Here is a 57671-nt window from a genome sequence, read left to right on the forward strand (position 1 = left end):
ACCGTCGATCCCTTCCCACATGAACGTATTATGCGGGAACGGATCCGCTACATTATCATAAGTACCGAACAATTTTGTAGACGCGAAATAATGGATCCCGCAGCCCTTCATAATTTGCGGCAGGTTCCCGGAATAGCCGAATACATCAGGCAGCCACAGCATCTCGTTGTCCACGCCGAATTCGTCCTTGAAGAACCGCTTGCCGTGCAGTGCCTGACGGATCAGACTCTCGCCACTGGGCAGATTCGTATCGGGCTCCACCCACATGGAGCCTTCGGGAATGATCCTCCCTTCCTTTACCGCCTGTTTGATGCGCGCATAAAGCTCCGGATACAGCGTCTTGGCCACCTGGAACAAAAACGGCTGGCTCTGGGTATACGTGTATTCCGGGTATTCGTCCATGAGCGCCAGCTGATTGGACATGGTCCGCGCAATCTTCCGCTTTGTCTCCGCGATCGGCCACAGCCAGGCGACATCCAGGTGGGACTGTCCCATCAGGTACAGGGTCGGCGCCGTTGAACCGTTCACGCAGGAGAGGAGCGGCTCCATCAACTTCCGGCACTGCTTTGCATTTTCACCGAGCGATTCCTGACGGAGGGTCAGGTCGATGGTAGCGAACACCTGAGTCAGGCATCGATCAATCTCCGACACGCGGAGGGATTTGGGATTCAGATGATTGCGAAGATCGTACAAGCATTCCAAATCGATGAAAAACTGGTAGACTTCCTCTTCAAAAACGCAAAGCTGTGACTCTCCGAACGTCGGCCTGGAATCCGAATGGCCGGCGTACGCCTCTGCGACGATTTCAAATGCCTCGCCGGCTTTTGCTGAACGGGTTAACGTTACGTAATGATGGTTAAGGTCCTTTGCGCCGCTCACGATACCGTTTATGTACACGGTCGCTTCGGATCCGAAATCAAGCATGGCCACAAGCCGTTTGCCTTCGGCCTCTTTGGGAACAACAATGGTCGTGCGGAACCAGCCGTATCCCCAATTTTCTCCCCACCGTTGGCCCGGAGCGAAACTCTCAAACGGTCGTCCATCCATTTCATGGATGAACAGTTGTTCCATTGTCGTAAAACCGGAAAAATCGATAACAGAAAGCATCGTCATCATAAATTGATCTCTTTTGTTTAGCAGCTTTTCCACATGGAATAAAATCTCTTTCTTTTCATTCAAGGTTTCTCACATCCTATGTTTCGTTATCTATGATCCTATCGCCTTGAGATATGCCGTCCCTCCGCGGCGGCCTTGCAGCGGAGGGACGATTTCTATTCGTTTCCTAGCGCTCTTTGTGCAGCATCATTATAGATTTTCAGCGCTTCATCAATGTTGCCCATTTTTTGGACCTTATCGATGAATGCCTGCCAATTGTCGAAGCTGTTTTTGCCTGCTACGAATTTGGCCTGTTCTTCCGTAACGAACGTCTTGATCGGGTTCATAATCTCCGAGACCCGCTGGCTTTCACTGCCCGTGAGTTGAATCGACGGCTCGCTCAACCAGGAAGGAACATAGTCGTTCTCGGGCATAGGCAGACTCGTCAGGAATTCCGCCTTCTCAATCGGCACCTCTTCATATTTGCCGTTAAATACCGTATAGTCTGTCGCGGCAAAATCCACGAACGCTCTTGCGTCGCTCACCATCTGCAAGCCGGGGTTATGGTTTCGGCTAGCGCGCATGCCGTATTTATCGCCCTCCACCCAGGGATCCTTGGCCGTTTTCAGCGAGTCGACAAAGGTCGGAACGCCGTCTTCCCCGATCGTATAGGTTGTGCCCTCGATTCCCCAAGTGATGAGCTGGATCATTTCATCCGAATATTGATAATCGATGAATTTGATCAATTCTTCAGGGTTTTTAACTTTCGAGCTTACGCCGTAGACTCCCCAGCCCAAGTCAGGGGTATTGCCGTTCACAACCTCCTGCCAGGCTTTTCCGTACTTCGGATTGTCGGGATACAACGAAACCGCGAAAATCTTCCCGTCGTCGGCCGTTCTCGTGTACTCGGCCGGCGTCGTAAACCACTGCGTCAGCCACATGAGGTTGTCGCCGTTCAGCGCTTTTCTTTTCAGCGTATCGTCTGTATCAATGGTATACTCCGGATCTAACAGTTTCTCCGCATACAGCTTATTCGCAAATTGGAGCGCATCTTTATATCCTTCATCCAGAATTCCGTATACGTATTTCTCGCCGTCCCAAAAAATTTCATCCCGGATATGGTTCGCGGAGAACAGCGATCTCAAGCTGTTCCATTTTGTCGCAACGGGATATTTATCGGGGTAGAGCTCTTTAAGTTTTTTGGCAGCCCCATAAAATTCATCGAGCGTTTCCGGAATTTTGATGTTATTGGCCTCGAACACGTCATAGCGGTAAGCAGACGTATTCTGGATGAGCATGCCGCGATCCTCGGGGAATCTGGGCGTGGAGGTTTCTTTAAAGGTGAACATGTTGCCGTCGGCATCCGTTACCCGCTTCATTCCGTTCTTTACCTTGCTAATGTAGTTCATATAGTTCGGCATTAAATCTTGATACTGGCCTAACTCGAGAAGCTGGCCTTGTTCGGCCATTTCGGTCGTATCATAGAATAAAGGCGTCACGAAGAAATCCGTCAGATCGTCGCTTGCGATCATAAGCTTGACCTTTTCGTCATACTCGGAAGACGGAATATAGTTATATTTGATTTCTACCTTTTTGCCCATATAAGCTTCCATGCGCTTGTGCCATTCCTTGCCCACCAGACTATTCGGATTATCCACACCGTTCGCAGGCAGCGTGACCGAAAAGCGCAAGACTTCTTGATTCTCTTCATGGGTATCGGATTTTTTGGAATCATTCGAACATCCGGAAAAAACCATCAGCGCGATCAACCCAAGGACAAGCATTTTTGCCAATTTGTTCATCCCATTTCCCCCTAATTTGCACAATGAACCGCTTCTTCTTCAAATCTGCTATTTATTACTGGTCATGAATGACTGCACACTCAACTTGCTTGCACCGGCGCGTCCGGATCTCTAGCCTTTGATGGAGCCGACGAATATCCCTTTGGTGAAATGCTTCTGAAAGATCGGATAAATACACATGATCGGAAACATGGTAATAATGATGACGCTCATTCTTACCGCCTTCGGATCAAGCGTTTCCCCCGGGGCATTGATGGCGACCGCGCCGCCTCCTACTCGTCCTTGAATCGCGGTCGTATCCAAGGTAAACAGGTAGTTTCGGAGCACCATCTGCAAAGGATACTTATCCTGATCTCGCAGATAAATCAAAGCCTCGAACCAGCTATTCCAGCTTCCGACCAGACCGAATAGAGCAAAGGTTGCAAACAGCGCTTTCGACAACGGCAGTATGATCCTGAAAAGAACGACCAAATCACTCGCTCCATCGATATAGGCAGAGTCCTTCAGTTCAGAAGGAATATTCAGAAAGAAGGTCCGAAACAGAAACACATTATAAGCACTGATCGCACCGGGGAGAATCATGACCCAGACCGTATCCAACAGATTCAAACCGCGCATAAGCAGATAGGTCGGGATTAAGCCGCCGCCGAAAAACATCGTAATCATGAGAAAAATGGTCAGAAATTTCTTGCCCGCAAATCCCGGGATCGTGAGCGGATACGCCATCAGTGCCGTAAACAGCAGCATGATGCACGTAGAGCCGGTCGCATAAATAATCGAGTTCAGATATCCTTTAAAAATGTACGGATCATTAAATACCGTCGTGTACGCTTCCAGATTAAATCCCTTGGGCCAAATCGTTACACTCCCCGAGGAGATGTAACGCGTGCCGCTAAGCGATGTCGCGATAATGTTCAGAATCGGATATAGCACGACAATCAGGATGAATAGCATGATAACCATATTGAATACATCGAATGCTCTGGAACCCAAACTAGCCTTCTTCAACATCCCACCACCTAGAACAAACTCGTCTCTGATACTTTCCGGCTTAACCAATTGGTCAAGTAAAGGATCGTAAAGGAAATAACCGACATGAATAATCCGATGGCCGTCGTGTACTCGTATTGTGCGCCCAGTATACCTTGACGATAAACATAGGATCCGATGACATCTGCTACTTCGTAAGTCTCAGGCGAATAGAGCAGAATGATCTTCTGGAAATCGCTCCCGAGGATTCCTCCGACGGCGAAAATCAGCAAAATGATTGTGGTCGGCTTAAGCGACGGCCATGTGATGTGCAAAACCTTCTTCCATCGGCCTGCGCCGTCTACCTCGGCTACGTCATACAGCGTAGGATCTATTCCGCTTAATGCAGCAAGGTAGATGATCGTGCCGAACCCGACGCCCTGCCATATGCCGGAAGAGATGAAGATAGTCCGAAAAAAGTCAGGTTCGAGAAGAAACATGATCGGATCTCCGCCGAAGAAGCCGACAATATGGTTAAACAAACCGTCTCTCGCCGTAAATTCCTTAAGCATCCCCGCAACAATGACAACCGAAATAAAATGCGGGAAATAAGAAACCGTCTGCACAAGCTTCTTAAAGCCCTTGTTTTTCAATTCATTAAACAACAGAGCCAATATAATCGGCGCCGGAAATGACCAAAATAAAGTATACAAACCGAGAAGCAAAGTATTCTTTAATACCCTGAACGCCATCGGATCGTTAAAAAAAGAAGTGAAGTACTTTACCCCCACCCACTCGCTTCCCCATATCCCCTTGGAAGCGTTGAAATCTTTGAAAGCGATTAATATTCCGTACATCGGAAAATAGTGAAAGACTAACAGCGTCAGAAAGCCGGGAAGCACCATAAGGTAGAGATAGCGGTGCTTGACGAATCTGGCCACCAGCCTGTTATTGGTTGTCTTCAAAGGAACACCTCCTGACTGTTAACATGTTGTGATCAATGCGGCTGGTGCAATTACTCCAGGTCGCATGAGTCTGGCCATTTGGTTCGTTTTTTATGTAAGCGCATTCAATTTCACCCCCAGACTGTATCCTAACGTTCGTCGAAAACGCATTTGCTTCCGGCAACCGTCCCCTATAGATATGATCATCGTGATGCCTTTCAACTTGTTATGCTAAGTAGAAATTAACACATACTAACTTCATCGTCAACAAATAAAAATACTGATGTATTCATTGGTAATTAGCATACTATCTCCGAATTATCCCGAACTGACGATATCGATGCGGCGTTAGGTTATGCCTCCGCTTGAATAAGTCGTAAAAGTAGCTGACGTTGTCAAGTCCGATCTCAAGGCTGATCTCCACGATGTCCATATCCGTGTTTAGCAGCAAATTCTCGGCATAGGACATTCTCAATTCGTTAATGTACTGGGTTGGGGACATTCCGAGATGTTCCCTGAACATTCTGCATACATAGGCATGCGATTTGCCCGACAGCTGGACAAGCGCAGCCGTTCCCCGCGTGAAGTGCTCTTTCTTTTTCGCCTCTCGGCATAGGGACTTAAACCATTCCGGTTGTCCGGTAAGATCAATCGAATCCGCGTCAGCCTTGATATACCTGGAGAACAGGTCGGTCAAAATGACTCTTACCTCCGCTTTGACGGCCAGCTTCTTCTCCTGCGGAATCAGACTGAGCTGGTCCAGCCGGTATCGCACATATTCCTTCTCCGTTTTGGACAGCAAGGTCGACGGCGGCATGGCTGGCCCAAGCAGTCTTTCGCTTGGGAACCCTTCTCCCAAGAAAGCTATGAGGTCATCCAGGACCTTGCGATGGAACGACAAATTGATGAACTGGCAATCGCTATCCGTCGTCTGCTCATAGTAATGAACGTCCCGGTCCCGTATGAACACGAGTGTATTTTCCTGCAGCGGCTGCCTTTTGCCGTTAATGACATGCACAACGCTTCCTTTCAGAATAAGAAACAATTCAAAGAAGTCGTGCGTATGCATGCCGATCGTATCGCGCACCGAAGCGATCAGCCGATAGTGGGCCTGAATTTCAGAATCAATGCCGTCTGCCGCAAGAAGCTTCAACATATGCGATATCCCTCCTTGTTTGTATATTGACTAGTTCCTCCGATGTCAAAACACCATAATGCATTCAAAAATAGAGCAAGATTGAGAGCAAGACTTTCGATTAGGATAGAGTTGTTACTGCAGCCTGAAAGGAGATTTGCCACGAATGAACTTATTAGAACTGCGTCAGCAATTCGAAGTAAACAAACGCATTTATGAAAGCGCCAAGCTTGTCTTCCGCGGAGTCGAAGGCTTCGATGTCTACAATCCTTCCATTCCGTTCGAATGGAACGGCAAGCGCTACATTTACGGACGCGTGGAAAAACGCCATGAGTGGGCGAGGTCCTGGGTTCGCCTGTTCGAGCAGAGCGGTCCGGACCAGTGGACAGCCGTGCCGAATACGATGATTTATCAGCTAGAAGATCCTTATATTAGCGTGATCAACAAACAGCTCGTATTGGGCGGCACGCATGTCCGTTACAAGCAGGGACGCCTCGATACATTCTACGGTTATTTCTACAAAGGCAGCGATCTTCATGATCTCTTCTACTTCACGACCGGTCCGAATTATATGAAGGACATTCGGCTCGTAGAGCTACAGGACGGGAGGATCGGCGTCTTCTCCAGGCCGCGCGGCGAAGGGGTTCGCAAGGAATTCGGCAGCGAATCCTTGGTGGGATTCACCGTCATCGACAGCCTGGACGAATTGTCTCCGGAAGTCATCGAGAACGCCCCTTATATCCGCGGATTATTCAGCAAGGACGAGTGGGGCGGCTGCAACCAGGCCTACTTGCTCGAGAGCGGAAAGGTCGGCGTCATCGGCCATATCTGCTACGCTCAAGAAGATAGATCGACCTATATGAACATGGCCTTCGTATTGGACCCGCAGACGAATCAATTCTCGGATTTGAAAATCATCGGCAGCCGCCCTTGTTATCCGGATGGCCCCGCCAAGAAGCCGCATCTGACCGACTGCGCGTTCACCGCCGGCATCGAAATGCGTCCCGACGGCAAGGTCAATCTGTACAGCGGCATCGGCGATACCGAAGCGGCGCGCATCGCCATTGACTACCCGTTCGAGAAGGAAGGCGCCATTGTAAGCTTATAGTTGTAATTCCATGATGGAGCTGCTGGATTCCCCGGCGGCTCCTTTTTATGTCCGATTCATGGTATAGTACCATTCATTTTTTTCCGAGGTGTCCGCTTCGAAGTTATTATGATAAGTAAATCAAAACACATACCTTATTTGACCCCATCGTAATACAGACCTCCGCGAAATTCAAACCTTTTATAGCATTTCGCTCCTTTTTTGTTTAATTTCTGAACATTTCTCACCTATTCGACAAAATCTTTAACGAGATGTGTTTCAAGTACGTATACTTTTTAAAGCGGTGTGCGTTATAATTGAGGAAATGTTGATACGAGGTGAACTTACTTGAACAAGAAGGACTTGGCTCTTCCAAAGTACCAGATGGTAAAAGACTATGTCTTATCCCAGATCGAGAATCAGGAATTTACGAAGGACGATCGGATTCCTAGCGAGTCGGAATTTTCCAAACTGCTGGATGTCAGCTCCATCACTGTGCGTAAAGCGCTGTCAGAGCTGGTGAACGAGGGCGTGATTTACCGCGTCCGAGGTAAGGGAAGCTTTGTCGCCAGCCAAGTAGCCGTCTCGGAGAAGACCTCCAATCTGGTGGCCTTCGTCATCTCCGGCATCGACCTGTACGACAGTTCGTATATGCAGATCATGAGAGGCATTCAGTCACTTCTAGGCCAGCATGGCTGCAAGCTGATCATCGAATTCGTGGAGAACGACTTCGAACAGGAACGTGAGCTCGTTCTGGGGCTCATTCAAACGGAGCTAAGAGGATTACTCATCTATTCCTCTGATCCCGAAGCTGCAAAGGGCTATCTCGGAGAGGTTCGCAAAAAATCGATTCCGTTTGTTATGCTGGATCGCTCCCCTTCCAGCTATCCAGTCAACGTTGTCACCTGTAACAACCATGACGGTGCTTACGAAGCTGTTGAATACTTGATCCAGCAAGGACATCGACGAATTGGATTCGCGGCTTACGATTATCATCTGAGCCCGGAAGTCGACAGATATAACGGTTATTGCAATGCCATGTCGAATGCATCCCTTCCTATACCCGATTCGCTCTTGTTCCTGGATAAGGAACTGGACTATGCTGCGCTTGCGCGCCTTATCCAAGACGGAGAGCTGACCGCGCTATTCTGCGCGAACGACAAGCGGGCCCTTGAGGTAATCGAACAGCTCACCGCACTTGACATACGTATCCCCGAACAAGTATCCCTAATGGGCTTTGATGATTTCGAGAGCTCCAAATTTGCCAAGGTGGCCTTGAGCACCGTGAAGCAATATTTCGACGTCCTAGGCTATGAGAGTGCCAAGCTGCTGCTCGAAATTACAGAAGGCTCATCTTACGGCAATAAGAAAGTCATGCTGCCTACAAGCTTGGTCATACGTGACACGATCAAGATAGTCCAAGGTTAAAGCAAAGCTAAAAAGGCATTGGATTCCAGGATATGCTGGTATCCATTGCCGGTCATAATGCCGCAAAACATGCTAAAGAAATAGGTCCATTGTAATTTCAAAAGATCATGGATCAGCCCCTATCCATAATCCTCCACGCCTATCCTCTTGATACAAATTCTGTACTATTTGACGCTAACGGATTCGACACCTCCGATTCCTTGATCGCATCTACCAACAAATTTCTCTAGATCGATAACCGTTCTATCGAAAAAATGATTGATACGTCGTGCTTCCTCCTCGGTTTTGACAATCTTGATGATCTTGTTTTCTTTTCTGTTTCAATAGGTCAGCTATCCAGATTTAACATCATGAGAAACTCTGTACTTATGATGATATATCCCTCCGCATCATAACCATCCGGTCTTTCATCAGAAAACACAGTGAGCCAATAGTATGCTGGATTTTTAGTGGTTAGCGAGCGTCTCTCCGGTTTCAAGCAACGTCTTCATACCTGAAAGAACAATCGGCAGCCCGTTTTCAAGAATTTTTGCAGTGCTCATCGCCTGTTCGAATTCATCATGTATAACGGTTACGAGCGTCACGCCATGAAGTTCGGCATGCGAATCGATCTCCCACGTAATGCGCGACGGGGTGTCACTCTCCGTGCCCGGAAACGAAGTAAAACGCCAACTCATCACGAGCTTATTCGGAGGATCAAGTTCCAGAATGATTCCTTCCGCTTTCTTCTCTTCCCCGTTCCATAGTTCGAATGGAGATTCGATTTCCCAGGTGGTTCGGATGGCGCAGTTGAACCAAAACTTCGACGTTTTGGTCGGATCCGTGAGAGCTTGCCACACGTGTTCAGGCTTTGCTTTAATCGCTATCTGGTTATCCCTGCAGGAAAAGAAATATATACGGATCCTGTCGATCTCCAAGTAAAGGAACATGTGTGACGTAACCGTCAGCGTTTATGTACCTGAGTCGACCCCTACCTCAACATGGCATTTTTCGCCTCCTAGGTCCACTTATGTTGCCGAGGGAAACCATACCGACGATAGCAACGCGGATTTTTTTCCGAAAGAAGATTCATTCATACTACTGGCTTTCGGGTATGGAGGTTTTATCACAAGATGAGCATTTTCGAGTCATTGCCGCCTTTGGTGATTCCATTACAGAAGGGGGTACGTCACTCAAAATGCTAACCATCGTTGGCAATCAAATTTAGCCGATTGCATTCCATTGTCCCTATTCATGGATAAAATCTAATTTGTTTTGACCCAGTACAACTGATTTCAACAAACAATAAAAAAGGAGCTGTTTTGTATGAAAACGATGGAACAAAGAAATGCAGCAGCGGTGACCGCGTTTATCAAGGACATTGCGAATCAGAGCATGTTGGAGAAGACCGATCAATTCTTTGCACCACAAATCGTAGAGGCATTTACGGATCGGCGGTTTACCGTGGAGGAAATTCTGGCCCAAGGCGAGAAGGTCATCGCTAGAATCTTCATGACGGCTGTGCATGCTGGCCATTTTGCAGGAAATGCACCTAAAGGCAGAACCGTGAAGGCAACACAGTTCCGCGAATTTCGCGTCATCGAAGGGGACATCGCTGATCACCGCGGCTGGTTCGATACGGCCACGCTTTTGCCTCAGATCCAAGCTCAATAACCGCCTATGAAGAACGGCATTTCGTCGTTAAGTCAATTCCTAATAACCCATTCATAAGGAGATGTTTAAGTATGAAAACGTTGGAACAAACCAATGTGGAGACGGTAAACCAATTTATCGAGGCATTTTGGAATCAGAGTGAATTGGAGTCTGTGGATCGATTTCTGACCGACGATTATCAAGAGCTCTCTTATCAATCCAAGGAAGGCCTAAAAAAATTCGCTGCAACGACCTTGGAGGCATTTCCCGATAAACGCTACACCGTGGAAGAGATCATCGGTCAAGGGGATAAGGTGCTCGTGAGAATGACTGTGAAAGGCACACATCAAGGCATGTTCTTTGGAACCGCGCCCACGGGCAATACGATTGATGTCACGCTTTACCGTCAATACCGCGTTGTGGACGGCAAGATCGCCGAGCATCGGGGCTGGATCGACATGGTGTCCATGTGGAGCCAAATTCGGGGCAACTAACTCCGTAAAATACAACGCTTCACATACTACCGACCCAAAACTGGGTCGGTTATGTGTTGTAATGAAAGATCATAGAGACAGAATTAGAGCCTTACTACTTGCCCTTTGTTTTGGGACGCTTCTCATCTAGTTAGATATTCATCTAATCGGCAATAAAGACATTACCCTTCCACGATATCTGCCCGAAGATCAGTTGCAATTTCGATCATGAGGGGTACGATTTCTTGATGGGAGACGGCTACATACAACTCCCCCATATAGTGTCTGAATGGAATAAGGGTTTCTCCCTGTTTCCACATAAAGAAATCCCCTTCTATAGACATAGTGCTTTCCTCCCCTTTCACAGTCAGCACTGTCTGATAAGTAAAATCAGCTTTGGATGAAAAATAAGCTTGGCATTCTTCCAATGAAATCTCTTGACCACTTGAGTTTGGTTGCAAGGATCTCGAAATTCGATAACGTTGATTCATAAATATCCTCCAAAAATAAAATGACCTTGTATCCTCCAATACATTAATTCTTAAGCTGGTCTCTGTCAATTGATTTGGATGACTCCGACTAAGCAACCTATTGGGTCGTGGCGAACTTGCGAGTGATGTTCCTATACTTTGTCGGTGATATGCCTTTTTTAACCGTAAACTGATTGATAAAGTAAGTGTCATACTCAAATCCGGTAGCGCGTGCAATTTCATCAAGCTTCATACCGGTATGAGTTAAAAGATCACAGGCAACTTTCAACGATGTGAAAACAAATAACCCATTGCTGTATGTCCGCATGTTTCCTGGAACTGTTTATTAAGAGTTCATGAGAATGACTTACACCATACAAACATATTTCCAAGTTCTTGAAAGCCAACCCTCGTGCAGACGCGCATCGCGTCATCCGGTTCAGGTTCCAGCGTCCACATCCCCCCATGATTAATGTAGAGCTTGCTGACGCCGACTTCTTTCAAGCGGCGCATGCACTCGAATAAGAGGTTTGTTGCCAATCCCCTTCTTCGATGCGTCGGAGCCGTTCCGAACGGTTCGATAATCGCGATGTTGTTCTCGCGATCGAGCCAGATATTTGCAAAGCCGACGACTGTATTCGCCTCGTCTAGTATAACCAAGTCGAAATCCTGACTGTACGTTGGACAGGACATCAAACGGCGGTAAATATTCATATCCGGCGCAGTCAACCCTGCTGAACCGCTCATGATCATAACCTTTTGCTCAATATTCCCATCTTAATCGGACGAACCTTGAACCCCTCGGGAAAACGAGGCTCGTGATTCGCAGTTTCCAAATCGATTACTCCGGAATACATGTACCATGTATGCTGCTCGTATCCCCTTGCCTTCAGCGTAATATGCGACTTATCATGATACCAATTTTTGACTAACGATATATGTTTTTGTCCTCCGTTTTTGACAAGAACATATATCGTTAAAAAAACAAAAAGCCGCAACTATGCGGCACCGTGTCCTCTATAATGCTTGTCAACTTTGATATCTTCGACATAGGCATATTTGTTCCAATTTCTTTTTATAACAATTTATCCAACGACTTTGATTATTTACGAGCGCTAAGTAAATGATTTTATGCGGATTGTCGATATAGCTCGAATGATCCTGAACCGTATCTTCTTCAATCGGTTCATCATCGGGGCCTAATTTTAGCCTTTTTAAAATTTTCTAGTTAATTGTACAATCATTAGATAGCAGATTCTACCATTTGTTATTCGTTAAGACTCCACTCAACACCTTGTAATAATAATTTTCATTGGGTACAATTTCCATATGAAAACATTGTGGGAGGAAATATAATGCATCCAAAAAAAGTCCCCCGTTAAGCCCGAGGTCCTCCATCCATGTGTTAGTAGCTTACCACCCAAATAATTCAAAGGGAGATGCACGCTAATGCACATGAATGGACCTGTGAATATTTCTCGAACCGAAAGACTTCAAACCTGCCACGACATTGCTTCGAGATTACACGAGGTTTACGGAGAAAAAATCCTAGCCATTGGGGTCTATGGTTCTGTTTCCAGAGGTACGGACGGCCCTTACTCGGACATTGAGATGTTTTGCGTTCTAAATGAATCCAATGAGTCCGTAGACTTTAGCTATGAATGGTCTGCTGGGCCTTGGAAAGCAGAAGTGAACGTCTGTAGTGCAGACGTTCTCATTAAGGTCGCCTCTACGGTTGAAGGAGACTGGCCATTGACGCATGGGCCATTCTTTTCCCAGCTTTGCCTGTATGACCCTGAGGGCTTTTTTCCAAGATTAAAGGAAGCTGCAGAGTCACCTACAAAGGAAGATTTTCGACATGCAATCCATGAAGTCCTTGTAGGGGAAATGTACGAATTTGTTGGAAAACTAAGAAATGTAAGTCTAAATGGACCTCATACCTATTTGCCTTATTTGGCAGTGGAATTTGCCCAATATGGAGCTATGTTAGTCGGGTTACACAACCAAAAGCTTTACTCTACTGGCTCCATGGTTCTACCGGAAGCCTTGAAACTGCCTGGTCGTCCAGAAGGATTCGACAATGTTCTGCGAATGGTTATGTCTGGAGAATTAGCAAATCCCTCCAGTGTTGTTTCAGCCTGTGAAAATTTCTGGAATGGCATTGTGAAATGGGCAACCGAGCATAACTACTCAATCCATTCTAAACGATTTCCATTCTGATTCGCATTTTAAACGTACTTATGATATAGGCTCTCCAAAGCTCGCTTTTATAAGGGTATAGGAATATCTCTTCGATCATAACTGGCACAAAAAAAGGTCAATCCTCTGGGATCGACCTTTTTTTGACTTTAGATCTTTAATTATTTTCTAATAGGCTGACCTGTAAGAGCTTGAACCTGTAACGGAGCTGTCAAGTATTTTGGAGCATTAGCTACGAACGCCTGAAAATGGCTGCTTGCATTGTGAGCCCCTACTGCTTCTTCATCTTTCCATTGTTCAACCATCATATATGTGTCATCCTGATCTGTATCCTTTAGGAGTTTATACGACACATTCCCTGCCTCCGCGCGGGATGACGCAATAAGTTCTTGTATGGACTCCAGAAATTCCGCTTCTACTTCACGGTTTACTTTCATTTCTGCATGAATAATAATCATAGTCATAACCTCACTTCCAATCCGCAATACGGTCAATAGGCAGACGAGTTGTTCTACGTGCCTCTTTAGCAGCTTTACCTACAGATATGAGCATAACCGGTACATAACGTTCCTTTTCCATACCAAATGCTTCCGCAATTCGGGATTTGTCATATCCACCAATCGGGTTTGTATCATATCCACGGGCACGAGCAGAAAGCATGAGCTGCATGGATACCAAGCCGCTATCAATAAGAATCATTTCGCGAAAAGCTTGTGCTGGTATACGTGCAAAAAGATCAGTATAGTTAGCCATCAGTTGATCTTTAATCTCTTGCGGCAAATAGCCTCTTTCCACAGCAGTACCCATAATTTCGTCAGCATTATCAAATGCGTTCATATCTCCGAAAACGGCAATGACTGCAGAGGAAGTTGTAACTTGCGTTTTGTTACCTGGTGCAAGCTCTTCAAGCGTCGCTTTACCTTCTGGGCTATCAACGACAAGAAATCTCCAAGGCTGAAGATTAACGGAAGATGGTGCCAAAGTTGCTTCTTCCAAAATCTCAGTCATTTCCTCACGGCTGATTTTAACCGCTGGATCGTACACACGCACAGAGCGACGGGAGGTAATTATTTCTTTATAATCATTGATTAGGGATGTTACAGTCATGATAGTCTCTCCTTTAATCTCTATAAGTTAATTGGTCTTACTAGATTCTTTCATCTGTTGAATCTGGCTGTTCAGCTTCTGCAGCACTTGAACAAACGCAAGTCGTTCTGATTCTGTAAGGTCTGCCTGCAGGGCCTCCATAAATCGATCTTTCTCCGCTCTAAACGTTGCTACTTTTCTCTTGCCTTCTTCGGTTAGCTGAACTAACGTAATCCGGTTGTCATTCTCACATCTGGTTCGCAGAAGCATTCCTTCCGCTTCCAACTGCTGAACATGCCGGGTCACCGCAGCAGGATCAATAGACACTGCCTTCTGCAGATCCGATTGGCTAATTTGGCCCCCCGTCAGTTTGCATAGGAGTTCGAGCCGATTGGGACTAACTCCAGCACAACGTTCAAACCGGGTCGCTATATGCTTGTTTAAATGCATTAGCAAGTACAGCAGGTCTTCTGTATGACATGTAGAGATGATAAATACCTCCTTCAATTCATTGACTCGTCAATAATTGATGGGTCAATCATATATCTTTATTTACAGAAAATCAAGTCCCCTTGCAGAAAATAAGACCGCCAAAGATTCCGTTCAGGGAACTTCATCGGTCTATTCAGTAATTTTAATTACCTAGCTTCTACACCTGGATGAGGTTCATTTCTTCGTGGATAAAACACAAAGTCTTTATGACAGATCATCCCAATCTCTTACTGCCAGCGAAGTTCTGCAATGACCGGATAATGATCCGACGCGTCGTAAGGAATAACCCTGGCTGTGGCCAGTTCTGTCGGCATGTTTACAAAGATGTGATCGATCTCCTTACCATTTTCCATGGTAGGCAGGTTGTTCTGAAGCGTGACTTTTGTCCATCGGGCGTTCAACCGTTTCATGAAAGGATCGTCCATCTCCATATTAAAGTCCCCGGCCAGGATCGTCGGTTGTTCCAGTTTCTCTAAAGCATTCCAAAGAATTGGGTTCTGTTTTATCCGTTCTTTCATATGTACCCCCAAATGGGTATTTACTACTGTAACCACGTCTTCATTGATTTGCAGTTTTACCATTAAGATGCTCCTTCTCTCTTTAGACCCGCCAATATACTGAATTTCTTTTGAAATTATCGGATAGTGGCTTAAAATAGCGTTTCCATATTGAAAAATAATGAGATTAACGCTAGGAGAGAAACAAGCGTGCATCCCGAGCTGTTTAGCCAGCCTTTTCAGCTGATCTCGAAAGCCGCTTCGGGGCAGAAAACGGTCCACCCCTTGCAATGCAACAATATCCGGTTGGACTTTTGTGATCACTTCCGCTATGCGGCTCAAACTTGCTTTCCCATCTAATCCTTTTCCGTGCCGTATGCTGTAGGACATCACTTTCAGATTGATGTTGTTATCCATATGAATCACCTTTTCCATTTTATCTATCTAACCTTCGTGTAGTTTACAATGGATATAAAAGTTAATGATCAGATGAAGCGATGAAATCTAACAGCAGGCTTAGCCCTGGAACCCTTTGTTATTTTTTCACAAAATGTGAATATTCATAAGTTCCAATTAATGTTAATAACGCTATATTTAAACTACTATCCTTTTACCCTAAATAAGAACGGAAACTGATCGTGAATATTCTTACAACAACAGAATCAACCTTTTCAACAAACATATCCAGGGGCATCATGCAGCGGTCGCTATTTGCCATTAAATAAGGCCGGATAGCATACTCTGATGTATGTCGTTTTATAATTTCATACTCATATCTCGAAGAATCCCATCTTGATGGCACGAAAATTGCTTATTATCCCTATAAGGAAATGACGACACAACATTTTCGAAAGGGATGAGATGATGATGTTAAGAATTGAACGGGACAAGAATGGAGAGGTCAACGTGCCCTCCCATGCATACTACGGTGTGGAGACGATGCGCGCTGCCGGAGAATATCCCACTGTGAACGCTCGTGTCCATAGCGAATTTATTAAGGCTTTGGCTTCCGTCAAAAGCGCTACCGTACGTGCAGGCATAGAGCATAGCATCGTGCCGGAGCGAATCGGAAATCTCATTATGAAGGCGACGGATGAAATCATGGATGGAAAGCATTCGGAGCAATTTATTACAGATTATATCCATGGTTCTTCAAGCAATATCCTGAATGTGAATATGAACGAGGTCCTTGCCAACCGGGCACTGGAGCTGATGCTTGAGGATAAAGGAAACTATGCGGTGGTTGATCCAGACATTCACGTGAACGGCCCTCATACAGCCGATTGGATCATTTCGACTACGCTAAATGTCGCCGCCCATCAATCTTCGCACAAGTTAATCACAGCCATCGAGGGATTAAAGTATCGATTATGGATGGCAAAAGAACTTCTCGAGGGACAACGTCCGGCCGATTCCGCGGATTCTGTTATGATGGTGTCGACACGACTGATCCGTTTTTTCAGGGAATCCGCGAAGCAGCTGCAGCTCGATGCGACGGCGCTCACGGAAGCCGCCTCCCGATTAAAGAGCATCCGGATCGCTTCCGCACCGGATGCTGCCATGCCCCATTCGTATTGCGAATTAACGGAGAGAACCGTCTCTTACTTAAGGCAAATTACTCGTACTGATTATTTTGCAGCAAGTCACTACCAAGATTCTTCTTCCGTCAGCAAAAGCGCCTATGCAGACCTTTCATCGGTTCTGAAAACATTGGCTGTTAATCTGTTCAAGCTATGCTGCGATATTCGGAACGCCTTTATGAGTGAGAAGGATATGAATCCGCCGAACCGCATTTACTATGAATCGGCTGGATTTTTGCATCAGGTCTGTATGCAGGTTATTGGATATGACCATATCATCAATCTCGCCGAGGAAGCCGGGATGCCTGATGACGACACCGTTCCTCCGGTAATCCTCTACCATTTAATGGAGTCGCTTGACATTATGATGAAGGGAATCGGATCGTTTGCAAGTTCGCTGACACGAGAGCAGAATGATGCCGATACAACAGCCGACTGAAGGAAAATAACGCACCGCCTCAGGAGTATTGAAAATCGAATAGGCGGCTACTAATAGTTGAGTAGCCGCCCTTCCACACCACCGTACGTAAGTTCGGTATACGGCGGTTCAATCGCTTAAGTGCAAGTTACGCATGCGCTCGTACTGCGCAGGAAAGTCGTAATATCCTGCCTGTGCGAGCTTTTCATATGTAATCGAACGCTGTAATATCGCGCTTACGGCTATATACAGATTTTCATCTCCAAGTTATCGCCCATGCTTGGCGGACCCAAGTAAGGGTGTCTCGGAAACCTATCCGAGACACCCTTTTCTATCTGCGCTTGCGGAATGAGGAGGGCATAATCTGCATTTGTTCCCGATACTTCGCAACCGTTCTGCGAGACAGCCGGATTCCCTCCGCTCGCAGCATATCCGCCATATGCTGGTCCGAATAGGGAATGTTTTTATTTTCGGCGTCGATAAGCTCCTTGATTCGGGCTTTAACACTCCGGGAGGATACACCGCTACCGCCCGTCGTCGATAGTCTAGCGGAGAAAAAATATTTCAGAGGGAGCACACCATGCGGCGTAAGTACGAATTTACCGTTCACCGCCCGGCTAACGGTCGATTCATGCAGGTCCAGTTTGGTGGATATCGTATTCATCTTCATCGGTGCAATTCCCTTGATTCCTTCAACCAGAAACTGTCCCTGCTCCTCCATAATGGCATTGACGACCCTCATCAGCGTCCGGTTCCTCTTCTCCAAGCTCCGAACCAGCCAACGGGCAGATCGGACGCAGCTGCTCAAATACGAAGTGGCTTCGGCTGATCCCCGCAACTTAACCCATTCTCGGGAGGAGTTGTTAATGGAGAGCTTGGGGAGATTTTCCGGATGGATCGACACTATGAAGCCACCCTCATAGTATTCGACGATCGCATCCGGAACGATATACTCTGGCTCGAACGAGGCATACGCCAGCCCCGGACGAGGATTCAATCCGCGAATATATTCCGATGCCGTCCTTGCCGTCTCCATGGGTATGTTCAAAGCCATTGCGATCTTCTCCAGCTTCCCGTATGCCAGCTCCGACATATACCGGTCTACGACTTCATACGCATACGGAGCGGCCGCCGGATCTCTATTAATCTGCAGCAGCAGGCATTCACTCAAATCTCTGCAGCCGACACCGGCAGGCTCTAACGATTGCAATGCCTCATGGGCGCTCCGAATAAGCTCTTCTGATACGTCAAGCTTCCTTCTGATTTCGGTGATCGGGATATCCAGATATCCGTCATCCCTTAGATTCCCCGCCATAAATGCCGCAATTCGGTATACCTCCCTTGGCAAGGGGAGCATACGCAGTTGGCTCCTAAGCCTTGACTCCAACGTGTCCTGCGACTGCCTTGCGTTCCGTAATGGGTCCATCTCGTACCCATTGCTGATTGTGGCCCTTCTCCTGTAGCCATAAGCGTCGTAATCCCGTCTGAATTCGAGTTCAAGGACCGGGTTTTCAGCTTCCTGCTCCTGTAAATAACGGACCAGGTCTTCGGCGGACATGGTTAATATATGAATCGATTGCTTCAGTTCAGGAGTTATTGCCAGCTTCGTGCTTTGGTCTTGCACTAATTGATAGCTCAGCAACAGATTCTCCTCCTCCCGCAGGCTCTCTTCAATGAATATACTGTTCCCTCTTGACTATACTCAAAAACATTCGAAATGAACATCATGATTTCGTGTCTAATATTTTAGACTATATATGATATGTTGAGCGTTTTGATGTTCATCCTGCTAGAAGCGCTCAGCTACCAGCTTTGCCTGCGTAAACAACAGCAAATAATCCCGACCGCCGGCTTTTGAATCCGTGCCTGACATATTAAATCCGCCGAACGGATGCGTTCCGACCAAGGCGCCAGTGCATTTGCGATTGAAATACAGATTGCCAACGAAAAGTTCGCGTCTTGCCGTCTCCAGATTCGGCCCGCTACGAGAAATGACGGCACCGGTCAAGCCATAATCCGTATTGTTGGCATACGCCACCGCCTCATCAAAGGTTTGCGCCTTCGTGAATGTAACTACCGGACCGAATATTTCTTCCCGCGAAATCCGGGCATTCGGGTCTACATCCGCGAAAATCGTCGGTTCGATGAAGTATCCGTTCGGATCTCCTGTGCCGCCACCAAGGACCAAGCGTCCTTCCTGTTTTCCGATTTCGATATACTCCTGAATTTTGAGGTATGCCTTTTCATCAATAACAGGACCTACATCGGTTGCGGCGGCTGCCGGGATACCCATTACCAGCTGACTTGCCCGCTCCACTACACGCTGCAGCACGATGTCGTAGACTTTCTCATGGACGATAGCCCTGGAACAAGCCGAACACTTCTGCCCGGAGAAACCGAAGGCGGACAGCGTTATGGCGTCCACCGCCAGATCGAGGTCTGCATCCTGATCAACGATGATCGCATCTTTGCCGCCCATTTCCGCAATGACACGTTTGATCCATTTTTGCCCAGGCTGCGTCTTGGCCGCCCGTTCATTGATGCGGAGTCCAACATCGCGGGAGCCTGTAAAGCTGACGAAACGGGTCAGTGGGTGATCAACAAGGTAATCGCCGACCTCTCCACCCGGTCCAGGAACGAAGTTGACGACGCCTGACGGCAACCCCACCTCTTCGAGCAGTGCCATAAATTTGGCAGCGATGACAGGTGTTGGACTGGCCGGTTTAAGGACGACGGTATTCCCGGATACAACGGCAGCCATCGTCATGCCTGCCATAATGGCCAATGGAAAGTTCCATGGCGGAATGATGACACCGACGCCTAAAGGCAGATAATACAGCTCATTCTCTTCTTCCTGGCTAACCGTTAATGGCTGCGGCTGGCTAAGCCGCTGTATCTCGCGTCCATAGAACTCCAGGAAATCGATCGCCTCCGCCGTTTCAACATCCGCTTCTACCCGGGTCTTCCCAGCCTCAAATGTCATCAAGGCAGAAAATTCATGTCTGCGCCGGCGCAAAATAGCTGCTGCCCGGAATAAATAACGTGCACGCTCATTCGGATCAGTCCGCTTCCAAGTCTCAAATGCAGCTGCAGCCGCCTGCATTGCCTGCTCCGCATATTGTACATTCGCCTGAGATACGATACCGACCACCTGAGCTTTATTCGCAGGGTTAATGGAGACGGCTTTGTGCTCAGTCATGATGCGCTCACCTCCGATGATTAGCGGATACTCTTTGCCAAGTCCTGCCTCCGTCTGCTCAAGTACGCGGTCATATTCCGCATTGTTACGCTCATCCTTAAAGTTAACAAACGACTCGTTCCTGAATTCAGTTCTCATAATTATTACCCACCCTTTTTCGTGTGATTTGGGTAGAATCGTCAAACCCTATTCCACCGGTCCTCTTGGATAATAAGCAATTATCGTGCCAACTGTGCTTGTTTCTTTCGTCTGGAACGATTTTTGCTTGCAGTTAAACCTGGTAAAGATTCATTGCACGAGCAATGACAGCCTGAAAGGAGAAATCAACCGTGGATAGTACTGAACTCTATCGAAAAGTATTATTATCAGTTTCCGGCAATAAGCTGGTCGAGCATCTTGCCCTTCGGTACGGCCGTAAATTAGCAGCTAAATTCATTGCAGGTAACAGCTTGGAGGAAGCGTTGGATGAAATTGAGAGGTTGAACGAGAAAGGGATCATCGTCACATTGGATCATTTGGGGGAGGGAATCACACAGTTATCGGAAGCTGCAGGCTACAGAGAGGAATATATACGCTTAATTAATGGGATCGCCATGCGGAAGGTGAACTCCAACGTATCACTGAAGCCAACGCAGATGGGCTTGGCCCTTGATCCAAAAGCATGCTATAGCAACATTCGGGACATCGTCATCCAAGCTGAACAAGATAACAATTTCGTACGGATCGATATGGAGGATTCTCCCTTTACACAAGCGACAATCGATATCGTTCTTCGCCTTCACGGGGAGGGATTAACCAATGTCGGGACTGTGATTCAAGCCTACTTGCTGCGTTCACGCGAAGATGTGAAGCGATTGATTGAAGCTGGTGTAAACCTCCGTCTCGTAAAAGGAGCGTACAAGGAGCCGGCATCCGTTGCCTATCAGCAAATGAGCGAAGTCATCGATAACTTCAAAGACCTCATTCAAATGCACCTTGACCAAGGCGTGTACACCGCCATTGCTTCGCATGATGATCGCATCATCGATTGGGTCAAGGGATATGCTCTTAAGAACGGCATCCCGAACGATGCCTACGAATTCCAGATGTTGTACGGCCTGCGAATGAACGACCAGGCGCAATTGGCGAAGGAAGGCCACCGAATCCGCTGCTATATGCCCTACGGCAGCATGTGGTACCCGTACTACACCCGACGTCTGGCAGAAAAGCCTGCTAATCTATGGATGGTCGTCAAAAATATGTTCAAATGATTTACACTGGAAAACAGGCCCGGTATAATGGCCCTAGTACCAGATTGTAAGCATTTACATTTCCCATAAAATAGGGGGCAATCGAATGAAGCATCTATTGCCGGCCGTGGAGCATTTCATCCGCACGGACTGCATAATTGTAGATCTGACTGACCTTGTAGCCATCCGGGGTGCACGGATGGCCGCCGAGTTCACCCCTGTTTTTGTCAGGGATGAGTCCGGTCAATATGCACTGCTGCCTGTATCGGCAGCCGAAACCATTCTGAATGTTCAAGATATCCTGATCAACGTCAAGACAGTAAACACAGATGATCCGTTAACGAAAGTCTCTGCTGCCTTCAGCTCTTGTTCATTGGCGATCGTTCTTAACGACGGCAAGGCTGTCGGTTACCTTTCCGCACAGGATGTTATGGATGCGGTGGTGCAGGCTCACCGGGTGCTGGAGGCTTATTTTGCAACAACGCTGGATACCTTGGACCCGGACGTTGCCATTACGCTGATTGACGAGGAAGGATGTGTAGCCGTCTGGACGTCAGGAGCGGAGCATATATTCTCCATTCCGAAAGAGGATATCATCGGCAAGCCTGCTTCGGATTTCTTTCCCGTCGATCGTCTGCAGTCTCTTCGCACGCTCGAAACCGGCCAGCCCGCCCATAAAATGCAGCATCGGCCGCGGCACGACCTGTTCGTCCTAATTAATTCGAATCCGGTTACTCTCGAGGATCGGATTATTGGCGCCGTTGCGGCGGAATCAGACCTGACCACCCAAATGCGGCTGCATCAAGAGCTGCTGCAGATGACAAGCAAGGTCCATCATCTTCAGAAGGAAGTGGCCCTGCTGAACCCTGCGGCAGACCCATTTCAGCATATCAAGGGAACGAGCCGCGCGATTAAACACAGTATCGAAACGATCAAGAAGATCAGTTCGACGAAAGCGACGGTGCTTATCCTGGGTGAGAGCGGTACCGGAAAAGAATTATTCGCGAAGGCGATCCACGAGTCCCGCGAGTCGATGAACGCCCCCTTCATTGCAATCAATTGCGGAGCCATACCAGCCGCACTGTTCGAGAGCGAATTATTTGGCTACGAACGGGGCGCTTTCTCAGGTGCAGACCCGAAAGGGAAGAAAGGGAAGATCGAACTGGCCCGCGGCGGCACCCTATTCCTTGACGAGATCGGGGAAATGCCTCTTGATCTTCAGGTCAAGCTGCTGCGCGTGCTCCAAGAACGGAGTTACTTCCCGGTCGGCGGCACGAAGTTGCTGCAGGCCGACTGCCGGATTATCGCGGCCACAAACCGTGATTTGAAGCGAATGATTGATGACGGTAGCTTTCGCGAGGACCTATATTACCGGCTAAACGTCGTAACTTTGGAGGTTCCCCCCTTACGCGCCCGCAAAGAAGATATTTACGAGCTGACACAGTCCTTTCTTCACGAATTCTCGCTCGTTTATGGCCGCCATATCCATTCGTTTACGCCGGAGGTATTCGAGGATTTGCTTCATTACGATTGGCCTGGCAACATCCGCGAGCTGCGCAACACCATTGAGCGCCTCGTCATCTTCTCTACCGAAGGAGAGATTCGGCGCGAATATTTGCCAGACCATATTTATTCTGGCGATAAGAGTCCGCAGCCGGGAGAGGATGTTGGTCCAAGCACCGCACCCATCAACGGTGCTACTTACCAGGCTAGGCTTGACGAGTACGAACGGAACCTAATGCGTGAAGCGCTTGAAGCGGTCAACGGGAACAAGTACACGCTGGCGAAGCAGCTCGGCATTTCGCGGGCTACGCTCTACAACAAGCTCAAACGGCTGAAACTGTGAAGCTAGCTTGGATGGACGAATGTCTAATATTTTGGACACTTCAATTTTGAATGTCTAAAATTGCATACATAATGGAATTATCAGCCAATTATGAATCATACACGCTTGTACCTTGCTTTTCTTGCTGACTTCCATCGTATTGATCTGTTCATTATTTCCCAAAAACGAAAGGCAGCTGATCGTTTGATCAGCCGCCTCTTTATCATGGTTCAACTACCGTATCCAGTTAGCTAAATAAACTCTATTTCTCTAGCTTGTCATTGTTTGTTATTTCAACCTCTGACAGGCTAATCACGGATCTCAAGCTTTCGTTTCTGTAATCCATACAAACCGGCAGCAGCAATCGCTATAAAAATTGCGCTGGATGCTACGCCGAGTTGCAAGCCGTACCGGTTCGACCACCACATCTCCGACGATGGGATCGATAATCTGTCCAGAGGCAAAAAAGCAGCTTCTTATTTCATGTCCTTCCAGCTTTTGAAATCGTGAATGGCGAAGCCGGCATAGCTTGTGTAGTGCGCCAATTGATTATGGGCGGACTGCAACTCTTTTTCCATCACTTCGCTGCTCATGGAATAGAATGAGACCCGCGGCCCCTCTTTGCTTTCGAGCGTTTCTACAGCAACAACAACTTTCTTCTTCAACGTGGAGGCTTCTCTCAGTATGGCCTGCGCATTCTTCACAATTCCATTGCTGCCTAACGCATAATTCCGATAATTCATGATGACTAGGCAATCGAACTTCTCTAGCATCCATGCGCTCATACTGTAATCCTTCCCCGGTACATTAATCGTATTTAGCCAAAACGGAACGTCGATCGCAATGTTCAAGCCGCTCCCTTTGGTTTCTTTCTCGATCAGTCTCAAATTGTCCATCCAGCATTCAAGAATCGTCTTATTGTCCTTCGTCCATTCACTTAGCGCATAAGGTTCAATATCGAAATGCAATCCCGAAAAGCTTGCTTCCGGGCCAACAGCGGCGTTATAGGCTTTAACCCACGCTATAAATTTTTGAATATCCTCCTGCTTAGACCTATAGGCCCATTCGGGACGACCCTCAAGTGCCTCCACTTGAATTCCTTCGCTCTTCGCTTTTCGAATAAAACCCTCATATATTGCTGGATCTATGTCTCTATCAACCTGAAGGTAAATATCCGTTATCCCTTTTATTCTTGCAAAACTTATAATTTTATCTTGATCCTGTTTCAGGATGTTGCTATCCCATATCCATGTTCCTTTCGGAGCACGAGCCACTGAGGTCATGACGCTCACCAGATTGAGTGAAGGTTGCCAATCCACAATTGCATGCAAGGCTTCACTAATAAAGCGAAGCGGAACCATCGTGCGACCGTTTTTGAGCACCGCCGACCCTTCAAAATCTACTCTTTTTCCATTCACCAGTGCATGATTATCGCCAATCATCAATATAATGATGTCACGGTTAAGCAAGATCGTGATTTGTTTTAATTTTCCGCTCCATTTCGTAGTAGCTCCGAGCTTGTCGGATACAAAAGCAAGTGGAACCATCGTAAGGTTGGTTTTTTGATCGACGTATGGGTGTTCATCTGGGAATTGAACTTCACGGCCATCCACGGATACTCGGACTTCAGAAGCGTAGGTAGCGGGGGTAAACGCAGCTAAACATAGCATGATAGCTAACGTGCATACTAGCAATTTTCTCATGTGTGACTTCCTCATCTTATTTTTTTATTTTCCTTACTGTGCATGCAATGTTCGACTATGAGATTATAAGGTATGTAATAATTGGTAACAAGAACAACGACGCAACGAAGCGTCGTTGTTCTTCTGATACTTCCAAGTTATATATGGAATTTCGGTTTCCAGCGTTATTTTTTGAGCGTAATCCTACAGGCTCCTTGATCCAGTATCGTTTTACGCCGAGAGCCGCATTTCACTTAAAATTTATTGTGTGAACCTCAAGAGCTTCTATAGCTGCTTCAATAGAAGCAATGCGTCTTTCAAGTAATGTCTTTTGAGGACTACCTTCTTTAGCGTTTTCATGCTGTTTTTCTACAGATGGAAGAATACCAATTATAACTTTTCGGGCTTCAAGGATGTTTTCCTTTTCGTATGAAAAATCTGCTCCATGCCAAGCATTTTCTAGACTATCTAAGGCGATTTTCACTGCATCCAGTCGTTTCTTAACGAGGGTTGCGTTTGATCCTTTCCCAATCATATTCTTGTAGGCATTTTCGAGTTTGCTTAAAGTTGACTGCATCGATTTTATCAACAATGTTTGGCGTTCTGGACTAACAGCTTTCAATTTTCTCACTCCTCACTCCCTTATGTATTGTACTCAACGTAAGGTGCTGATCCCATAGGTCGCTGCACCCAACTCGTGAGCAGTTACATGCGTCACAGCCAGGGCCTGCCCGTTGAGCCTGTGCTGCGTTAGCTTCAAAGGCGGCCTTACTTGATTGAGTTCAATCACTCGACAATGGCGGTCTTCATTTGGTTGTGTTTGCTCGAAATAATGTAGCTCATGTTGTGCGCAATCGACTGCCTATATCGTAAGAAGCGGATAATCCGAATCTGTCAATGTACCGCCCGACTCATAATGACGAAGCTAGGGGCTCCCATTACAATCCGCTTCCTTTTGATTCCAATATAAGTGTACAACATTTATGCAAGTGCAAAGATAAAACTGACATTCCCTTCATTTCCCTAATATCAATATAAAAAGATTATCGAAGTACTTTAATGTTTTCTCTAAAGATTGTTTGAATCATATGAGGTACATTAGATCATTCTCCTCTACTTGTAATGACTCAATTATGGCTACAAAAATGATCTATCAGGCTATTCGGCTTTGTTGATGTGTTTTTCAACTATAGTGTCCTTTAGCTAAATAATCTGTTGATGTTATTCAATTAGAAGCTCTTGTCATCGAGTCACGACAAGAACTTATATACTTAAAAGAAAAAAGCCGCATAGAATGCGACTTACACAGTTTTCATGTTCTTGTCGTCCGACAATTCAGTGTTGGAATTGGAAATTCTGTTACATCACCTTCGGTGGCTATTCTGCCGACCGAATTACCTCGATTCTGCGTAAACCATAATGCCCCGTTTGGGCCGGGAACAATAAATGAAGGAAATGAGTCTGAATTAGGCAACTCAAATTCGGTCATCTCCCCCGATGTGGTTAACCTTCCGATTCTGCCGCTATTCATTTCCGTAAACCAAATCGCACCTTCCCGATCTTCCGTCATGCGGAAAGGCGCTATTGGCTTGATACTCGGTAAACCGCAAGTCCCGATCCGATCCGATTGCCCCGTTGTTCCGTTATTCTGATTCCTTAATCCGTCGAATCCCTCGCGCGATTTGTTCCCTCTCATGCTCGCTTAGCGAATATAGTACAGGTGCCCTAGGAATGTCGAACTTCAGATGAGAATGAGGGATTTCCGTCAATAGAGTTCCAATAGGTTGTTGACCATTCTTACTACGAATAACGTTCCAGAAAATTCTAGACCTATTTTCCTCGGTTCCCCATTTTTCAAGCGAATTGCGAAATAGCAAACATCTCCCGATGACAAAATCATGCTCCTTGAGGGGCTCCGTTGCTTCAAAACCTGCATCTTCAAGGCTATCAAAGATTACGGGCATCAACTGGTCCAAATAAAGCCCATAGGCAGCATCCTCGATTTCACGAAAAGCGATCGTTAACTCATCAAGCATCGAATCGTATAGTGTTTTCCATACCGATTCGATATATTGATTACCTGCCCCGCCAATCTCCTCAATGGTCATGTCGTAACGGAATACTGGTTTTACAGTCATATATACTCCTCCTTGAATTGGATTATCTCCATCATATAACATGTAAGCCAATTGGAAGGTTAGAGGATAAATTTGAAGGAAATCAATAAATAATCAAGAATAACATTACAACGGTTTTAATGTTGTGCATTGTTCACGAAGGTGGGATAACATGGGCTTTCGACCCAAAAAACTGGCTGAAAAATACGGGTTAAGCAGCAGCACCCTGCGGAACTACGAAGCGAAGGGGCTGATACCTCCTGCAGTTCGATCTTCAAATGGCTATCGTATGTATACCGAACGGCATGAAGCTTATCTGGCATGTATTCAAGCCATGGCTGCCGGATTTGGTATGGAAGTAACGAGCGAGGTAATGCATTGTCTTGGGCGAAATGAGTTGAATGACGCATTGTGGATCGTCAGGGATCGGGAGGTCATGCTGCATCGGGAAAAAGCAAGTTTAGATCAACTGGTAAGGGAATTGAAGTCGTATTCTGAAGGTAGTCAAGCTTACGACTTTAACCAACATTTCAGCATCCACGAGGTTTCCAGCCGGACAGGGGCTCCTAAATCGGCAATCCGTTACTGGGAGCAAAGCGGCCTGTTTACGGCTAAGCGAGACCCTGATAACGATTACCGTCTTTATAATGAAGCACACCTATTTAAAATTAGGATGTTTCAGGTACTGCAGAGCGCTGTTTATTCCGAGGAAACCGTGAACTTAAAACAATCCATTGCACGCTTAGATCTAGAGAACATCGAGCATGCGATGAAGCTTTCTGAAAGTATCCAGGCTTACCTGCACAAAACGATCAAACTCCAGATGCGAGCGCACTATTTTCTATATCGCTTAATTAAAGACCCATTGTAGTGTATAGATTAATAAACGAAGCCATGGTAACAACGTAGGATTATCGCTGTGACCATGGCTTTTATTTATTTGGAACTATAAGTTATCCGTATCATGGCGCGAGGAGTATTTGTCATGAAAGACCTTGGTTCAAGGTCGAAATCAACGATAAACAAACCGTTTGTTTTCGAATTCTCGCCAGTACATGCCGACAAGCTCCAGATAGGAATAGTTCGCCTCCTGCCATCCTTGGCGGACCTGATCCAGCCACCACTGCATCACTTTTATCCGGTTTTCGAACGCTTTCTCTTTGCCGCCGAATGTTGCGGACACTTTGGTTATTTATTTCGCTTTGTCAGCAATAAATTGGGCGTCCGCCCAATCGGCGTGATCATTGCCATTTCCATCGCCGGCATCGGTAACGATTAACTTCAATTGTTTCCTTCCACTAACATCAACATCAATAAACTTGGCCGGAGTGTCTCTTTTCATCGTCCCACTGTCAAACAATTTCTCACCGTCGGCCCATACTTGAAAAGCTACGGATCCGACATCGTTTCTGTTTGCCTCCTGGTCAAGGCCTACATAGCATTGAAAGCGATCATACCCTTTCCCAGCAATGTCGTAAATGATTTCTGAATTAGCATGCGTTCCAATTCCTCTATCATAAGTGACAACGCCCGAATCACTTAACAATTCAATCGGGTTCCCTTCGACACTAGCATCTCGATGAATCGTTCCCCAGCCAGTCGTCGCGTATATCCACGGAATGTCGCTTAAATACAATTGTGGAGTGATATTAAAATGAATCTTATACGTTTGCGTCACGGATCCATCTGCCGAGGTGACGGTAATCACGGTGGTACCCGGAAGTTGTTCAGCCGGTAACATATCTACCATGACATCGTTATTGGCCGGAATGACTTCCACCGTGGGTACATCCGATATCGTGCCTTCCAAAAATGTCATGTAGTAATCTTTGGTTACGTGATCAAAACTTGAGAAGGATTCCCCGTTGATCTTGATGTCATCTATTAACACCTCTTTCAACAGCTTAGCTCCCGCCCAATCAGCATGAGTCGCACCATTGCCTACCCCACCGTCCGTTACTTCCAACGTAAGAACATCAACATTGGAAACATCAACATTGACATGCTGGGTATCCGTCTCACTTTTCATTACGCCGCTATCATAGAGCTTTTGCCCGTCTCCCCACACTCGAAATACGACAGAGCCCCCCTGAGTCTCACTGTCTAGTCCAATATCCGTGATAAACCTTGAAAAGTTTTTACCGATATAAAATGAAGCTTTAGAGTATGCATGAACACCCAATCCTTTTTCATACCCTTTACCGTTCAGGGTGATCATATTGCCATCTCCTTGACCACTCCCGCCAACACTTGTATCCCTTTCAGCGGGACCCCAGCCGTTTGAAACGTTGCCGAAAAATGGCATGTCGCTTAGAAATGTATCTTCCGCCTTAGCGGCGGACGGGACTTGCACGGAAAATTCTGAGCGTACATGCCCCTGAATTTCCCCACCAGAAACGAACGCGGCATCCGCTGTAAGATGACTCCAGCCAGCTCCAGCGTCTTGAGGCACCGTCACCTTCCAACTCACCTTAACGGAATTGTTTATGCCTTCAGGTGGCATGGTTTGAAATGTGTTGTCCGAAGCGGGGATTACTGTCCATCCTTCCGGTACATTTAGATTGAGATCCAGGTTATGAACAGCCACTCTTCCATAATTGGTCAGCGTTGTTATGATCGTTGTGGTTTCACCTGGGGCTATAACAGAAGGGCCGTCAAACGATATACCAACAGCCGCAGGCACTCCGTTCGGTGTTCCCGGTGTAACACGGTAGGTGACCGCTGAAAATGGTTCAACATCGGAGACGATTTTGCTGGCATAACTCATTGTTTGGCCAGTCCAATCGTCTTCAGCCAAATAAACTGAAGCAGGTTTAAAACCTAATTTTTCCGGTTCAGCACTGATTGTTGTCGCTGCAGTAGTCCGGTTGACCAATGTCATCATTTTGCTTCCGTCAGACAGCGATTTGACCCAAATTTCTTTGCCGTCATTATCGATAACTCGCTTAAATCCGTCAGTTGAAACCTCATTTCTCGTTTCCGGACTGACGCGATACATCATAATTCCGTGAGACGGAACAGAAGCCCTGATTTTGTCTGTGGTCGTAGTCGTTTCATGTGCCCAGAGATTCCGAACCGTATAGGTCATATTGTCGACAGAGGTTGGTATGCCCAATTGACTTAGACTTATCTCCATATTTGACGCACCATCGGTTGAGTTGAAGAACAACACGGCTTTGTCCCCATTGGCCATCGGTTTCAACAATACATAAGTACCGTCGTTTGGCATCTTGATGGGACGTCCCTGTATTCCGATTGGATCCTGATTCACCGCAGTCACTTCGCGATTGGCGTAAATATCTAAAATTTCTTGGGAGGCATTCAGTAAATCGGTACCCGAGAGTAATGGCGCAGCCATTATGGACCAAAGACTAAATTCCGTGCGATATTCCTCTATACTCATGCCCCCATTGCCAATTTCCAACATATCGGGATCATTCCAATAACCCGGACCAGCATACGGATACAGTTCAACAGTCTTAAGGAAATGGACTAACATCCGTAGATACGTATCACTAATATCACCTGTTGTCCGCCACAGATTGCCCACCTGCTTGCCCCATATCCACGGATCATCGGTTCCCCCAACGCTCATACTGAAAACAATGTCCCGCCCTGTATCCGCAAGCGCATCGCGCATCTTCGAATAGCGTTCCTGTATCGGTTGCCCCAGAGGGTCGCCACAATTATCATACTTTAGATAGTCGATTCCCCACTCAGCAAAACTTTGGGCATCTTTCTTTTCATAATTGAGACTCCCCGGATAATTGGCACAAGTCGTGGTACCTGCGCTTGCGTAAATACCAATTTTCAGACCGAGAGAGTGAACATAATCGGCGACTTCCTTCATCCCGTTTGGAAACTTCTCCGGATCGGGAACTAAATTGCCGTTTGCATCGCGTTGATTAAGCATCCAACAATCATCGATGTTGACGTATTCATAGCCCGCTTCTTTCATCCCGGAATCAACGATCTTTTTAGCCGTTTTCTTCACGAGATCGGCATTAACGTCACAATGAAAGGCGTTCCAACCATTCCAGCCCATCGGAGGCGTTTTTGCAAGCCCATTGTCAAGCGCATAGGCTTGTGATTGATTGAATCCTAACAAACCAATGACCAGTGTAAACAAAAACAAAAGCGTTACCAACGACTTTTGAAACCGAGGTTTGTTCATTGACATATCATCCTTTCTTTTATTGTATTCTCGTATGGAACTCTAGATCTTTGATCCCTCCTTTCGCGGCATCCGGCACAAACCATTTGGAGAACACTTTCGTAACGGCCATGCTGAAAACGCTTCCGCATGGACTTATGATAAAGGGGGACTTACAGGAGAGCAAGCAGCATAATTTGATGTATTGTACTATTTTTTTCGTATGCTATATGAGACGTATTGTCCGTGAAAATCGCAAAAAAATAGAAAATGATACACGAAAAAAAGGCCATATCCGAACTGGACATGGCCTATAAGAACCTATATCATTCCCACGTTTCTTTTCTTCATACGTTGTATACCGCATGCTATTTGCATCACGCTGCAACAGAATTTGTCATGAAATGCCTTGGTCCAAGGCCGAAATCAACGAAAACAAGCCGTTTGTTATCGAATTCTGCGCTTGCCCGAGAAATAATCATCATTCACTGTGGCTTGTATTCAAATGTAAACTTCACGGGAGTCGACATACCGTCCATTGAGAGATAGGCAACGTTGGTTCCTTTTAGAAAACCGGTAAGCTTGATCGTGAATTGGAAACTTCCTGTTACTGTACTTGTCGTCTGGCCTTCATACCGAACATTCCCTTTCGAATCGAGCACTTTCAAATTCACTTCGGACTGACTGCTTCCATCCATGACCAGACCATCAATCGTCAATTTTCCTGCGCCGACATCTGCTACAGCTCTTACGCCGTCGATCGGGGTTACCCCGTCGCCTCCCGCCAGGTTGTACACGCCAAACTCATAGAAGGAGTAACCATAATCCGTATTTCTTTCGAGGCCTTGAAATTTGACGTATCTGGCTTTGACCGGCTCAAAATGAACCGTTTCTTTTCCGTCACGTGCCGTAATCATTCCGTCATTGTCCTTGACCACGTTGGTCCAGTTCTGCTTATCGTCAGATACAAGAAGTTTGTAGGTTTTAGCACGCGCAAATTCCCAGCTGATTCGTACGGTATCAAATTCCTTGGTTTCGCCAAGATCGACCTGGTACCAGCTATTATTCGTGTAATCACTGGCCCATCTTGTCGCTGGGAATCCGTCTACTGCTTTTTCCGGTTGATAATTCGGGCTGCCGCCTTCTACCGAAGAAGCTTCCGCCTTTTTATTTTGCGCCAAGTTTCCAATGAGGTAATAAACGTCTTCCTTCAGCGCGTTGTACGCCGTTTCTTTTATAACGCCATCTTTCAACAAAATATCAAGTTCCGCGTTAAATCCTTTCAGATATTTGTCAAACTGTGTCGCATCCGTTCCTTCGTAGCGTTTCATTAGCTCTAGATAATTGTTCAAAGAACGAGGCGCTTCGGCATTCGTAAATTGATTTTGTTCTACAAATCGGTTCACCAATGTTTTCATGCTGTCCGCGTTTGCACTGGCATCGATGATATAAGACGTTTTCTGCGACTTGCCCGCCGTTACGGTAATAACCAATTCATGTTTTCCGGGTGCACCCGACAGATTTATGGTTGTTCCAGCCGTATAAGGCTTGCCGTCAAACTGAGCCGTCACTTTCGTCACGCCATCGTCATCCTTTAACTGCCACGTAAACTGGAACGGCTCTGTTTCATTTACCACGGCACCACTTTGAAGAGGTTGTCCATTTATTTGCACGGCTGCCTCTGGCGGAGCCGCATTATTTATTTGATATGTTCCATTCACATATTGATACAACCAGTCATACAAAATGCGATTGGAAGGATCTTGGTTGACCGCCGCATTGTAAACGGCATTATTCCCTTGATAATAAGCTCTGAATCCGTTTTGCATCAGGCCGGTTTCAACGCCGCTGTTCAAGTAGTCGATAAATCGCTCACGGAACACGCCGTCGGTCAACATCCGGTCATCAAACTCGACTTCATTGGTCATGCCGTATTGCTTCGCCAGGTTGGCGGCATCCTCCAGACGGTCGTAGCCCATGTCCTCGAAGAAATAGTTCGGCTGGAAGGCAGCGTTGTCAAAGCCAACGTCCTTCCACATAAACGCTTTGTATGCCAAAGAATGCGGAATCCAGAAAAATTTCAGGTCCATATCATGGACTTTTCCGCTTACTGCTTTAATCAAATCCGGGCCCGTATCACTTGTGCTGATTTGTTCTTCCAGCCAGTACATGCCGACAAGCTCCAGATTGGAATAGTTCGCATCCTGCCATCTTTGGCGGACCTGATCCAGCCACCACTGCATCACTTTTATCCGGTTTTCTTGCGCTTTCTCTTTGCCGACAACCGAGTCTCTGAAGCTTTCGGATACCCCGTCACCGTCAACGTCACCAAAGTCGTTTACGTATTCCCCCGGGTTCGGAATCATGAGCACAACCTTCATTTTATGATCAGGCTGATTCAGCTTGGATCCGACTTCCACTGTAGCCTCATTTAACTGCTGCATATCCCCTGCGGCTGCGAAGGTTTTGTCCAAATACCAATTCCAGTCCTCCAGGATCGTTTGCCCGACACCGAAGTCACGGCCGGCAGGCGAAGCCAGTCCGAGATATAATATCCCGTCAAAAAGCCAGTCGACAGGCTCGCCATCTTTATTTACATAACTGATATTAGGGATGATCCGTTCCTTGTTCCAATCACCCAGACCATTTGGATATTGTCCGTTATAAAGCAGTCCGAGATTGCGGATGCCTCCAGTGGCTTCTCCCGGGGCCATAAACTGCGGATGCTCGGCAGGGACCTTTACGGCCCCGTCAGCCTGTCCATCGGTACCCCGAATTTCAATCTCATCAATATATGACCATTGTGTTGGATGCATCGTAAAGGTGACTTTGACATAACGGGCATAAGCAAGCTTGCCGTTCGTATTCCCACCTTTGATTCCATCCCGGCTGCCGTCCCATTCAAAGGTCTCCTGTCTTGGCGGACCTTCCCCCCAGAGCAGCTGGGTGGCGTTATGGGACAACAGTCCCCAATTTTCTTTATCGTCGGAGACATACATGGATACCGTCAAAGGTACGAGGATCGAGTTGGTAGGATAATCTTGGAAAAAGTGTGCTGTAATCTTTCCGATTGATTTTTCCTCACCGAGATCAAAGACGACTTCCCGCGTTTTTCCACGCTGATGCCCTACCCATGCCGGGTCATTCATATCCAATGTGCCGTATTTTCCATCCGTAAGCTTGTACTCGCCGTCAGGACGCGACGCGTCTGGCTCCTCAGACCATTCATAAGGTAGGCCGCCCGCAAGATTGCGGAATTGCGTCTCCTCCACTGCTGAAGATGCTGCCACTTGGTTTGGACTCGGAGCTGATCCTGCCTGTTCCGCTGCTGGTTCCCCAGCATCCGTCGGTAGATCTGGTACGAACTGTGGATTTCTTTCCTCATTTCCTTCCGGCTGGCCTGCATCGCCTGCCTGTGCAATCATCACTTCCGGGACAGGCGTTTTCGCCTGGACCGCAGAAACCGGGGCCATCAGCAATACGGCTGCCATCAGGACGGTTCCCCATTTCTTATTCAAATTCATTTTGGTCAACTCCTTTTTTGTTCTCAACTGAAAGAAATGCCTGAAATCTTTACCGCATTGTGATGAATACCTGAATCGATCCCCCCTTTCAAGAAATCTGGCAAATGTCTTTGTTGGAATCGCTTTCAAAAATTAAAATTCATATTCCCCATTTCCTTCTTCTTTGCTCGCGAACTTGTACGGCGTCCGGGGTACGCACTTCCAAACCCCCGACGCCGCGGATGTCCGCCATGGTTACTGCACGGCAAGTAATTCTGTTCTATTTGCCTTTGCCGAATAGTTCCACAGGTTTCAACAATTAAACTCCCGCTTCTTCCTTCTCATACATCTCTGTCAGCTTTATGCTTCTGCCTTGCTCCAAGCGAGATCGTTCGGAAGCGAACGCTATCAAATGGCTTTGCAAGGAAGCTGTAGCCGATGTGAGGCCTTGAGACGGGTTGCGGTCGAACTTATGTACATTTTTGAGGAAGGAGCCCACCATGCGCTCATCGCCTCCGCCGTGGCCGTCTCCCTGCACACTGCATTTAATTTCAATCTCTTCGCCCGTCGCATAGCGGTACAGTATAAATGAGCCCTTATCCATGTCACCAATGATCTCTCCCTGTGTGCCCATAATCTGCACACGGCGGGTAGCGCTCTTGGTTAATCCCGACATAATAAAGTTAGCGTTGGCGCCGGTGGCAAATTCCATATTGACGACCTGATGGTCAACAACATTGTTATCGCAGCGATAGACACAGCGGCCGAACGGTCCTTCCTTAAGCGCCCGGATAATGCCTTCCTGTGATAAATCGTGCGTCATATAGCGCGCCCAATGATCGGCAGGTTGCTCCAAATACATTTTAATCGCCGAAAAGGCACATTCCCTCTCCGCTTCGCAACCATCGATGCAGCGGTCCGTTGCACCCTCGGGCGCGTTCTCGGCTTTAAAATGCAGCAATGAGCCAAAGGAGCTGACCGCTGTGCACGGCTCATCCATCAGCCAGGAGATGATGTCCAGGTCATGGCAGGACTTGGCCAAAATCATCGGGCTTGTTTCCTCGGAATTGCGCCAATTGCCGCGTACGTAGCTATGAACCATATGGTGATAGCCTACGTTTTCGGTCAGCTGAATGGTGCCGATTGCGCCCAGTTCCCCATCCTCGATGCATTTCTTGATGCCCGACCAGAACGGGGAATAGCGAAGCACATGCGTGACCACCAGCAAACGCTTATGCTTAAGTGAAGCTTGCTCCAGTTCTATACATTCCTGCACATTTGGTGACATCGGCTTCTCTAGCATGACATGGTAGCCAAGCTCCAGCGCTTTCATTGCTGGGATATAATGCATCCGATCAAGCGTGGAGATGATCATCACGTCGGCTATTTTCCCCTGCTCGAATGCTTTTTCCCACGAATTGTAAACGTGTTCTTCAGTGATTTGATGAATCTCTGCAAAACGTTGTCTGCGTTCATCATCCGGCTCGGCTACGGCAACAAACTTCAGCTCATTCGGAAATTTTTCCGCATACGGTCCATAGATGTATCTTCCTCTACTGCCTGCGCCTAATAGTACAGCTGTTAATGTCTTCAATGTTCTTCCCCCTTGCCTATACAATTGCATCATAATTTCATTGTAAGGGGTGATTCCGCGCATCAAAATAGATCATTGCTTACATTCCATATACATTTATTGACCTTGCTGCATCGTTTCGGTGCGGGCCGTCCGAAAATCCTGCGGTGTCATATCATTTTGCTTTTTAAAGAAGCGGATAAAGGCAAGCGCTGAATTGTAGCCGAGCTTGGCCGCAATTTCATTGACCTTCATGGATGTATTGAGCAGCATGTCCTTTGCAATGACATTGCGGTAATCATTTACGTATTTAGAGAGTCCAATTCCTGTTATCTGCTTGTAAAGCCTTGATAGATAGGATGGATTCAAGCTGACATAATCCCCAAGAGCGGTTAGGGAAATATCACCCGCAATATGCTCCTCTATATACCGATGCACCTTATTGACGACCTCCGCCGGCAGCTCTGTTCCCCTAATCGCATTCCATTCAAAAAAGCAGTCCGCAACTTGCCAATAGTATGGAATGAGCTCCGTCCATGAAGCGGTCTCCTCCTGGCGGAACAGCATATCCAAATTAATCTGGGTATTCATATAGTCTCGCATATCTTTATTTTTGTGCAAATGCGCCAGAAATACCGCAGATAGGAAATGGTACAACTCAATCTTGCGCTCATAAGGAGTATCCGGATCGTTCCAGATGTCTGTCAATTCAACAAATAGATGATTAAACTGCTCGCGGTGATTATTTTCAAGACAGCTCATCAGCAGCTGTACGCGAGCGTGTAAAAAGCTGTCATGATAGCTGTTCGCCTTCTCTTTTTCTTCGGACTTCTGAATATCTTTATCTGTCATGATGACCTCATGGAACAAGCCATGGCCTTGCATAAGACCGTATTTCATCGCATGAAAACGATCCGACAGCCGATTCCACGGGACAGCCTCGCTGCCAATAAGAAAAGATACGGAGAGGCTCAGCAACTTTTTGCTGGTAGCTTGTATCGTCTCCAAATTGCCGCTCACGTAGCGGTATGCCCTGGTCCATTCCATAGTACCGGTATCCGTCGTTAACTCCGGGCCGGCTTTAGGCTGAAAGATCCATGCCATTTTGTTCATATCAAATACGACGGAGAAGCAGCGCACATGGGCGGATAAATACTCATCGCCGATATTTTGAAGAGCGTAAGCGAGCAAAGCCTTGTCCGGCGCCGTGAACATTTCCTTCCAGGCATCGATCCGGCCAATCAGTAAATAGACAGGCAGCGATGCGTCAAGCGGAATGTCCATTTCCGCAAAAGCGTCCCGAAGCTGCTGCCCCGTCATCGTCTTGCCTTGAAATAAGCCCCAAATATATTCCTTCTGCAAGGAAGGCATCGCTATTCTCATTTTGGACTGGGCACGCAAGATCATTTGCGCCTGATCCTGTTCCTCTTCAATTTCCTCTATGGCCCGTTCAACGGTATAAATGATCTTCTCGTCGCTTTCCACTTTCAGCAAATAATCAAAAGCGCCAAACGTAAGGGCGTTCTTCGCATAGTGAAAATCATTGTACCCTGTCAATAAAATAACTTTGCACTTCGGCCACTGTGATTTGATTTCCTGCAGAAGCTCAATCCCCTCTATGCCGGACATCTTAATGTCCGAAATCACAATATCCATCCGGTGATGAGACAGCACCGCAAGCGCCTCTTCACCGGAATAGGCCTTCATGACTTCAAGGTCCAAATGCTCCGTCTTCTCGAACAACTCCAGAAGACCATCTACAATAATCGGCAGATCATCCACGATTAAAAGCCTGTACATGGCGATTCCTCCTTAGCTCATGCTCAGTTTAATAATAGCTTGAAGCCCGCCAAGCTCAGAGCGTGATACGGTAATCCCATACTCTTCTCCATAACGGAGCTGAATTCTGCGATGAACATTAAGCAGGCCGGTTGTCTCCTCAATCTGGTTGGTTGAATAACGCAGCCTCTTGTCAAGCGCTTCGATCTCCTCGTCTGTAATGAACTCGCCGTTATCTTCTACATAAATGTATAAAGCATCATTTCGCAGCTTGCTGTGCACCCATAGCTCGCCCATGCCACGCATATTGCCGAGGGCGTACTTGTAAGCATTTTCAATAATAGGCTGCAAAATCAAACGGGGGACTTCAATCGGCTGGGCTTCGACTTCAAACAGCACTTGGATTCGATCCCCGTAACAGATCGACTGCATCTCCACATAAGTGCGGGAATGCTCAAGCTCCATCTCCAGCGGGATGTCGTCATCATGTTGGCGAGTAATGAACTGAAAATATTGCCCGATGTATAAACAGAACTGGTAGGCTTTTTCCTTCTGGCTATCGGATTTAATCAAACGGCAAAGCACGAAAAAGCAATTATATAAAAAATGAGGATTAATTTGCGATTGCAATCTTTTTAGCTCCGAACGCTGATTGCGAATTTGCTGCTCATAATTTTCCTCAATCAGTGTTTTCAAAGATTTCACGGTATCGTTAAAAGCCTGGTATAAATAGCCGAACTCATCCTTCCTGCGGTCAATCAAGATCGGCTCCAGCTCGTTTTGCTGCATGCGGCGGAAAGAACGCACCAGTTTGATCAACGGACGGTATATTAACCGGATTAAAAAATAGGTAAAGAATAAAAAAATAAAAACAGCAAGCACGCAAGCCCACCAAAACAAAGCTTTATATACCTCGAGCGAACCGAGAATCATCTCTTCCGGTATGCTCGTTATCATGTATGAATTCCAGAGGCTGGAATACTTGAATACGGTTAGAAATCGCTTATTTTTATAATGGATCGTATCATAACCTTCATCCATTTTTGCTGCCTGCTTTTCAAAAGCCAGCTGCTTCATCAGATCATGCAATTCAAGGTCGGAGCCGCTATTGATTTCCCAGCCGCGCTCCAGATTAAACAATACGCTCTGGCCTCCCCTACTATTGCCGATTTGCGCTAATGTTTCTTTCATTTTGCCGGTTGAGAGCTCTACGCCTACCACATAGAGCGGGTCCTTTTTGCCTGCAGGGTATTGCATCGTAATAAACAGCCGATCCTGCCAATAAATAAAGGGCTCCGTATAGAGCTTCTTGTCTGGCTGCATCGCTTCATATTCTTCTGCATTCAGCTTGGTTTCAAAGCTGTTGCTCAGCACAGTACGCTCGATTTGAGGAATGTACGCCTTCGCCTCACGAATAAACGGACTGGAGTTTTTCATTAAATCCAAGCGGTGCTGAATATCCAATATTTTATACGACCGCTCATAGGAGTTCATCTGCTCGCCTGTCGCGGCCACTTCCATTAAATCCCTGTCCATGACGTAGTTAGGCAAATATCGGCTAATCCGGTCTGCTTCCTTATCAAGGGAGTCTATATAAAACCGCGTCGTATTCAATATCGAATCGGATATTTCACTCCGGATATGATTAGCCCCTTGCTCATTAATCAACCAGGTAACAGCCATAAGCGGAAGTAAGGCCGCCAAAAAGGCAGCCATTATTTTTTTGAATATAGAGGAATCCTGTAAAAAGAATATACTTTTCATCGTTTGTTCTCCTGTGCCCGAGATCTACGACCTTCCTGACTATTCTTTTACACTTCCCATTACAATGCCTTTGATGAAAAACCGCTGCAAGAATGGATAGACAATAAGAATCGGGAAAGCCGCAACAAAGATTTGTGCCGCCCTGCTTGTACGGTCAGACAGCTGGAGCATGAGTTCCACATTTTCTGATTTAAGAAATCGGAAATCCATCTTAATAATAACGGTTTGCAAGAAAGTTTGCAGCGGGTAATTTTCCGGATGATTCATATAAAGCATGCCATCAAACCAGCTATTCCAATGCCCTACCATCGTAAAAAGCCCCGTTGTCGCCAGTGCGGGCAACGATAGCGGAACATATATTTTCCAAAGTGTTGAAAAATGCCCGGCTCCGTCTATCCGTGAAGCATCCTCAAGCTCCCTGGGCAAATTGCGGTAAAAGTTCAAAAGCAGGATGACGTTGAACACGTTAATCGCCATAGGAAACACCAGCGCTCCGAGTGAATCAATAAGTCCCAGGCTTTTAATTGTCAAATAGGTAGGAATTAGCCCACCATTGAACAAAATAGTAAAAACGAAAATCCAGGCATAAACGGTTCTTAGACGAAACGAATGGCGGTCCTTGGATAAAGGATAAGCCGTAACAATCGTTAACAGCATGCTTAATGCCGTCCCTACAACAACCCGTTGAATAGAAATTCCAAAGGCTCTTACATATTCAGGCTTGCCGAACACATTATCATAAGCCGCCGTTGTAAACTCTACAGGCCACAGCGCAACCTTCCCGGCTGCCGCCGCCGAACCCGAGCTAAAGGATATCGCCAAAATATGAATAATCGGCATTAAGCATAAAAAAGATATAAACGCAAGAATGATTAGATTGCTAACTAGAAAAGCTCTTCTTCCGAATGACGGTTTAATGACCACGGTGTGTCTCCCTTCTGAATCACCGACTTTTCCGCTACTAGAAAATACGGTAATTCGCTAGTCGGTAGGCGAGTACGTAGGATACGGAAATGAAAATAAAGGATACAACGGATTTCAATAAGCCGACAGCTGTGGCAAATCCGAACTGGGCTTGCTGTATCCCCATGCGGTAGACGAAAGTATCGATGATATCGGCACTTTCATAAACCGGGGCGCTATACAGGTTAAATATTTGATCAAATCCGGCATTCAGCACATTGCCGATATTAAGCGTCAGCATAAGAACGATGATCGGCATCATGCCCGGCAGCGTCACGTGAAGCGTTTGTTTCCAGCGGCCCGCACCATCGATTTCAGCGGCTTCATAAAGCGTAGGATTAATTCCTGTCAGCGCCGCCAAATAAACAATGGTGCCAAATCCAAATTCCTTCCATACATCGGAGATGACCATAACATAAGGGAACCAGTTATTGTCGCCAAGAAAGAAAATCGGCTTAATACCGAACCATCCAAGCATCTGGTTCAATATGCCGGAAGAAGGAGACAAAATATCGACCAAAATACCGCTGAGCAGCACCCAGGATAAGAAATGGGGCAGATAGACCAGGGTTTGGAACGTTCTTTTCATCCATTCTCTGCGCAATTCATTAAGCAAAATAGCAATGGTGATCGGCACGAACAAACCGGCAACGATTTTCATTACAGCAATATATACCGTGTTAAAGAAGACACGGCCGATATCCGGATAATCCATTAACAGCTGGAAGTTCCTCCATCCGATAAACGGGGAGCCGAACAACCCTTTATTCGGCACATATTTTTGAAAAGCCATCATGATTCCTGACATCGGAATGTAACTAAAAATAATAATAAAAGCCAAACCCGGCAGCAGCATCAAATGAAGCGGCCATTCCTTCTTCCACACGCGCGTCAGACTCTTCATATCTTTCACCTCGCTGATTCACTTATCATGCTGTGCATTCCCTTGCTCAAGAACCTGATTGTTCTTGAAAAAAGGAGGGATTGCATCGATTCAATCCCTCCTTTGCGCTACAGATCCTATTGAAGCGATTTATACCACTCGTTAACTTCTTTCGTGATTTCGTCGCCGCCAAGCTTCTTCCACTCTTCAACGAATTTATCGAATTCGTCTACGGATACTTGGTTCATCATGATTTTGATGAATATTTCATCACGCTTCTTCGTTAAAATTTCTTGACGGTCTGCCATCGTCGGCGTAGGCGCGCCGTAGAATTTGTTTTGCAGGTACTGCTTGTTCTTTTGAATTTCTGGAATATGTGAGAAGGCACCATTCGGACCGGAGATTACATATTCCCACCACATGCTTGTATCGCCTTCAACGTATTGCATGGCGCGTGCATAACGCGTTTTTTGGTCTACTGTCTCAAGGATGCTTTCGTCCTTGTTTTCAATAGCTTTAGGCAAGATTTCGCCGTTATTGTCAAACTGTTTGCCTACACGAAGAGGGTTCAGGAGCCAGTAGTTGTTGCCTTTTTCCACAGGGTCTTTGCCATACGTATATACTTTCTGCTCTTCTGTCGGATGATTGTCAACAACGATCCATTGGTTTAATAAACCGATCACGCCTTCCGGATGCTTGGCTTTTTTAGAGATTACATAGTACTCGTCAACGCCAAGACCGATTTGATTTAATGTAGGCTTGTTATCGATAGAAGGGATTGGGAATACTCCCCATTCTTGGACAACCTTTGCGTCTTTCACAGCGCCCTGCACAAGCTGCGCAGGTGTCCAGGAAGCGCCAAATACCATGCCGATGCTGCCGTCGTAGATGAGCTCAGCAGCTTTTTCCGTATCTTTAACCGCAAACTCAGGATCGATCAACCCTTTTTTGAACATGTCTTGCAGTGCTGCAAGAGCCTGCTTCATCTCAGGCTGAATATCACTGTTCATCAAACCGCCGTTCCCGTCTTCAATCCAAATATTTTCATAAGCATGATAGCCGTTCAAGAACGCTCTCAGACCGGTAACACCTGTCTCTGTACTAAACGGGTTCTTGCTGACCGCAATACCGAAAGCTTCTTTTGTACCGCCAGGATTCTTAGCTTTGAACGCTTCGGCAATTTTAATGAAATCATCCATTGTTTTAGGTTCAGGCAAGCCAAGTTCTTTCAGCCAGTCGGTACGAACGAACAAGAATTGATAGTTGAACGGGTTGTATGAGCTTGGAATACCCATCATTTTCCCTTCGATCATCGCTGTTTTCATCTGCATGCCGCCGTCCATGGTCAGAAACTTTTTCGTCTCTTCCGTAGCATGCTGATCATAAATCTCTGTCAAATCCATAATCATATCCGCTTCAGTAAGCTCTTTAAGCTGTGCAGCGTTTACAAGCAAGAAATCCGGAAGATCGTTGGAAGCGATAGCAATTTTTACTCTCTCTTTAAATTGGCTTACATCTGCAATCCACTTGTTTGTAATTTTGACACCGATATCTTTTTCATAAGCGTCATAAACTGAGTTTTTGTCGAAGTCTTCACCTTCGTCAAATTTCAAGTAAGGATCGCTTGGCGAAACCGTTGAAACCTCAATAATATCATTGCCGTTTCCTGTGCTTGTTGTTTCGACCGGTTCCTTGGTATTTCCAGGTGGTGGCTCAGACGACGTTTTGAAACCGCAGCCTGTAATCGCCAATGCAAGCGTCAAGGAGATCATGACAAGTGCCTTTTTGCTCTTCAAATTTTACCCCTCCGGTACATTTCGTTATAGTTTTCGCTGCAAATTATGATGCAGTATTTCATATTTCAAGTATAAAAAGAAGCCCCCCGCTGTTCTATATACTAGTCTTTACTTTCGTATACACCTCTTGACACCAGACAAAAATAAATATTTACTGTGTTTGATGTATACAACGTCGGCGTATTCTTTTCATTTAGATACACCTCAAAATGTATGTATGAAAGTAAATAACAGTATCTGGTTAAAGGCATCTCTTGTCTATATACTTAGCATATAAATTCATTATTGTCTGGAGGCCATTGGATCATAATGAAACTTCATATTGCTTATGATCATCCCATTGCCATCAATGCTTTCGAATGGACTCCTGCTACTTATCAGCAGCCGCCCCATGTGCACGCGAGTCTGGAGATCGGCCTTTGTTTAACAGGCAAAGGCCGCTTTTTCTTCGGAAATAAACAATATACAGCTAATCCCGGCGACTTGTTTCTGGTCAATAACGAGGAACGGCATATTGCCCAATCCGATCCCGATGACCCGAGCCGCTATCTTTTTATTAACTTTGATCCCGCGCTGCTGCTAGCTGAGGAGCCTGGGCTGCTGCTGCCATTCTCCTATCGCTCCAATCATTTTTGCAATCATATCATTGGCGATTCCCCCCTCGCCAAACAGCTCACTCCTTGGGTACTGGCTATAGCGGAAGAACTGCGAGAGAAGTCCCCGGGGTATTTGGTCATGGCCAAAAGCGCGCTCATTCAGCTGTGCGGCCGTCTTCTTCGACATTACAACGGTTTGCTATCCGATGATGAGCGTCATCATATGGTACATTCCGTTCTCCAGGTGCAATCGCTTGCCGCTTTGGTCGAGCATCGTTACAATGAGCCGGTTAGCTTAGGGGAATTGGCTGATGAACTTGGTTTAAGCGTCTCGCGCGTGAGCCGAGCGTTTCTGGAAACGACGGGTTACCGTTTCTCGGAATATGTCTCCTTACTTCGTATCCAGGCTGCCAAGCGGGAATTGGCAGGAACGGACAAAGTTGTTGCTGATATTGCATTCGAATGCGGCTTTCAAAGCTTGCCGACCTTTTACCGCGTCTTTAAAGAGACTGTCGGCATGTCTCCGAACCGTTATCGGCAATCGATGGGAGTTATGGAATGAACAAAAAATGAGAATAACGCTTTCTTAATTTGAGAAGCCATTGCCGGCATGGCTGGTTATAATCAAGGCATACATTGATTTCACGTATTTCAGGAGGGCAACCGTTATGACGAAATGGATTGGACTGAGGGAATTAGTTCGGGAAGAAGTAAAACAGCGCGAAGAAGAAGGCTGTAATGTAGAAGGGATGTCCGAACGTTTGGAAGCCGCCGGCACAGACGAAGCAAAATTAATGGAAGTATACCAGGCTTTAATGGCACTTGATCCAACGGCGGATTTCAAGTATATCGAGCCGTCGGAATTGGAAGCCATTCGCGCCGAACGTCCGGATGGACCGAGAATCCTGTCCGGAAACTGGGATGAATTTAAATGGCAGGATAAATTTCATGGTGCTTGGCTCGGCCGTTCGGCTGGTTGTGCGCTCGGAAAACCTCTGGAGGCTCCTGCCTTCATGCAAGGCTCTGGCGGCAGACCCGGCTGGCACAATATAAAGTTGTGGTTCGAAGGCGCAGGTCAATGGCCGATTCGCCACTATACACCTGGCGAATCAACTGCGGAAGCCGAGCACGGTATCGAGATCGCAAGGTGGAGCAGCTTGGCGAGCTGCCGGGAGAATATTCGCTTTATGGAGACAGACGATGATATTCGTTATACCGTTCTTGGCCTGCTCATGCTTGAGGAGCGCGGGCTTGATTTCAACTCCTGGGATGTGGGCAAGCTGTGGCATCGTCATTTGTCATTCGGGCAGGTATTCACAGCTGAAGCGCAGTCCTATCTTAATTTCGCGCGTGTCACTTCACATATTAGCGGCGATCGGCCAGATGACTGGGAGAAACATATCCATTGGGGACGTTCTTATCTAAATCCCTATCGCGAATGGATCGGCGCCCAGATCCGTGTGGACGGCTATGCATACGGTGCTGCCGGTCAGCCCCAGCTTGCAGCTGAGCTTGCTTGGCGGGACGCTTCCTTCTCCCATGTGAAGAATGGTATTTACGGCGCCATGTTTTGCTCTGCTATGATTGCCGCCGCATTCGTTGAAAGTGATATGAAGCGAATTGTTGAGATCGGATTGAGTGAAATTCCGAAACGCAGCCGTCTTGCAGAAGATATCGCGTTAGCGGTCAACATTGCTCAGGAAACGGAAGATTCATTAGAATTGGTGAGTAAAATATGGGAAGCATTTAAGCACTATCACCCTGTTCATACCAATAATAATGCTGCATTATGCGCGGCTGCTCTCATTCATTCCGGAGGCGATTTTGAGAAAGGCATAACAACCGCCGTACTTGGTGGCTGGGACACCGATTGCAATGGCGCCACCGTCGGTTCCATTCTTGGCGCTTCACTTGGAGCAGCCGCGCTCCCTGAGAAATGGATCTCGCCGCTAAACGATACGTTGTATGCCGATGTCAGTGGCTTCCACCCCATTGCCATCTCCGAATGCGCACAAAGAAGCTATAGTGTCTTCCGAAAATTGCAGCATTAAAATCATGAACCTCTCGATTCATATGGCCTCTTATCATTCAGCCAATCACGGTATTATTCCGAAAGCCCCATGGGGTTGAAGTAGTTGAGCCATCCTTATAGACTTAAACCGACTGCAACAGATTGCAGTCGGTTTATCGATTACGTATCCAAATGTAATTTTTCGCAATAATATGCCTCAGCTATTTCCTTTTAAAAGATCCCAGCTTTGCAGCATGGATTCCGACAATGAGTAGCCATGCAATTTCGGCTGCAATTAAGAATCGTCCGAACAAACCTGCCAGAACATCGGGTCCAAACTGTCCATCTTGGGGAATTTGAAGTACAAATAGGAGCATAGCGACTATTGCAATAACAGAACTTAGAATGAGCAGACTCCTAATCGGTCTCCAAGTATCGACTCGAGTTAGCGAAAAACTAATCAAGACTGAGGCCAGTGGCGTATAGTCAAGCATCGCTCCAATCGAATGCATTCTGCCATTGAACGTTGCATCCTCTGGACTGATAGAAATTGGATCGGTGACGAAGATCCCCGCGATGATGACGCCAATTGCACTGATCCCTAGTATGACAAGTCCTATGTATCCTGTGATGTTACGAATTTGCGGGAAAATCGTAACCATGACACTGATTTGGGCAACCGCCAGCATTCCAAAAGACAATTGCATCATCCAACCAGAGGTGCCAAGCGCATACTCGCTGATAAAGCGCCATGTCGGATCAAATTTAGGCTCCAGAATATGAAGACTAGAAAGGATTAAAATGAACAACGTCCCAGCGAGGACCGATATAAGCGCAAATCTGGAAGCAGTCTTTGTTATAGGTTTTGCATGGACTAGCTGCTTAGCCAATTTCTATCCCTCCTGTTGTCCGTGACTCTCGTCATCGTCGACTCATATCCACCTCCACCGGGATAACTCCATGTACCTTCATTGGAGTTCCCATCAGAACTGAAAATTCCTTTGAAGTATGAAGTCGATCCCTTCTCACCTGCCCAAATGACAAGCGTGTCTCCTTCGATCTCATAAACATAGTCGAACGTGTTGCCTAGCGTATCATAATACCGGGATCGGATATCCGTGCTTGTTCTCTCACCGAACGGCTTCAAATGCCCAATAAACTCAATGCCTTTCACTTCTTGCCCATTTTGAGAAAGCTGGACGCGTTGGATCAAAAAATGTCCGCCTTCCATCCATTCATAGGTTACAGTTCCTTCGGCTCCGCCGCTGATATCCCAAGTGCCGACCAACCGATTCAGAGTTTGAAGATCAGTCATATTCACATTCTCCTTAAGCAAAATGTCTTACGATTCAAAATCAGCTTTTATCCTTGTTAGATAATTTTCAAGTGAATCTAGCCTTTTGTTCCAGACGTCCCGATAATTTAACATGTAACTCGTAATAAAACTATTGATACCTGTCATAGTTCCTCCTTTTTCTAGTAGTCCAGCTTTTACTCCTCAAAATGATTGAGACCTCTTCAAGGATAGATATATTCGCAGCTGCGCTTTGCTACGGGAGCGCACTATCCCTGCTTCGCTCAAAATGCGCAAATGACGGAATACGTGCGACTGGCTGATACTAAATGGCAATTTCTCTTACCGATTTCGGACCTTTTTTAAGTAGTTCAACAATGTTGGACCGATTGACATCGGCAAAAGTGAGTAACGTTATTTGGATGACTAATGTGTTCGTGCACATAATATACACTTTAGCGTATATACATGTCAATATATATTCTACGCCAACAGTAGTTCTTCCACATTGCGTTACCACTTCATGATCCATCAGGCTGTTGTTAAACAAAAAAGTCCGCGGAATCCGCGGACTTTAATACATGGTAGATTATTTATTGAAAGTAACTTTCTCTGAACCGCCCTCAAGAACGATCGACGTGTCCCGCGGCTTCGTTTCCGCGATTTTGCGGCCGCCTCTGAACGAATAAAGCACTGCCGCCTGTTTGCGAATAGCCTCATATTCGTTCTCCGCTTCAAGAACGATGAAGTTGGCAGGCTTGCCTTCTTCAATACCGTACACGTCCTCGATATGCAGCGTTCTCGCGCTGTTTTTCGTAATGAGATCGATTGAGTTCACGATTTGATCGTAACCGAGCAACTGCGATGCATGGATGCCCATGTGCAGCACCTGAAGCATGTTGCCCGTGCCTAGCGGATACCATGGATCAAAGATGTCATCGTGACCGAAGCACACATTGAGACCGGCTTCCTGCAGCTCTTTGACGCGAGTCAGCCCTCTTCTTTTCGGATACGTGTCGAAGCGTCCCTGCAGGTGGATGTTAACCAGAGGGTTGGAGACGAAATTCAGGTCAGCCATCTTCAGCAATCTAAATAATTTGTACGTATAGGCATCATTGTATGAGCCCATCGCCGTCGTGTGGCTTGCTGTCGTGCGGGAGCCCAGTCCGCGTTCGTAGGCTTCTTTGGCGACGACTTCCACGAAACGGGATTGCTCATCATCGATTTCGTCGCAATGGATGTCGATAAGACGGTCGTATTTTTCGGCGAGGTCAAACGCAACCTTCATCGAATCGACGCCATACTCCCTCGTGAATTCGAAGTGCGGAATGCCGCCGACCACGTCAACGCCCATTTTCAGCGACTCTTCCAGCAATTCCGCGCCGTTCGGGTAAGAGTGAATGCCTTCCTGCGGAAAAGCAACAAGCTGGATGTCGATGTACGGTGCCATTTCTTCTTTCACTTCCAGCATCGCTTTAACTGCGGTTAAGCTTGGATCGGTAACGTCCACATGCGTCCGTACATGCTGGATGCCCTGCGCCATCTGCCACTTGAGCGCCGTTTTGGAGCGCGTTTTGACATCTTCATGCGTCAGGAACGCCTTGCGTTCTGACCAACGCTGGATGCCTTCGAACAACGTTCCGCTCAAATTCCACTCCGGCTCGCCCGCCGTTAATGTTGTGTCCAGATGAATGTGAGGTTCAATGAACGGCGGCAGCACAAGCGAGCCGCCAACGTCAATGACTTCCTCATTCGCAGTTGTTTCCAATGACTGCGTGATTTGCTCAAACTTCCCGTCTTTCACGACGATATTCCATAAGCCTTCTTTACCCCGCAATTTTGCGTTCTGTATAATCATTTATTTTCCCCTTTTCTTTGGATTCTTTGGCAGGAACGATCAACATTAACACGATGTAGGCCACTGCCGTACCGATCAGTGCGTTCAATGGCGTGATTCCCGGAGCCAGCTGGGCGAAGGCAACGCCGATGGCCCAAGCTACCATCGCTATCCAGTTTACCTTCTTGAAAGTCATGTCGGCAAACGGTTTATAGTTTCTACGCTTCACGAAGAAGTAGTCCGCGATGATGATGGCCCCGATGGACGGGATCGCCGCGCCCAGCACATTCAGAAAACCGACGAAATTGTTGTACATCCACATGGCCAATATGGTACCTACGATGCCATTTACAATGACGAAGAACTTTTTCGGAATTTTCGTAATGTTGGCAAAGCCCAGCCCGGAAGCATAAAGAGCGTTATCGTTGGTCGTCCAAATATTCAGTCCCAGAACGATGATCGCCGGAATGATCAGCCCTTGCAGGAACATGACCTCCGAGATATCTGCCTGCTTATATGCCATTGCGCCGACTGCGCCGAACAGGAACATGAGTGAGTTCCCCAGGAAGAACGCAATGACCGTTGCAGTAACCGCCTGCCGGGACGTGCGAGAAAACCGGGCGAAATCGGGAGTCAGTGTTCCGCCGCTAATGAATGACCCGATACAAATGGTCAATGCCGCTGCCGCGGTGAGCGTCTGGGTCGGGGTGTAATCGAGCAATCCTTGCAGTCCGCCCAAGGAGCCTGTCCCTTCGAACATGGAGTAACCGCCAAGAATGGTAATAGCCGGCACCGCAATATAGCCCAGAATGACGAGCGATTTCATGCCGAAGATAGCTGATGCCGTCATGGCGAGACCAAATATGAAGATCAACAGGTACACATTCCAATCCATCGCTTTGGCAACCGGAATCGCGAACATGGCCACACCGACACCGAACCAACCGACCTGCGTAAAGCCGAGTAGGAATGAAGGCAGGTACGAGCCTTTCTCACCAAACGCATACTTTGCCAGCAAATGCGTGGAAAGGCCCGTTTTGGCAGCGATATGTGCCAGCGCTCCCGTATAGATGCCGAGTGCCAAATTACCTGCAAGCACGATTCCAATGAACTCCATGAACGTCAAGCCGACTCCGAGCGTCCCCCCTGCCAGCATGCTTGCCGAAAAGAAAGTGAATCCTAACATGACGGATAACGTCTTCCAAAAATGGTTTCTCTGCGTTTTCGGTACCGCTTGCCACGAAAACTCTTGATCTTGTTTGCTCATCAGAATACCTCCAGGTTAAAGTGTTCTGATACCAAAGAAGCAGAAAAAAGAGGCTACTCGTCAAGTCTTAACTGACAAGTAGCCTCTTTTTCACATCATAACCCGCGCGAAGACGCAGAGCATCCCCTGACGGAATATGCACTAATCCTCGCATGATTATAAAAATCCGCTGCCCTTGCCAGCCTCTCTGGACTGAATTAAAGGTACCAGTATTCAATTACATTCTATTATTTTGGAAAAACCTACGGTTGTCAATGTTATAATTATCCAATGGTTGAAATCCTCTTAAGTAAATGTTCTTTTTGCAGGTTGTTCAATCTTTGATGCGGAAGGAAATCGTAAAACTCAAGAGCACAAAGATAAATTGGAGAGACAAAGCCAATAATATCCCCGTCAATATACCCAAATCCAGCGACTGACTAATCGCAATGAGGGCCCCGCCGATTCCAATACTCAAGCCAGGACTAAATGCATCTGTAAACTGAAGACTGGCGGATATTTCTCCCTCTTCCCCTGCTTTCGCGTGCTGCAGCGCAATGGCTCCGGTGGTTGGATGTGCCAGACCGATGCCAAACCCAGTGAAGAGCTGCGAAAGAACTGCAAATCCAATTCCCCCTGCAGGTAGGCCAACAGCCAGCAGTACTGATAAAACTCCAATGATCATAAATCCAATACCGATTGTTACCCGTTTCTTTCGGCCCTTCCCGTGGTCTTTAATATCATACCTTGACTGCAGCCAAGCCGCCGTTGACCAGCTTAACGCACCCGCGGCCACAATCAGTCCCGCTAAATCTGCAGGAAGCTTCTTCACATCGGTCAAAGCCAAGACGGCATAGCTTTCAGTAGCATTATAGCAAGCAACGAAGAAACCTCTTGAAGCAATCGTAGCTGGCAGACCTGCTCTAGCTCTTAAGGTACCTTCTGGCAGCAATGTTCGCAAAGGCTTAATCAAGATCACCAATCCAGCTACCGAAAGCAATATACCATTCCAATTGGTTACCAGACTTAATCCCACCAGCAGCAAGCCCGTTCCAATCGTTAGCAGTAACGCATATCCTTCTTTTCGGCTGTTCTTTGGAGTGGAATCCCGTCTCACAGTAAATTTGCGAAAAGCGGGAAGCGTCAGCAGTACAGCCAAACCAATGAAAGGAAGCACCATCCAAAAAACAAATCTCCAGGACACATACTCCGCTATTAATCCGGCAATATAAGGGCCGATTAATGCAGGCAAAATATAAGCCCCAGAAAACAATGCAAGTATTTTCGATCTCAGCTTATCGGGATAACCCAAAGTAATGCTGTAATACACGCACGTAATAATAGCCCCTGCACCAAATCCCTGAAACACTCTCCCTGCGAGTAACATCATCATGTTCACGGAAGCAGCCGCAATCACGATGCCTGTCACAAAAATAAAAATCGATATGCCAAACGACGCAAAAACGCCCATTCGGTTGATCCGCTGACCGATAATCATCGTTCCAAGGATTTGTGCCAAAAGAAAAGCGCTGAATATCCAGCCGAACAAATGCAGCCCGTCTAATTGTTGAGCCAGGGTCGGAGCAATCGTCACAAGTGCCAGTCCTTCAAACGCAACGGTCGTTACCGCAAGAATGATCCCTATAGTTAGTGCTCTATACTTGGCGTCGAAAACCCCGGCATTTTCGGAGGTCGTTTCCATCCTTCAGTTCTCCTTATGTATAACTCCAAATTAGTCTTGAAAATAATGGATTGCCCCAGCATTCGTATCTCCAATACTCTGTTATAAGAATATTTTCAAAATGATCATCGTGCATCAGGTGAATTTAAATATAGATAAACTCTTTTCTCCTCGTTCACGTCAGCCTACAGAATCTGAGACACAACTCGGGGAATTCAATATGCTATTTTATCTAAAGTTATCCCTTCCTCGTCGCAACCGATTTGAAGAAGCTGCTTCTCCAAAATCCAGGCATCCGTATGTTCAATAAAGAAATGAATTCCCTCTATGGATTGAACCCATACGGGATTGATCGGTGTTGCATTGGCATTTAAACCCACTGTGAAAGCATCTGAACCTCCACCTGCGTATTTCGCATAAATTCTTACGTGTTGTCCCTCTTCCAAGCCCCAATCATGCTTAAAAGAATAGATTGCTTTTTCAGATACTACCAGTGACTTCATTCATATTTATCCTTCCTGCTTCTAATCGCATTTTTTAACTTCGCCACGATAATTCGCCATTCTGAAACTGGCTCCGCATCCACAAGAAGCTTTTGCATTGGGATTATTCATGGTGAAGCCGCCTAACATCCCGCTTTCTTCATAGTCAATGACAAGACCTTCAATGAACTCAACGCTATTAGCATGTACCAAGATGCGAAACACTCCTTGGTTCAGTATGATATCTCTATCTCCTTGCAATTCATCCACGGTAAGCGTGTAAGATAGTCCGCTGCAGCCCCCTTCTTCAATACCTACCCTGAGAAACGAGTTAGGAAGGTTTTCGTTTGCTATTATTTCGGCTACTTTTCTTGATGCTGTTTCAGTGATCTGAATCATTGCATATCCCTCCAAATGATGATGTATATATTGAATTCGAACACTTAGTAAACATTTCCCTTTACAAAGTATACCGTACATTTCGTTTTTGACTTTGTCAACATTTTTGTTTAAAATGTACTGGTTCGCGTAGATTGTATGGTTTAATTGGAGGTATGCAAATGAGTCGAATTCAAAGTAAAAAAGATGCCTCCACAAGGACACGGAGAGCAATCATCGATCAGCTAAAAGAGCATGGTAGAATGGACGTTTTGGCACTCTCCTCCCACTTTTCTCTTTCAGAATGGCGATTCGTCAACATTTGAGTGCGCTAATCGAAGAAGGATTGGTTACATACGAAGAAGAACCTCGCCCCATGGGCCGACCAACCAAACTATGGAGACTGACACCGGCAGCGGATCGTTTTTTTCCTAGCGGTTATTCGGAGTTATCACGTAGTCTAATCCATTCAATGAAAGAGGCATTCGGGAACGAAGGAATGGATAAACTGCTGGCTGTCCGAAATAAGAGCATGCAAGAACAATATATGAAGTACATTGGGGATACACCGGATGTAATGGAAAGGCTGGAAAAACTAGCGGAGATTCGAACAAGTGAGGGCTATATGGCTGAAATCAAAGAAGAAGATGATAAGAGTCTTTTGTTTATTGAGAAGCATTGTCCGATTTGTGAAGCGGCCGCTGCATGTACTGGTTTATGTAAGAACGAATTGCAATTATTTCAACATGTTCTTGGAAATGATGTTACTGTCGAACGGATCGAATACATCCTATCAGGTGGAAGAAGCTGCATTTACAGGGTTCATAAATGAAGAATCCCCTCCAAGTGAACTTAATGTGCTTTTACACACAGTCTCCTTAAAGGGGATCATATCCATTTAGCGATCGTTGTTCTGCGACTCTAAAAGTTCATATGGCCTTGTACTTTTCTTCATCACCCCATTTCCAATTGTGCTTTTGAGGCGTAGACTTCTGTAACTATATTTATAGCATCCTTAGCTATAATGAGCGTGTCACAATTAAGAATATCATATACATTCAGCGAGTTGGCTTCAGTGGTCTGCACATCTGGAATGTTATTTGCACTTTTATACACGATGTGATCCACCTCAGGTGTTACAATTAGCACTTTCTTATTGGCATGAAGAGCTTTAAGCATCGCGACGATAGCTTTTGTCCTGTAGCTTTCAAGTTTAATATGGTCAACTACAATGAGTTCATCATCTTGTACTTTGGCGGATAAAGCTGATTTGATCGCAAGACGTTTAACCTTTTTATTGAGACGATATCCATAGTCACGAGGTTTGGGACCGAACGCAATACCTCCGTGACGCCAGTGCGGCATACGTATGGAACCCGCTCGAGATCTATTAATTTTATTTTGTTTATAGGGTTTTCTGCCTCCCCCTCTAACTTCGCCACGAGTTAAAGTCGAGTGTGTCCCGCTACGCTTGTTCGCAAGATGGTTAACAACAGCTTCATGCAGAACCGATTCGTTGGGGATAATACCGAAGATGGATTCTTCAAGTTCCATTTCACCCGTAATTTTACCTTCCATATTATAAATAGAAACGTTTAACAATCTTAGCTACCTCCTGATTATCATCGTAAAAAAGTGGATTTCATTATAGGAACGGACAGCTCAAAAGTGAGCAGAAATCATGATAATCAGTAGTTTATTAGATTTTGAATATCAACATTTTCTTTCTACTCACTTATATTACAATCGAAGTATCTACGATAACATCCATCACTTCGACCCCCTCTTGGTGCAAATTTAAATGGTTAATACCCAATGTGTCCCTTACATCTACACGATAACAGATAGAAAATTCATGATCTATATACAAAACGATGCTGTAGTATTTTATATTTGTTAACTCAGAACTAATGCTAATGAACATGTAGTGTGTACTCAGAGTGCAGATTTCTTCTTCTCATTATAAAAATCCCTTCAAGAGTAACAGTGCTCGTGTTTAGCACTCTTGAAGGGAAAAGTAGGCATCTATTTCTGATATATTATTTTTCTGATAGCATAGGTTGATAAAAAGAATGATTCTGCGAGTTCCTCGACTGAAGCGCCAGCTAAATATGCATTCAGAATATCATTATTTCTTTTGTTAATCTCTTTTCGTGCGCCGGACAGCTCTCCCCAGACTTTATGTTCATTTTTTTTAGCGGGTATATAGAGGTATTCTCCTTGTATATAATCCTGCAGTTTTTCAACTAGTTCCTCCGGCAAGACGACAGTAGCATTAATATATCTCACGAACGACTCACTCCTTGAAATTATAGTTCAAGTAGCAAAGCCAGTTTAAATTTTGTTGGCTCCTCCATGCAAATGCTGAAAACCGGCTCTGCATGGAGAATCACATGTGTTATCGATGTATTTTTATGGGACATTGTATTCCCCCTGGTCAGTTGATTGAGTTATTAAATTTTCCCGTTTGATCCATATAGTTGGCCGCATGCTGCGTTAATGTCTGATCCAAATTGGGTCCTGACGGTGACGTTAATCCCCTTTGACTTCAAGATTTTAAGGAACATATTGATGCTGTTCTGATCCGACTCTACAAAACTTTGTGATGTGGCATCAGTAGAATTGTAAGGGATTAGATTGACATGATATAAATGTTCCCATGACCCTCTTCCACGCAACAAATCTGCAACAGCTTCAGCATGTTTAGTCGAATCGTTGATACCCCTCAGCAGGATATAAGCAATGTAGACCTTTCGCTTCGTTTGTTGAATATGCTCATCCAACACGGTCATAACTTCTTCCAATGGAAAATGATTGTTAATTGGCATTAACTCACTTCGCTGATCATTAAACGGTGAATGTAGGGAGAAGGTTAAATTAATCTGTGGAAATTCCTTCGTCAACTTTTTTACTCCAGGTAATAAACCTATTGTAGAAACCGTAATTCTTCGATGCCCTAAACCAAAATGCTGAGGATCCGTCAGCACATGCAATGCATCAAACACATATGGGTTTGCAAGTGCCTCCCCCATCCCCATAAAGGACACACTGTCCAATGGATAGCCATTTAAAGTAAAGTAAAGAAGTTGATCCGTTATTTCATCCGTTGTGAGATTCCTTTTCAAACCAAGTGTTCCCGTAGCGCAAAATGTACAACCAAATCCGCAACCACACTGCGAAGAGATACAATAGGATTCCCATCCAGTTTTATAACTTAACCTTACGGACTCAATGAATTCATCGCCAGGGATGGCAAACAGAATTTTACTAACTTGATTGGATTTCTGCTCCATTTTTGGTGTGATGCTTAACACATTGTTTCCAAGCTCTTTGATTAGTTCATTTCTTAATGGCTTAGGCAAGTTGTTCATTGCTTCAAAAGTTCCAATCCTGTTCCTGAAGATTGCCTCTGTTATTTGCGAATATCTATAATTCGGTTGCTTTAGAGCCGATAAGATCTTACGAATTTTCTCATACTTCGATAAATGCTTCATATCTATCTCCCTTTAAACGGAGAAAACGCAAAAAAGCACCAGCTCACCGGTGCTTTTTTGCGTACATTAACCTAACTATACCTATACAGAAATAAGAGACTACCTATAAATAAGTCACGAACTGTATATATGCATAGAAGGATAAAGTTCCGGTATCTGATTTGTTATTTTGTGAACCTGATCAAACATCGCCTTAAATGACAGGTTCACATGTACATCTACAATTTCAGAAGCAGTCATCACTTTATCCCTCCCATTCAAATCATCATTGTAATCACATAAAAAACTTAACACAATTTATAACTTACGGTCAAGGAGTGTCATTTACGTTATATCTCTGCCTTCTTTGGTTCTGGCAATATGTAGAGACGCAATAAATGAAAGCTTCGCCTACAATTTAATCAACACTTCCGTGCCGTCCTGAGTCTGGACATCGACCAGAACCGTCCCTTTGCAACCTTGCAACTCCTTGATGAGCTGCCTGATCGCTTGCTTCGTACTTTCGTTTTCGAGAATCGACTGCACCAGTTCAATCCCAAACCGGCTGCAGTCCGAATCGAAATCATCCTTCCGGCTCAAGTGCTCACCCGCATGTCCGTCGTGCTTGCTCAGCCAATCCTTCATTTTGCGCTGGACTAAATTGGAAGTCAGGATACCGCTCCCTATACGCAATACGGCATATGGGACTGGAATCGTAAAAGCGTGCTCCTTGCTCTTAACCTTCACAATTATCATAACCCATCACTCAATCACTACAGTGACGGTATCCTTATCACCGGAGCGGATGTCAACGATTTGCCCGTCAAGCTCATTCTCGATTGCATCGATCAGCAGATCAATATCGATATCCTTCACATATTTCGCGGCCTGCGGAATATT

The 57671-nt window shown here is 46.1% G+C and carries 53 protein-coding genes and 2 pseudogenes (2 of these 55 running past the window's edge); 12 read left to right on the forward strand and 43 right to left on the reverse strand.

Annotation, left to right across the window (positions count from 1 at the left end):
- From NYE54_RS17975 to NYE54_RS17995, 5 genes are all read right to left on the reverse strand, one after another.
- Positions 1-1179: the start of a glycoside hydrolase family 38 C-terminal domain-containing protein gene (locus NYE54_RS17975; RefSeq protein ID WP_339265043.1), read on the reverse strand. Its footprint begins 1881 nt before the window's first position; only the first 1179 of its 3060 coding nucleotides appear in the window; its start codon is at positions 1177-1179; its stop codon lies beyond the left edge, outside the window.
- Between the two features lie 92 nt (positions 1180-1271).
- Entirely contained in the window at positions 1272-2897 is a 1626-nt protein-coding gene (locus tag NYE54_RS17980) for an extracellular solute-binding protein (protein WP_339265045.1), read from the reverse strand.
- A 111-nt stretch (positions 2898-3008) separates the two neighbouring features.
- Positions 3009-3905: a carbohydrate ABC transporter permease gene (locus NYE54_RS17985; RefSeq protein ID WP_339273547.1), complete on the reverse strand. Its 897-nt coding sequence runs from the start codon at positions 3903-3905 to the stop codon at positions 3009-3011.
- An 11-nt stretch (positions 3906-3916) separates the two neighbouring features.
- The gene (locus tag NYE54_RS17990) at positions 3917-4831 is read right to left on the reverse strand and encodes an ABC transporter permease subunit (RefSeq protein WP_339265047.1); all 915 of its coding nucleotides are present in this window, start codon (positions 4829-4831) and stop codon (positions 3917-3919) included.
- 286 nt (positions 4832-5117) lie between these two features.
- Positions 5118-5966 carry an AraC family transcriptional regulator gene (locus NYE54_RS17995; RefSeq protein WP_076321459.1) on the reverse strand — a complete coding sequence of 283 codons (849 nt, stop codon included), beginning with the start codon at positions 5964-5966 and terminating at the stop codon, positions 5118-5120.
- A 145-nt stretch (positions 5967-6111) separates the two neighbouring features.
- On the opposite strand from NYE54_RS17995, the gene NYE54_RS18000 reads away from it, so the two are divergent.
- Both NYE54_RS18000 and NYE54_RS18005 read left to right on the forward strand, forming a co-directional pair.
- Positions 6112-7053 (forward strand): DUF1861 family protein, encoded by a 942-nt coding sequence (locus NYE54_RS18000; RefSeq protein WP_339265049.1) that lies wholly within the window; start codon positions 6112-6114, stop codon positions 7051-7053.
- A gap of 327 nt (positions 7054-7380) precedes the next feature.
- Positions 7381-8460, forward strand: a complete 1080-nt coding sequence (locus NYE54_RS18005) for a GntR family transcriptional regulator (protein ID WP_339265050.1) — start codon at positions 7381-7383, stop codon at positions 8458-8460.
- 446 nt (positions 8461-8906) lie between these two features.
- Here the strand turns inward: NYE54_RS18005 and NYE54_RS18010 are convergent, their stop codons facing one another.
- Positions 8907-9299 carry an SRPBCC domain-containing protein gene (locus tag NYE54_RS18010; protein ID WP_339265051.1) on the reverse strand — a complete coding sequence of 131 codons (393 nt, stop codon included), beginning with the start codon at positions 9297-9299 and terminating at the stop codon, positions 8907-8909.
- A gap of 466 nt (positions 9300-9765) precedes the next feature.
- Here NYE54_RS18010 and NYE54_RS18015 point away from each other — a divergent pair, with 466 nt between their 5' ends.
- Both NYE54_RS18015 and NYE54_RS18020 read left to right on the forward strand, forming a co-directional pair.
- Positions 9766-10113 carry an ester cyclase gene (locus NYE54_RS18015; RefSeq protein WP_339265053.1) on the forward strand — a complete coding sequence of 116 codons (348 nt, stop codon included), beginning with the start codon at positions 9766-9768 and terminating at the stop codon, positions 10111-10113.
- A 71-nt stretch (positions 10114-10184) separates the two neighbouring features.
- A complete protein-coding gene (locus NYE54_RS18020) occupies positions 10185-10586 on the forward strand; it encodes an ester cyclase (RefSeq protein WP_339265055.1) in 402 nt (133 codons plus the stop codon).
- A 161-nt stretch (positions 10587-10747) separates the two neighbouring features.
- Here the strand turns inward: NYE54_RS18020 and NYE54_RS18025 are convergent, their stop codons facing one another.
- The 4 genes and pseudogenes from NYE54_RS18025 to NYE54_RS18040 all read right to left on the reverse strand — a co-directional run.
- The gene (locus tag NYE54_RS18025; RefSeq protein WP_339265057.1) at positions 10748-11056 is read right to left on the reverse strand and encodes a hypothetical protein; all 309 of its coding nucleotides are present in this window, start codon (positions 11054-11056) and stop codon (positions 10748-10750) included.
- A gap of 97 nt (positions 11057-11153) precedes the next feature.
- Positions 11154-11363 carry a helix-turn-helix domain-containing protein gene (locus tag NYE54_RS18030; RefSeq protein ID WP_339265059.1) on the reverse strand — a complete coding sequence of 70 codons (210 nt, stop codon included), beginning with the start codon at positions 11361-11363 and terminating at the stop codon, positions 11154-11156.
- 26 nt (positions 11364-11389) lie between these two features.
- Complete coding sequence (locus NYE54_RS18035; protein WP_339265060.1) at positions 11390-11782, reverse strand: GNAT family N-acetyltransferase; 393 nt, start codon at positions 11780-11782, stop codon at positions 11390-11392.
- Between the two features lie 269 nt (positions 11783-12051).
- Positions 12052-12229: pseudogene (locus tag NYE54_RS18040) on the reverse strand (GNAT family N-acetyltransferase); the annotation flags it as partial.
- Positions 12230-12484: 255 nt separating this feature from the next.
- Here NYE54_RS18040 and NYE54_RS18045 point away from each other — a divergent pair.
- On the forward strand, positions 12485-13255 hold the full coding sequence (locus NYE54_RS18045) for an ANT(4')-I family aminoglycoside nucleotidyltransferase (protein WP_339265062.1): 771 nt from the start codon (positions 12485-12487) through the stop codon (positions 13253-13255).
- Between the two features lie 140 nt (positions 13256-13395).
- Here NYE54_RS18045 and NYE54_RS18050 read toward each other — a convergent pair whose 3' ends face one another.
- The 4 genes from NYE54_RS18050 to NYE54_RS18065 all read right to left on the reverse strand — a co-directional run bounded on the left by NYE54_RS18050 (position 13396) and on the right by NYE54_RS18065 (position 15726).
- Positions 13396-13692, reverse strand: coding sequence for a putative quinol monooxygenase (locus NYE54_RS18050; protein WP_339273549.1), 297 nt, complete (start codon positions 13690-13692; stop codon positions 13396-13398).
- 10 nt (positions 13693-13702) lie between these two features.
- Positions 13703-14341 (reverse strand): nitroreductase family protein, encoded by a 639-nt coding sequence (locus NYE54_RS18055; RefSeq protein WP_339265063.1) that lies wholly within the window; start codon positions 14339-14341, stop codon positions 13703-13705.
- Positions 14342-14368: 27 nt separating this feature from the next.
- Positions 14369-14827 carry a MarR family transcriptional regulator gene (locus NYE54_RS18060; RefSeq protein WP_076321469.1) on the reverse strand — a complete coding sequence of 153 codons (459 nt, stop codon included), beginning with the start codon at positions 14825-14827 and terminating at the stop codon, positions 14369-14371.
- Positions 14828-15039: 212 nt separating this feature from the next.
- Positions 15040-15726 (reverse strand): endonuclease/exonuclease/phosphatase family protein, encoded by a 687-nt coding sequence (locus NYE54_RS18065; RefSeq protein WP_339265065.1) that lies wholly within the window; start codon positions 15724-15726, stop codon positions 15040-15042.
- A 450-nt stretch (positions 15727-16176) separates the two neighbouring features.
- On the opposite strand from NYE54_RS18065, the gene NYE54_RS18070 reads away from it, so the two are divergent.
- On the forward strand, positions 16177-17328 hold the full coding sequence (locus NYE54_RS18070; protein WP_339265067.1) for a lyase family protein: 1152 nt from the start codon (positions 16177-16179) through the stop codon (positions 17326-17328).
- A gap of 310 nt (positions 17329-17638) precedes the next feature.
- On the opposite strand, the gene rpoN is transcribed toward NYE54_RS18070, so the two are convergent.
- Positions 17639-18949 (reverse strand): RNA polymerase factor sigma-54, encoded by a 1311-nt coding sequence (gene rpoN / locus NYE54_RS18075; protein ID WP_339265069.1) that lies wholly within the window; start codon positions 18947-18949, stop codon positions 17639-17641.
- A gap of 147 nt (positions 18950-19096) precedes the next feature.
- On the reverse strand, positions 19097-20644 hold the full coding sequence (gene pruA / locus NYE54_RS18080) for an L-glutamate gamma-semialdehyde dehydrogenase (protein WP_339265071.1): 1548 nt from the start codon (positions 20642-20644) through the stop codon (positions 19097-19099).
- 191 nt (positions 20645-20835) lie between these two features.
- On the opposite strand from pruA, the gene NYE54_RS18085 reads away from it, so the two are divergent.
- Together NYE54_RS18085 and NYE54_RS18090 are read left to right on the forward strand one after the other, a co-directional pair.
- The gene (locus NYE54_RS18085; protein ID WP_339265072.1) at positions 20836-21756 is read left to right on the forward strand and encodes a proline dehydrogenase family protein; all 921 of its coding nucleotides are present in this window, start codon (positions 20836-20838) and stop codon (positions 21754-21756) included.
- An 85-nt stretch (positions 21757-21841) separates the two neighbouring features.
- Positions 21842-23581, forward strand: coding sequence for a sigma 54-interacting transcriptional regulator (locus NYE54_RS18090; RefSeq protein WP_339265074.1), 1740 nt, complete (start codon positions 21842-21844; stop codon positions 23579-23581).
- A gap of 287 nt (positions 23582-23868) precedes the next feature.
- Here the strand turns inward: NYE54_RS18090 and NYE54_RS18095 are convergent, their stop codons facing one another.
- From NYE54_RS18095 to NYE54_RS18115, 5 genes and pseudogenes are all read right to left on the reverse strand, one after another.
- Positions 23869-24024, reverse strand: coding sequence for a hypothetical protein (locus NYE54_RS18095; RefSeq protein WP_339265076.1), 156 nt, complete (start codon positions 24022-24024; stop codon positions 23869-23871).
- Positions 24025-24036: 12 nt separating this feature from the next.
- A complete protein-coding gene (locus NYE54_RS18100) occupies positions 24037-25263 on the reverse strand; it encodes a copper amine oxidase N-terminal domain-containing protein (protein WP_339265078.1) in 1227 nt (408 codons plus the stop codon).
- A 229-nt stretch (positions 25264-25492) separates the two neighbouring features.
- The gene (locus tag NYE54_RS18105; RefSeq protein WP_339273551.1) at positions 25493-25819 is read right to left on the reverse strand and encodes a hypothetical protein; all 327 of its coding nucleotides are present in this window, start codon (positions 25817-25819) and stop codon (positions 25493-25495) included.
- Between the two features lie 750 nt (positions 25820-26569).
- Positions 26570-26824 (reverse strand): annotated as a pseudogene (locus tag NYE54_RS18110) (Virginiamycin B lyase); the annotation flags it as partial.
- Positions 26825-26885: 61 nt separating this feature from the next.
- Positions 26886-27380, reverse strand: coding sequence for a DUF6022 family protein (locus NYE54_RS18115; RefSeq protein ID WP_339265079.1), 495 nt, complete (start codon positions 27378-27380; stop codon positions 26886-26888).
- A gap of 151 nt (positions 27381-27531) precedes the next feature.
- On the opposite strand from NYE54_RS18115, the gene NYE54_RS18120 reads away from it, so the two are divergent.
- Complete coding sequence (locus tag NYE54_RS18120; protein ID WP_339265081.1) at positions 27532-28230, forward strand: MerR family transcriptional regulator; 699 nt, start codon at positions 27532-27534, stop codon at positions 28228-28230.
- Between the two features lie 141 nt (positions 28231-28371).
- Here NYE54_RS18120 and NYE54_RS18125 read toward each other — a convergent pair whose 3' ends face one another.
- From NYE54_RS18125 to NYE54_RS18165, 9 genes are all read right to left on the reverse strand, one after another.
- Complete coding sequence (locus NYE54_RS18125) at positions 28372-28542, reverse strand: DUF4855 domain-containing protein (RefSeq protein WP_339265083.1); 171 nt, start codon at positions 28540-28542, stop codon at positions 28372-28374.
- Positions 28543-28551: 9 nt separating this feature from the next.
- Positions 28552-31533: an NPCBM/NEW2 domain-containing protein gene (locus tag NYE54_RS18130; RefSeq protein ID WP_339265084.1), complete on the reverse strand. Its 2982-nt coding sequence runs from the start codon at positions 31531-31533 to the stop codon at positions 28552-28554.
- Positions 31534-31997: 464 nt separating this feature from the next.
- Entirely contained in the window at positions 31998-35036 is a 3039-nt protein-coding gene (locus NYE54_RS18135; RefSeq protein ID WP_339265086.1) for a DUF4855 domain-containing protein, read from the reverse strand.
- Between the two features lie 298 nt (positions 35037-35334).
- Positions 35335-36609, reverse strand: a complete 1275-nt coding sequence (locus tag NYE54_RS18140; RefSeq protein WP_339265087.1) for a Gfo/Idh/MocA family oxidoreductase — start codon at positions 36607-36609, stop codon at positions 35335-35337.
- Between the two features lie 96 nt (positions 36610-36705).
- Complete coding sequence (locus NYE54_RS18145; RefSeq protein ID WP_339265089.1) at positions 36706-38388, reverse strand: response regulator; 1683 nt, start codon at positions 38386-38388, stop codon at positions 36706-36708.
- Between the two features lie 12 nt (positions 38389-38400).
- Complete coding sequence (locus NYE54_RS18150; protein WP_339265091.1) at positions 38401-40131, reverse strand: histidine kinase; 1731 nt, start codon at positions 40129-40131, stop codon at positions 38401-38403.
- Positions 40132-40170: 39 nt separating this feature from the next.
- A complete protein-coding gene (locus NYE54_RS18155) occupies positions 40171-41055 on the reverse strand; it encodes a carbohydrate ABC transporter permease (RefSeq protein WP_339265093.1) in 885 nt (294 codons plus the stop codon).
- A gap of 37 nt (positions 41056-41092) precedes the next feature.
- Positions 41093-41998 carry an ABC transporter permease subunit gene (locus NYE54_RS18160; RefSeq protein WP_339265095.1) on the reverse strand — a complete coding sequence of 302 codons (906 nt, stop codon included), beginning with the start codon at positions 41996-41998 and terminating at the stop codon, positions 41093-41095.
- Between the two features lie 116 nt (positions 41999-42114).
- Positions 42115-43773 (reverse strand): extracellular solute-binding protein, encoded by a 1659-nt coding sequence (locus NYE54_RS18165; RefSeq protein ID WP_339265097.1) that lies wholly within the window; start codon positions 43771-43773, stop codon positions 42115-42117.
- A 309-nt stretch (positions 43774-44082) separates the two neighbouring features.
- On the opposite strand from NYE54_RS18165, the gene NYE54_RS18170 reads away from it, so the two are divergent.
- A complete protein-coding gene (locus NYE54_RS18170; RefSeq protein ID WP_339265099.1) occupies positions 44083-44931 on the forward strand; it encodes an AraC family transcriptional regulator in 849 nt (282 codons plus the stop codon).
- A gap of 106 nt (positions 44932-45037) precedes the next feature.
- Positions 45038-46420, forward strand: a complete 1383-nt coding sequence (locus tag NYE54_RS18175; RefSeq protein ID WP_339265101.1) for an ADP-ribosylglycohydrolase family protein — start codon at positions 45038-45040, stop codon at positions 46418-46420.
- A gap of 181 nt (positions 46421-46601) precedes the next feature.
- On the opposite strand, the gene NYE54_RS18180 is transcribed toward NYE54_RS18175, so the two are convergent.
- The 8 genes from NYE54_RS18180 to NYE54_RS18215 form a co-directional block, all read right to left on the reverse strand.
- Positions 46602-47270 carry a DUF998 domain-containing protein gene (locus NYE54_RS18180; protein WP_339265103.1) on the reverse strand — a complete coding sequence of 223 codons (669 nt, stop codon included), beginning with the start codon at positions 47268-47270 and terminating at the stop codon, positions 46602-46604.
- A complete protein-coding gene (locus NYE54_RS18185) occupies positions 47255-47695 on the reverse strand; it encodes a hypothetical protein (RefSeq protein WP_339265105.1) in 441 nt (146 codons plus the stop codon). Before NYE54_RS18185 ends, NYE54_RS18180 begins: the two co-directional genes overlap by 16 nt.
- Before the next feature lie 183 nt (positions 47696-47878).
- Positions 47879-48010: an ArsR family transcriptional regulator gene (locus tag NYE54_RS18190; RefSeq protein WP_339265107.1), complete on the reverse strand. Its 132-nt coding sequence runs from the start codon at positions 48008-48010 to the stop codon at positions 47879-47881.
- A gap of 253 nt (positions 48011-48263) precedes the next feature.
- A complete protein-coding gene (locus NYE54_RS18195; RefSeq protein ID WP_215156943.1) occupies positions 48264-49532 on the reverse strand; it encodes a cytosine deaminase in 1269 nt (422 codons plus the stop codon).
- Entirely contained in the window at positions 49501-50778 is a 1278-nt protein-coding gene (gene codB / locus NYE54_RS18200; protein WP_339265111.1) for a cytosine permease, read from the reverse strand. The genes NYE54_RS18195 and codB overlap by 32 nt, the downstream gene beginning before the upstream one ends.
- Before the next feature lie 313 nt (positions 50779-51091).
- Complete coding sequence (locus NYE54_RS18205) at positions 51092-52459, reverse strand: MFS transporter (RefSeq protein ID WP_339265113.1); 1368 nt, start codon at positions 52457-52459, stop codon at positions 51092-51094.
- Between the two features lie 194 nt (positions 52460-52653).
- On the reverse strand, positions 52654-52941 hold the full coding sequence (locus NYE54_RS18210) for a hypothetical protein (RefSeq protein WP_339265114.1): 288 nt from the start codon (positions 52939-52941) through the stop codon (positions 52654-52656).
- A 21-nt stretch (positions 52942-52962) separates the two neighbouring features.
- Positions 52963-53319, reverse strand: a complete 357-nt coding sequence (locus tag NYE54_RS18215; RefSeq protein WP_339265116.1) for an iron-sulfur cluster assembly accessory protein — start codon at positions 53317-53319, stop codon at positions 52963-52965.
- 301 nt (positions 53320-53620) lie between these two features.
- On the opposite strand from NYE54_RS18215, the gene NYE54_RS18220 reads away from it, so the two are divergent.
- The gene (locus NYE54_RS18220; protein WP_339265118.1) at positions 53621-54130 is read left to right on the forward strand and encodes a transcriptional regulator; all 510 of its coding nucleotides are present in this window, start codon (positions 53621-53623) and stop codon (positions 54128-54130) included.
- A 122-nt stretch (positions 54131-54252) separates the two neighbouring features.
- Here the strand turns inward: NYE54_RS18220 and rplD are convergent, their stop codons facing one another.
- From rplD to NYE54_RS18245, 5 genes are all read right to left on the reverse strand, one after another.
- Positions 54253-54900 carry a 50S ribosomal protein L4 gene (rplD, locus tag NYE54_RS18225; RefSeq protein WP_339265120.1) on the reverse strand — a complete coding sequence of 216 codons (648 nt, stop codon included), beginning with the start codon at positions 54898-54900 and terminating at the stop codon, positions 54253-54255.
- A gap of 423 nt (positions 54901-55323) precedes the next feature.
- Positions 55324-55587, reverse strand: coding sequence for a CD3324 family protein (locus NYE54_RS18230; protein WP_076321494.1), 264 nt, complete (start codon positions 55585-55587; stop codon positions 55324-55326).
- 164 nt (positions 55588-55751) lie between these two features.
- Positions 55752-56792, reverse strand: a complete 1041-nt coding sequence (locus tag NYE54_RS18235; RefSeq protein ID WP_339265122.1) for a Cfr family 23S rRNA (adenine(2503)-C(8))-methyltransferase — start codon at positions 56790-56792, stop codon at positions 55752-55754.
- 390 nt (positions 56793-57182) lie between these two features.
- Entirely contained in the window at positions 57183-57527 is a 345-nt protein-coding gene (locus NYE54_RS18240; protein WP_083659587.1) for a hypothetical protein, read from the reverse strand.
- Between the two features lie 6 nt (positions 57528-57533).
- Positions 57534-57671: the final stretch of a hypothetical protein gene (locus tag NYE54_RS18245; RefSeq protein ID WP_076321496.1), read on the reverse strand. It continues 294 nt past the right edge of the window; only the last 138 of its 432 coding nucleotides appear in the window; its start codon lies beyond the right edge, outside the window — the gene reads right to left on this strand; it ends in the stop codon at positions 57534-57536.

This window comes from Paenibacillus sp. FSL K6-1330, from assembly GCF_037976825.1.
Lineage (GTDB): Bacteria > Bacillota > Bacilli > Paenibacillales > Paenibacillaceae > Paenibacillus_AQ.

Coding starts and splice junctions, on each gene's coding strand:
- NYE54_RS18240 (WP_083659587.1), bottom strand. CDS start 57,527: ATGATAATTGTGAAGGTTAAGAGCAAGGAGCACGCTTTTACGATTCCA.
- NYE54_RS18050 (WP_339273549.1), bottom strand. CDS start 13,692: ATGATTATTATTCATGCAGAAATGAAAGTAAACCGTGAAGTAGAAGCG.
- NYE54_RS18030 (WP_339265059.1), bottom strand. CDS start 11,363: ATGCGGACATACAGCAATGGGTTATTTGTTTTCACATCGTTGAAAGTT.
- NYE54_RS18135 (WP_339265086.1), bottom strand. CDS start 35,036: ATGAATTTGAATAAGAAATGGGGAACCGTCCTGATGGCAGCCGTATTG.
- NYE54_RS18170 (WP_339265099.1), top strand. CDS start 44,083: ATGAAACTTCATATTGCTTATGATCATCCCATTGCCATCAATGCTTTC.
- NYE54_RS18175 (WP_339265101.1), top strand. CDS start 45,038: ATGACGAAATGGATTGGACTGAGGGAATTAGTTCGGGAAGAAGTAAAA.
- NYE54_RS18100 (WP_339265078.1), bottom strand. CDS start 25,263: ATGAGAAAATTGCTAGTATGCACGTTAGCTATCATGCTATGTTTAGCT.
- NYE54_RS18000 (WP_339265049.1), top strand. CDS start 6,112: ATGAACTTATTAGAACTGCGTCAGCAATTCGAAGTAAACAAACGCATT.
- NYE54_RS18035 (WP_339265060.1), bottom strand. CDS start 11,782: ATGAGCGGTTCAGCAGGGTTGACTGCGCCGGATATGAATATTTACCGC.
- codB (WP_339265111.1), bottom strand. CDS start 50,778: ATGAGCAAACAAGATCAAGAGTTTTCGTGGCAAGCGGTACCGAAAACG.
- NYE54_RS18130 (WP_339265084.1), bottom strand. CDS start 31,533: ATGAACAAACCTCGGTTTCAAAAGTCGTTGGTAACGCTTTTGTTTTTG.
- NYE54_RS18210 (WP_339265114.1), bottom strand. CDS start 52,941: ATGAAGTCACTGGTAGTATCTGAAAAAGCAATCTATTCTTTTAAGCAT.
- NYE54_RS18045 (WP_339265062.1), top strand. CDS start 12,485: ATGCACATGAATGGACCTGTGAATATTTCTCGAACCGAAAGACTTCAA.
- NYE54_RS18020 (WP_339265055.1), top strand. CDS start 10,185: ATGAAAACGTTGGAACAAACCAATGTGGAGACGGTAAACCAATTTATC.
- NYE54_RS18070 (WP_339265067.1), top strand. CDS start 16,177: ATGTTAAGAATTGAACGGGACAAGAATGGAGAGGTCAACGTGCCCTCC.
- NYE54_RS18120 (WP_339265081.1), top strand. CDS start 27,532: ATGGGCTTTCGACCCAAAAAACTGGCTGAAAAATACGGGTTAAGCAGC.
- NYE54_RS18235 (WP_339265122.1), bottom strand. CDS start 56,792: ATGAAGCATTTATCGAAGTATGAGAAAATTCGTAAGATCTTATCGGCT.
- NYE54_RS18150 (WP_339265091.1), bottom strand. CDS start 40,131: ATGAAAAGTATATTCTTTTTACAGGATTCCTCTATATTCAAAAAAATA.
- NYE54_RS18090 (WP_339265074.1), top strand. CDS start 21,842: ATGAAGCATCTATTGCCGGCCGTGGAGCATTTCATCCGCACGGACTGC.
- NYE54_RS17980 (WP_339265045.1), bottom strand. CDS start 2,897: ATGAACAAATTGGCAAAAATGCTTGTCCTTGGGTTGATCGCGCTGATG.
- NYE54_RS18055 (WP_339265063.1), bottom strand. CDS start 14,341: ATGACTGTAACATCCCTAATCAATGATTATAAAGAAATAATTACCTCC.
- NYE54_RS18025 (WP_339265057.1), bottom strand. CDS start 11,056: ATGAATCAACGTTATCGAATTTCGAGATCCTTGCAACCAAACTCAAGT.
- NYE54_RS18115 (WP_339265079.1), bottom strand. CDS start 27,380: ATGACTGTAAAACCAGTATTCCGTTACGACATGACCATTGAGGAGATT.
- NYE54_RS18160 (WP_339265095.1), bottom strand. CDS start 41,998: ATGAAGAGTCTGACGCGCGTGTGGAAGAAGGAATGGCCGCTTCATTTG.
- NYE54_RS18205 (WP_339265113.1), bottom strand. CDS start 52,459: ATGGAAACGACCTCCGAAAATGCCGGGGTTTTCGACGCCAAGTATAGA.
- NYE54_RS18015 (WP_339265053.1), top strand. CDS start 9,766: ATGAAAACGATGGAACAAAGAAATGCAGCAGCGGTGACCGCGTTTATC.
- NYE54_RS18065 (WP_339265065.1), bottom strand. CDS start 15,726: ATGGATAACAACATCAATCTGAAAGTGATGTCCTACAGCATACGGCAC.
- NYE54_RS18195 (WP_215156943.1), bottom strand. CDS start 49,532: ATGATTATACAGAACGCAAAATTGCGGGGTAAAGAAGGCTTATGGAAT.
- NYE54_RS18215 (WP_339265116.1), bottom strand. CDS start 53,319: ATGATTCAGATCACTGAAACAGCATCAAGAAAAGTAGCCGAAATAATA.
- NYE54_RS17995 (WP_076321459.1), bottom strand. CDS start 5,966: ATGTTGAAGCTTCTTGCGGCAGACGGCATTGATTCTGAAATTCAGGCC.
- NYE54_RS18145 (WP_339265089.1), bottom strand. CDS start 38,388: ATGTACAGGCTTTTAATCGTGGATGATCTGCCGATTATTGTAGATGGT.
- NYE54_RS18185 (WP_339265105.1), bottom strand. CDS start 47,695: ATGACTGATCTTCAAACTCTGAATCGGTTGGTCGGCACTTGGGATATC.
- pruA (WP_339265071.1), bottom strand. CDS start 20,644: ATGAGAACTGAATTCAGGAACGAGTCGTTTGTTAACTTTAAGGATGAG.
- NYE54_RS18105 (WP_339273551.1), bottom strand. CDS start 25,819: ATGCAGTCAACTTTAAGCAAACTCGAAAATGCCTACAAGAATATGATT.